The following is a 57,671-nucleotide window of genomic DNA, read 5'->3' as shown; positions in this document are numbered from 1 at the left end:
TTGAGCAGGCTGATGTTGTTCTGACAATCGGCTATGACCCAATTGAATACGATCCGAAATTCTGGAATGTCAATGGAGACCGGACGATTATCCATTTGGATGAGATTCTGGCTGACATTGATCATGCGTACCAGCCTGAGCTTGAGTTGATCGGGGATATCCCTTCTACTTTGAATCATATCGAACATGATGCTGTAAAAGTGGATTTTGCGGAACGTGAGCAAAAAATCCTTTCTGAATTAAAAGAATATATGCATGAGGGAGAGCAGGTGCCTGCAGATTGGAAGTCAGACAGACTGCATCCTCTTGAGATCGTTAAAGCATTACGAAATGCAGTCGAGGATAACGTCACAGTGACATGCGATATCGGTTCACACGCGATTTGGATGTCCCGTTATTTCCGCAGCTATGAGCCATTAACATTAATGATCAGTAACGGTATGCAAACACTTGGTGTTGCGCTTCCGTGGGCAATCGGTGCTTCATTAGTGAAACCGGGTGAAAAAGTCGTTTCTGTCTCTGGTGACGGCGGTTTCTTATTCTCAGCAATGGAGTTAGAGACAGCGGTGCGCTTAAAAGCTCCAATTGTACACATTGTATGGAACGACAGCACATATGACATGGTTGCATTCCAGCAATTGAAAAAATACAATCGTACATCTGCAGTCGAGTTTGGAAACATTGATATCGTGAAATATGCGGAAAGCTTCGGGGCAACCGGTTTGCGTGTCGAATCACCAGACCAGCTGGAAGGTGTTCTGCGTCAAGCCATGAATGCTGAAGGCCCTGTTATCATTGATGTCCCAGTTGACTACAGTGATAATGTTAATTTAGCGAGTGACAAGCTCCCAAAAGAATTTGGAGAACTGATGAAAACAAAAGCTCTCTAGCACTCTGCGCACCAAGATACTGTTTTCGAAGAACAGCACATTACTAAAGGAGTGAAGGGAATATGAAACACGAAAGCAATATTCAAATGCTGAGCCGCGGCAAAAAAGAACAGCCCGTGAGCCAAATTTATCAAGTATCAACAATGACTTCTCTTTTAGACGGAGTATATGACGGCGATTTTGAACTGTCAGATATTCCGAAATACGGTGACTTCGGTATCGGAACCTTTAACAAGCTTGATGGAGAGCTGATTGGGTTTGACGGCGAATTTTATCGTCTTCGTTCCGACGGCACTGCGACACCGGTGCAAAGCGGAGACCGCTCTCCGTTCTGCTCATTTACGTTTTTTACACCGGACATGACGCATAAAATTGATGCGAAAATGACACGTGAAGAATTTGAAAAAGAAATCAATAGCATTCTGCCAAGTAAAAACCTATTTTATGCCATCCGTATTGATGGATTGTTTAAAAAAGTGCAGACAAGAACGGTAGAACTGCAAGAAAAACCTTATATGCCAATGGTTGAAGCGGTCAAAACACAGCCGATTTTCAACTTTGACAACATCAGAGGGACAATCGTTGGTTTCTTGACTCCTGCTTATGCGAACGGAATCGCTGTTTCTGGCTATCACCTGCACTTCATTGACGAAGGACGAAATACAGGCGGACACGTCTTTGATTATGTGCTTGAGGATTGCACGGTGACAATCTCTCAAAAAATGAACATGAATCTCAGACTTCCAAATACAGCAGATTTCTTTAATGCGAATCTGGATAACCCGGATTTCGCCAAAGATATCGAAACCACTGAAGGAAGCCCGGAATAAAAAAAGAAAGCCCGCACATGTGCAGGGCTTTCTTTTCATTTGGCACTTTACCTGATTTTAGTTAAAATAACATTAAAACGATAAAGGTGTGGGTCTCCTTGAAAGTACTGGTTTTGGCTGTTCATCCGCAAATGGATACCTCAGTCGTCAATAAGGCGTGGGTAGAGGAATTAAGTAAACATGACAATATCACTGTACGGGAGCTTTATAAGGAATATCCGGATGAAGCCATCGATGTTGCCAAAGAGCAGCAGCTGTGCGAGCAATACGATCGGATTGTTTTCCAATTTCCGCTTTATTGGTACAGCTCTCCGCCGCTTCTTAAAAAATGGCAGGATCTTGTGCTGACATACGGCTGGGCCTTCGGGTCAGAAGGGAAAGCTCTGCATGGCAAAGAGCTGATGCTGGCTGTCTCCACAGGAAGCGAAGCAGAAAAGTATCAGGCAGGCGGAGGGAACCATTATTCGATCAGTGAGCTCCTGAAGCCGTTTCAGGCGACAAGCAATCTGATTGGCATGACATATCTTCCGCCATATGTGTTTTATGGTGTGAAATACGCAAATGCTGAGGATATTGCAATCAGTGCAAAACGGTTAGCAGATTATATCCAGCAGCCTTTTTCTTAAAAAGAAAAGCCCTGTCCGGTGTGGGACAGGGCTTTCTCTATTAAAAATCAGGTAATTCAGATAGGTTGTTATCCTTAATGCCGTCTGGCTCACTTCGTAAAATGTCACGTCCGTATTTATGAAATACATCAACGTGAGCGAGCTTCCCGGCTTTTGCTTCTGATAGCGCAGTGGGATAGTCCAGTTCTCTTCCTGCGTTCGTTTTCACCGCGATAATATTGTCTTCCTCATTTCTTCTGACCGCAATAATTTCTTCTTTTCCGGACGTATCAACTGGCTGATCGATATTTGTTTGTTTGGATTTATACGAGTCATATGCAGCTTCAAATTGATCCATTTTTCCACCTCCATCCCTTAACGTAAACAAAAATGCTGTTGATCATGTATAGGTTTCGACATAGCAGACGACAATATTTCCTGAGAAATATTTTGAATGCGACAATTCAATCCATAATTAGCGAAGAAAAAAGGGATTCCGTTCTGTAAACGGAATCCCTTTTGGTTATTTTGTCATTTGCAGGTCCTTTGTTTTGATATAACCTGTCTTACCGCCGTAATCTACATAGACCCAATCAAAGTCAAAGCCGCCTTTTTTTGTTTTACTCCAGCCTAAAAAAGATACGCTTGTATTAGCCGGGAGTGTCTTGATGCTTTTTCCTTCAGCAGATGTATATGCTTTCGTTTTTGTTTTGGTTTTTACCGTTGTTGCTGCCTTTACAATGTAATGAGTGGAGACAAAGCCTGTCTTTCCGTTTTTGTAATGAACCTTTGCCCAATCAGCGTTTGAAAACGAAATGAGCTTTAAGCTGTCGCCCAGGTGAAGTGTATCGGCTTTAGAGCTTGTAGCGGAGGCCTTTGTTCTGACATTCAGAGCCTCTGCTGAAACCAAGTATGAATCAATCGGGTAGCTGTATAAATCATCAATGCTTACGTTTGTTACTGGCTGTTGTGCATGAATTGTGTTTGCACCGCCAGCAGAAGCGGCAGTTATTCCAGCTGTAAGTGCAAGTGTAGACAATATTTTCGTGGATTTGTACATTGCGTTCCTCTCCTCACATAAGAGAAATAATCATTTCTATTATCCCTTTCACGTTTTGGCCGGTTGCTAAACATAAAAAAGGATCAGATAAGATCTGATCCTTTGCATTATTTTTTCGTTTCCAGCTTAAGCGGCGCTGATATTGTTTTCTTTACTTTCTTTCCATGTAAAATCTGATCTGCTGCTTCCGTTGCCAGTTTACCGATTAATTCAGGCTGCTGAGCGACAGTGGCAGAGAGCTTACCGTCTTGAATCGAAGAAATCGCATCCTTATTTCCGTCAAAACCGACGACTAAAATGTCTTTACCGGAGCTGTTAATCGCTTCGAGAGCTCCAAGCGCCATTTCATCATTATGAGCGAAAACCGCTTGGATATCCGGGTGTCCTTGAAGTAAGTTTTCCATGACGGTCAGCCCTTTAGTGCGGTCAAAGTCAGCTGATTGTTTTGTGATAACGTCCAGCTTTTGATCCGCGATTTTGTGAAAGCCTGAACCGCGTTCCCGTGTAGCGGATGCACCCGGAACGCCTTCAAGCTCCGCCACCTTAGCTCCATTTCCAAGCTTGTCTGCGATGAACGCTGCGGCCATTTCTCCGCCTTTTACATTGTCTGAAGCCACGAGGGTTTCCACTTTGCCTTGTTCAGCGGACCGGTCGATTGAGACGACAGGCACACCAATCGAATTTGCAGACTCTACTGCCGTTGAAATAGCTGATGAATCAGTCGGATTAATTAACAGCGCATCGACGCCCTGCTGAATTAAGTCCTCCACATCACTTGTCTGCTTGGAGGAATCATTTTGTGCATCCACGATGATGACCTTCATTCCGCGCTTTTCCGCTTCTTTTTCAATTCCCTTTTTTAAAGAGACAAAAAAGGGATTGTTAAGCGTTGAGATCGACAAGCCGATGGTAAATTCCTTTTTATTATCTGAGTTTGACGGCTTCGCCCATTGGGGAGGCTCAAGCGAACAGGCGCTCAATACAAACAGTGACAGTGCCAAAATGACGGATACAGCCTTTTTCATGTAAAACCCTCCTATGCTGACTTTTTGCGGTCTAATAATACCGCGATTAAAATGACAATCCCTTTAACAACCAGCTGATAAAATGATGAGACGCCAAGCAAGTTGAGACCATTATTGAGTGTGCCGATGATCAGCACCCCAATTAACGTTCCGATAATGCGCCCGCGGCCCCCGGATAGACTCGTTCCGCCTAAGACAACCGCCGCAATGGCATCCAGTTCATATGATTCTCCAGCTGTCGGCTGTGCTGAGTGGAGACGGGAAGTCAAAATCGCGCCGGCAAGGGCGGATAATAGACCGGCTAAAGCGTAAATCATGACTTTTACACGTGTGACTTTTATGCCTGAAATGAGTGCCGCTTTTTCATTGCCGCCAATTGCGTATGTCCTGCGCCCGAACGGCGTTTTGTGTAGCAGCACCCAAAGGATAACAAAGGCGAGAACCATTGTAATTGCCGGTACAGGAATTCCTAAAAAATAACCGCGGCCGAACAGCTGAAAGGCATAATGAGTGCCAAGCCCTGTGATCGGGTTTCCGTCTGTATACACAAGAGTAAGTCCGCGGAACACAGTCATGGTCGCAAGTGTCGCAATGAAAGGGGCCATTTTCCCTTTTGTGATTAACAATCCATTGATCATCCCGAGCAGAGCGCCAATCAGGCAGCCTATGATGACGGCGAGTATCGGGTCGACACCAGATACAATCATACCCGCGACTAAGGCGCTGGACAGGGCGAGAATAGCCCCGACAGAAAGATCAATGCCCCCAGTTAAAATAACGAAGGTCATGCCGAATGCGATCAATCCGTTAATCGCCACCTGCCGAAGCAGGTTTAAAATATTTAGAGGCTCTAGGAAGCTCGGGTTTAAAATTGATACGATCATAACGAGAATAAATAAACCGAGAAACGGGCCGAGCTTCTGCATGACGCCATCGAAGTGAATCTGTTTTTTTTCTGATTGCTTCAGTTGTTCCGTTTTCATGTTACCGCCCTCCCGTGGCAAGTGTCATAATTCGTTCTTGTGTCGCTTCACGCGCTTCAATGTTTCCGCTGATTCTGCCTTCATGGACAATGATGATTCTGTCACTCATTCCGAGTATTTCCGGCAGCTCTGATGACACCATGATGATGCCGACACCGCGGTCAGTGAGCTCATTCATCAGCGTATAAATCTCCCGTTTCGCGCCTACATCCACGCCTCTTGTCGGCTCATCCAATATGAGCACTTTTGGGCCGATGCCGATCCATTTTGCAATCACGACCTTTTGCTGGTTGCCGCCGGACAATTGTCGCGCGTGCGTTTCCGGTGAAGCCGTTTTGATGGTCAGGCGTTTTATGAGAAGGTCTACAAACTCTGCTTCCCGCTTGTAATCAATGATGCCCTTTGGAGAAAAACTGGCCAAATTGGGCAGCGCAATATTTTCACGAATGGATGTGTCGAGCAGCAATCCTTCATCTTTGCGGTTTTCCGTAATGAAGCCGAGCCCTTTTTTCACAGCATCATACGGATTCTTAATAGCAGTCTTTTTTCCTGCAATCCAAATTTCTCCCGAATCGAGCCGGTCAATGCCGAACAGCCCTCTCATCATTTCTGTACGTCCGGCTCCCATTAAACCGGAAACGCCGACAATTTCACCGGAACGGACATAAAAGCTGATATCTTCAAAGCGCCCTTTTGAGGAGGCGTTTTTCACCTCGAATATTTTGTCTCCGAGTGAAGGGACGCGTTTAGGGTATCGTTCCGTCAGCTCACGTCCGACCATTTTTTTCACGACCTCGTCAAAATTGGTTTCTGAAATGTTTGTTGTATCGACCGTTTTACCGTCACGCATGATGGTGATTCTGTCGCAAATCGTGAAAATTTCTTCCATTCGATGTGAAATGTATACAATGGAAACACCGTTCTTTTTTAAAGCCGTAATGACGTCAAACAGCTTGCTGATTTCCCGTTCAGTCAAAGCCGCGGTAGGTTCATCCATTATGATTACCTCCGCATTTGTCATGAACGCTTTTGCAATTTCAATCATCTGCTGCTGTCCGACGGAGCATTCACCTGCTTCTTGATCAAGAGAAAGAGAGACGGATAGTTTATCAAATTGCTCTTTTGCTAGCGCTTTCATTTTTCTTGTTTGTAAAATACCAAATTTCGTTGCCATTTCTTTTCCGATAAATAGATTCTCAAGAACGGACATGTCCGGCCAAATATTCAGTTCCTGATGGATGAAGGCGATTCCGTGCTGCTCGGCTTCCTTTGGGTTGGAGAAATACGTCTCGTTGCCATTTATGGTGATCCGACCTTTGTCCAGTTTGTGCAGACCAGTCAGGATGTTCATCAGGGTGGACTTGCCGGCGCCGTTTTCTCCCATCAATGCATGAACTTCGCCAGGCTTGAGCTGGAAGGATACACCTGAAAGCACCTGGTTTTTCGCGAATGCTTTATGAATGTCATTCATTTCGATTTGCATATCGATCCTCCTTTCTAGAAAAGCACACCCGCCTGCAGGATGCAGTTGGCGTATGGTGTGAATTCTCCTGTTCGTATGACAGCTTTAGCTTCTTTGGTCAGCTCCTTAAATTCCTCGTGGGGAAGGCAGTCGACTGCCTCTTCAGAAAAAAGGGTTTCTATAAAACTCGCATTCTCTGGATTGGACACCTTTATTTCGGATGCGACAATCACCTTTTCAACCGCCATTTCTTCTGCCAGCACTGCGGCTACATCCCGGAAAGCCGGGAAACCCGGCTTCAGTGAGAGATCAATTTTCAGAACGCTGTCAGGAACGGGCAGCCCTGCATCAGCGATAACAATTTTGTCAGTATGTCCAAGGTCAGCCAATAGCTTGGCAAGATGACTGTTCAATATACCGTGTTTTTTCATGACAGCAGCTCCTCTACTTCTTTTCTGGATGGCATTCCGCCTTGAGCGCCGAAAGAACATACAGATAGGGAAGCGGCGCGGTTTGCGAACCGTAATGCAGCTTCAATATCTTTACCCTCCGCCAGTGCCACTGCAAGAGCCGCGTTAAACGTATCACCTGCTCCGGTCGTATCGACAGGCTCAACAGGGAAGGAAGGGATGATCCGCTCTTTGCTGCCGGCTGAATAGCGCACGCCTTGTTTGCCTTCAGTGATAAAGAGCTTCGCCGGATAAAGCGCCAATGCTTCAGAAACCGTCAGCTCCGGGAATAAGATCGCCGCCTCATGTTCATTCGGCGTAAGATAGGTGGCATGGTCAATGGTTTCCTGCTTCAGCGGGCGGGCCGGTGCCGGGTTAAGCATGATCGGGATGTCGTGAGAATGGCAGTATCTGCATACCTCATCAACTGTTTCTTCCGGGATTTCCTGCTGAATCAGGACCATATCGATATTTTCAAGCTTTTCGAGTGCGTCTATCGCATAAGATGGGGTGATCTCATCATTTGCGCCTTTAACGACGACGATGCTGTTATCACCTTCGGCAAGCACGATGTGGGCGGTGCCGCTTTCTTTATGTGTAACCGGTTCCATATAGTCGGTGTGAACACCGTTTGCTTTTAAATTATTCATGATGGCTGTTCCATAATGATCGTTACCGACCTTGCCAATCATAAAAACATTTGCGCCAAGTCTGGCAGCGGCAACAGCCTGATTCGCCCCTTTACCGCCCGGCACAGTTTGAAATGAAGTACCCAGTACAGTTTCGCCCGCGTTTGGGCGTTTGTCTGAGGTGACCACCAAATCCATAGAACAGCTTCCAATCACACAAATATTACGCATCCTTTTCTTCCTTTCTTGTCGTATTTCTTCTTATATACATGACGGGCATTTGAATCGCCGTTCCTGCGAGCGGCTGTTTTTTTATGATGCTCAAAAGCAGTTTAGCCGCTTCTTTACCCATGTCATATGCCGGCTGTTTAATTGTTGACAGCGGCGGAAACAGCAGCTCGCTTTGGGGAATGTCATCGTAGCCGATAATTTGAATATCCTCAGGCACTTTTTTTCCGCGCCGCAAAGCTTCATGCAAAACAGCCGCTGCTTGAATATCATTACTGGCAATTATTCCGTCTGTCTCAGGATATAGGGCAAACAGCTCCTTTGCCATTGCTTGTGCATCCTTAAAAGAAAAGGACGCTGTCTCGATGATCTGAAAATCAACACCAGCCTGCTGTAATACCTCTAAAGCGCCGTGAAAGCGGTCTTGGGCAGTCGGCAGGTGAGCAGGACCCTTCAGGAGCGTAATGTGTTTGCTTTTTCCATGAACGATTGCTTCTGCTGCTAATTTTCCCCCGGTATGTCCGTCACTGGATACAGAAGGAGCGCCTTCAGGTGTTCTGTCCAGGAAAACGACTGGCTGATCAATCCCGCTGTATTGTTCAAGATGAGGATAATTTGTTGCAGCAATAATACCTGCGACATGATTTTGTTTAAAGGTTTGAAGGTATTCAAGTTCTTTATTTAATTCCTCGTCACTGTTGCCAAAAATAAGCCGATAGCCTTCCCGGTTCAATTCATCCTCCGCGCCGCGGGCAAGCTGGGGGAAGAAAGGGTTCGTAATATCCGGAAGCAAAAGCCCGATCAGCCTGGATTCTCTTTTATAAAGAGACCTGGCGACTTCATTCGGATAATAGTTCAGCTTCTCCATGGCGGCCATCACACGTGTTCTCGTTTCTTCATGTACATAGCCGTTGTCATTCAGGACGCGGGAGACCGTTGCAACCGAGACGCCCGCTGCTCCCGCGACATCTTTAATTGTAGCCAACACAGCTCCTCCTTGTTTGTGTAACCGTTTACATAGATAGATTATCATGACATTTCGTTATTGGCAATAAGAAAAAAATAAACCATGGCGATATAGCAAACCAAACTGTAAATGGTGTATAAATACGAGAATGTAAAGGTAATCACGGTTTTTTTTGACAAAGTCTTCACAAATCTGGATGAACTTTTCATGAACGAATATTAAGTTTTATTAAAATTGTTTCAAAGTCATGCGTTTAGACCTGTAAATAGGATAAAACAGAAAAGACTATCCGCCCAGAAAATGTTTAATTATGTTAGAGAACCTGGACCTGTTTGTTTGCCGTTTTTATTGCCGGGTCCAGTAGTCAATTTGGTATGGGCCTAATATTGTCTATTCCGTGCAGAAAGGACGACATTATGACCTTATCCTTAAGAAACAGGCAAATATAATTTTGTGTTCATAAGAACCGGAAACATGCATTGTATCAACAAAAGCTTGATATACCGGGCTGGAAAAAAGATTGATTTGAAATGCATATTAAACTGAACATTCAAGCTGTGACTAAACGTCTAGAAGGAAATCATTTGGTAAATGAAAGCGCATTCCTTTTTAGTGTTAAAAAAATCGATAAGATGTAAGTCCTGTCAATTTCCAAAAAAAGAAAACGGCTTGTGGGTATAAAATCTCTTTCAAAAGAGAAGTTTGGCTTAGTAGATTAGGGGAGATTATGTTACATAATGCCGATTGAGAATTCATAGTGATTCTATATACTGATGAATGAATTTACAACAATATAGAAGGAGATGTCGATAAGCAATGTGGTTACTCATTATAGCCTGTGCTGTCATACTGGTCATCGGAATATTAGAAAAACGGCGACATCAGAAAAACATTGATGCCCTCCCTGTTCGAGTGAATATTAACGGCATCCGAGGAAAGTCCACTGTGACAAGGCTGACAACCGGAATATTAATAGAAGCCGGTTACAAAACTGTCGGAAAAACGACAGGAACGGACGCAAGAATGATCTATTGGGATACACCGGAGGAAAAGCCAATTAAACGGAAACCTCAAGGACCCAATATCGGCGAACAAAAAGAAGTCATGAGAGAAACGGTAGATAGAGGAGCCAACGCCCTCGTCAGTGAATGTATGGCCGTTAATCCGGATTATCAAATTATCTTTCAGGAAGAACTTCTTCAAGCCAATATCGGCGTCATCGTAAACGTGCTGGAAGATCATATGGATGTTATGGGGCCGACGCTTGATGAAATTGCAGAAGCGTTTACGGCTACTATTCCTTATAATGGCCATCTTGTCATTACAGATAGTGAATATACCGAGTTCTTTAAACAAAAAGCCAAAGAGCGTAACACAAAAGTCATCATTGCTGATAACTCGAAAATTACTGATGAATATCTTCGTAAATTTGAATATATGGTATTCCCTGATAATGCTTCTCTCGCACTGGGTGTGGCTCAAGCACTCGGCATTGATGAAGAAACAGCGTTTAAAGGAATGCTGAATGCGCCGCCAGATCCGGGAGCAATGAGAATTCTTCCGCTGATCAGTCCGAGCGAGCCTGGGCACTTTGTTAATGGGTTTGCCGCAAACGACGCTTCTTCTACTTTGAATATATGGAAACGTGTAAAAGAAATCGGTTACCCGACCGATGATCCGATCATCATTATGAACTGCCGCGCAGACCGTGTGGATCGGACACAGCAATTCGCAAATGACGTATTGCCTTATATTGAAGCAAGTGAACTGATCTTAATCGGTGAAACAACAGAACCAATTGTAAAAGCATATGAAGAAGGTAAAATTCCTGCAGACAAACTGCATGATCTAGAGTACAAATCAACGGAAGAAATTATGGAACTGTTAAAGAAAAGAATGCACAACCGTGTCATATATGGCGTCGGCAACATTCATGGTGCCGCAGAGCCATTAATTGAAAAAATCCACGAATACAAGGTTAAGCAGCTCGTAAGCTAGGAGGAAATGCAGACATGTTCGGATCAGATTTATACATTGCACTAATTTTAGGTGTACTACTCAGTTTAATTTTTGCGGAAAAAACAGGGATTGTGCCGGCAGGGCTTGTTGTACCGGGATATTTAGGACTTGTGTTTAATCAGCCGGTCTTTATCTTACTCGTATTGTTAGTCAGCTTGCTCACCTATGTCATTGTGAAATTCGGTTTATCTAAGTTTATGATTTTGTATGGACGCAGAAAATTCGCTGCCATGCTGATTACAGGGATCGTCCTGAAAATTGCCTTTGATTTTCTATACCCGATTGTGCCATTTGAAATCGCAGAATTTCGAGGAATCGGCATTATCGTACCGGGTTTAATTGCCAATACCATCCAAAAACAAGGATTAACGATTACGTTCGGAAGCACGCTGCTATTGAGCGGAGCGACCTTTGCTATCATGTTTGTTTACTACTTAATTTAATGTAAGGTGTGTCAAACGATGAAAAAAGAACTGAGCTTTCATGAAAAGCTACTGAAGCTGACAAAACAGCAAAAAAAGAAAACCAATAAGCACGTATTTATCGCGATTCCGATCGTTTTTGTCCTCATGTTTGCTTTTATGTGGGCAGGCAAAGCAGAGACGCCAAAGGTTAAAACCTATTCAGATGACGTTCTTTCTGCCTCATTTGTAGGCGATATTATGATGGGGCGCTATGTTGAAAGAGTAACGGAACAAAAAGGGGTAAGCAGTATTTTTCAATACGTTGAGCCTATCTTTAAAGCATCAGACTACGTAGCCGGAAACTTTGAGAACCCGGTAACCTATAAAAAGAACTATAAGCAAGCAGAAAAAGAAATTCATCTGCAGACAAACAAGGAATCAGTAAAAGTCCTGAAGGATATGAACTTCACGGTCCTTAACAGCGCGAATAACCACGCCATGGATTACGGCGCACAGGGTATGAAAGATACACTTGAAGAATTTTCAAAACATAACCTCGATATCGTTGGGGCTGGATACAGCTTGAGCGATGCGAAAAAGAATATCTCATACCAAGAAGTTAATGGGGTAACAATCGCAACCCTTGGATTCACGGATGTATCCGGCAAAGGTTTTGCGGCTAAAAAGAATACACCGGGCGTACTTCCCGCAGATCCGGAAATCTTTATCCCAATGATTTCAGAAGCGAAAAAACATGCGGATGTCGTAGTTGTACAGTCACACTGGGGACAAGAGTATGATAATGATCCGAATGACCGCCAGCGCCAATTGGCAAGAGCTATGTCTGATGCAGGTGCTGATATTATCGTCGGCCATCACCCGCACGTCCTTGAACCGATCGAAGTCTATAACGGCACCGTCATTTTCTACAGTCTGGGGAACTTTGTGTTTGACCAAGGCTGGACAAGAACGAGAGACAGTGCGCTGGTGCAGTATCATTTAAAGAAAAATGGAACGGGACACTTTGAGGTAACGCCGATTGATATCCATGAAGCGACACCAGCCCCTGTTAAAAAAGGCAGCCTGAAACAGAAAACAATTATTCGCGAACTGACGAAAGACTCTAATTTTGCATGGGAAGTAGAAGACGGAAAACTGACTTTTGATGTCGATCACAGTGACAAACTAAATTCTAAATAATGGAGTGATATAAGATGAAATTTGTCAAAGCCATCTGGCCGTTTGTTGCCGTTGCAGTCGTGTTTATGTTTATGTCAGCTTTCAAATTCAACGATCAGCTGACTGATCAGGAAAAGCAGAAGATCGATACGGAAATTCATAAAATTCAACAGCAGGAAGAAACGGCAAACGCCGCTAAATAACAAACAAAAAAAGAGAATGTCTTTCGAGACATTCTCTTTTTTTATTTGCCATTTCAAAAGCCAGCATATTCATTCTGTGAAAATATGAAAAAGTCTCTTAACATATCTAGAAAAATACCGATGTTAAAACTGCAAATAGAGGAGGAGATAATAAAAGTGAACACACTGGCAAACTGGAAGAAGTTTTTGCTTGTGGCCGTTATGATTTGTTTTTTGGTTCCTATTATGACAAAAGCGGATATTGCGGAGGCTGATACAAAATTTGATCTGGTCATCAGTGAAGCAAAGAAATGGCTTGGGTATAAGTATAAATACGGCGGTGAAACACCGAAAGAAGGCTTCGATTCGTCTGGATTGATTCAATATGTTTTCGGTCAGGCTGATATTCATCTGCCGAGATCGGTGAACGACCAGTCAAAAGTGGGGGCAGCAGTAAAACCGGCAGATCTAAAGCCAGGTGATATTTTATTTTTCAAAAAAGCGGGAAGCAGCGGGACTGCACCGACACACGCCGCTCTTTACATTGGAGACGGGCAAATGATTCACAGCACGCTATCAAAAGGTGTTATTGTCACAAATTACGAAAAAAGCAGCTATTGGAGCGGCTCTTACATTGGGGCGAAACGAATTGCCGCCGATCCGGCAACTGCTGATGTCTCTGTTGTGCAGGAGGCCGAAAAATACCTCGGCATTCCGTACGTCTTTGGCGGAAGCACACCGTCAGAGGGCTTTGATTGCTCAGGGCTTGTGCAATATGTCTTTAAACAGGCGCTTGGCATATATCTGCCGAGATCAGCAGAGCAGCAGTGGGCAGTGGGCGAGAAGGTGGCGCCACAGAACATAAAGCCCGGCGATGTCGTCTATTTCAGCAACACGTACAAAAAAGGAATCTCACATGCCGGGATTTATGCTGGCGGAGGAAGATTTATTCAGGCGAGCAGGTCAGAAAAAGTAACCATTTCCTACTTATCAGAGGATTATTGGAAATCTAAGATGACAGGCATTCGCCGCTTTAACAACCTGACGATTCCGAAAGAGAATCCGATTGTGTCGAAGGCGACGCTTTATATCGGGGAAGTTCCTTACAAAAAGGGCGGGGTTTCTCCGGAAACAGGATTTGATACTGCTGGCTTTGTCCAATATGTTTACCAGAAAGCGGCGGGCATTTCACTGCCCCGATACGCGACTGGCCAATATAAAGCGGGAACAAAGGTTGATAAGGCTGATCTGAAACCTGGCGACATTGTCTTTTTCCAATCAACAAGCTTAAACCCGGCCATCTATATCGGAAATGGGCAAGTCGTTCATGTCACATTAACAAATGGTGTAACCATTACGAATATGAATACGAGCACGTATTGGAAAGATAAATACGCGGGAGGTATTCGGGTGCAATAAAAAAAGGCTCCAGTTTCTCTGGAGTCTTTTTTTTATGCATATTGGCCGGATAGAAGCTGGTCTATAAAATAGGCCACGCCATTTTCATCATTGCTTTTCGTCACGTAAGTGCTTTTTTCTTTCAGTTCATCAATCGCATTTTCCATGGCAATTCGGTGTCCTGCCACTTCAAACATGGATAAATCATTCGGGCTGTCACCAATCGCATAGATATCTTGCGTCTCAATTCCGTATTTGCCGGCAAGCTCAGTCAACGCGCGCCCTTTGCCGGAAGAGGCTGGGAGAATTTCGATAATGTGCTTTCCGGAAGAGGTTTGCGCCAGTTTTTTATGATGCTTCAGTTCTTCCTTTGCATGTCTCAGTTTTTCCATATCAAAAGAGAAGCAAAGGAGCTTGTAAATGTTTTCGCTGCCGTCAAAAATCGATTCGATATGCGGGATTGGTTTGATGCCAAACTGCTTGAACTGAGTCATGGCCCCTTGCCACAATTCATCCGTGTTTTCATTTGGGTTTGCGCTCTTTAAAATATCAAGCTCTGCTTGAAGCTTAGATTCGCCGTCAAAAGGAGAAAGCAGATGGTCGTCAGTGTATACTTCAAAGTAAATATTTTTTGAGAGCAGGTAATCAGCAATCGCTTTGCCGGCCTCTTGATCCATTAATGTCCGGCTGATCAGGCGGTAGCCTTTGTCATGAACCGTTCCGCCATTTGCCGCGATGATAGGGATATCCAAGTCTTCCAGCAGCGCTTTAACATCAAACGTTGCTCTCCCTGTGCAAATGGTAACGAGGATGCCTGCATCAAGCGCCCGCTTGATAGCCGCTCTGTTTTCCTCAGAAATAATGCTTTCTTTATTCAGTAATGTACCGTCTAAATCAATCGCTATTAATTTCATATGTAGGGGAAACCTCCTTAAAAATGAAACTGCTTCGTGTAGTATGTTCAGCTTTCATACGAAACATAAATCGTATAGGTCAAGGCTAAACCTTACGATCCTATTTTTCAACAATGAAATATGTAAAACGGGATGGCTCATCGCCATCCCGTTCATTATACACCTAAATCGTTTTGCAGCTCTTCTTTCACTTCCTGCAGATTTTCCTGATTCAACCTGAAATAGTAGACACCGCCAGGCTTATAGTCATAGCCTGTCAGCTGGATGGACTCAACCGACTTCAATGAAGTGATAAACGGGAATAAGCCGATGGCATCTTTAAGAGAAAGATTCATTTTTAAATTTTCTCCCATTGTATCCACAATATCATCATAAGCCGGAATGGAGCTAAGTGATTTTGATTTATCGATAATGGCTTTCAGCACTTCCATTTGTCTTTGTCCGCGTAAAAGATCACTGTCGGCTTTACGTGTTCTTACGTAAGCCAGCGCTTCTTCCCCATCAAGCGTGTGTGTGCCTTTTTGAAGGACTACTTTTCCTTTTGTATCCTTTTTGATTTGCTGGATGACTTTATCGCTTTTCACATTAACGGTGACGCCATTCAGCTCATTTACCACGTCTTCAAACGCTGTGAAGTTGCTTTCGACTACATAATCAACGGGAATATCAAGCATTTCTTCTACTGTTTTCACACTTAGATCTACGCCGCCATAGGCGTGAGCATGCGTAAACTTATCATAGCCGTGGCCTGGAATATTCACATAGGCGTCGCGCGGAATGCTCAGCATTTTGGCTGTTTTTTCTTTGCGGTTAAAGGTAACCAGCACATTCGCGTCACTTCTTGCCTGATCGACACTCTCGCCGTTTTCCTCTCTGGCATCAATTCCTAAGAGCAGTACAGAGAAGGAATCCTTGCCGGGATCAAATTCTTTAATCCGTTTTACCGATTGTTCTCCGCGGGCAAGACTGACGTGAGCCTCTTTAGAAGCATTGTTCAATTTTACATAGGCGTATGTGCCGACAGAGCCTGCGGCAATAATAAAAAAAGCCATTACACCGGCTAATAATTTCACCCATTTTCTCAGACGTCTCTTTTTCTTCTTACGCTGTGATCGTTCTTCCATATCCATACCTCTCGTTTCATTAATAGTTGAAGCGTACCATTCATTTTGCCATACGGCAACTCCTGATAAGACAATATTCGATAAAAATTCCTATATTTATATGTTTTTGTTTTTTAAGATGAATGATAATGTGCTGAATCACCTTATATTGGACGCCGCTGGGGAAAAAAATGTTTCGGTAAAGTTGAAAAAAACGCCAGTAAATTAATGGATATGTGATGTTTGTACGTCTGCATAGGTTTACTTGTCAGAAAAATAGGCTAATAGATTTCTAAAAAACTCCGTGGACAGTACCAATGGATCACTGATAGGAGAAAGGGAGTCATTCTATGAAGAAGCAGTCAAATATATGGCTTTATTTTTTCGGCGCTCTTGGTGGCGCTTTATACGGCTATGATACCGGCGTCATTTCGGGAGCCATTCTATTTATGAAAAAGGATTTAGGCCTCAATGCCTTTACAGAGGGACTTGTTGTCAGCTCCTTATTAATCGGAGCGATACTCGGTTCCGGAGCGGCTGGCAGGCTGACGGACCGCTTTGGCAGAAGAAAAGCGATTATGGCTGCCGCGCTGCTGTTCTGTATAGGCGGCTTGGGTGTTGCGCTTGCACCAAATACAGGAGTGATGGTGCTGTTTAGAATCCTTCTGGGACTGGCAGTCGGAACATCGACAACGATCGTGCCGCTGTATTTGTCTGAACTTGCGCCAAAAGAGAAACGGGGTGCGTTATCGTCCCTCAACCAGCTGATGATTACGGTCGGCATCCTGCTTTCCTATATCGTCAATTACATATTTGCCGATGCGGAAGCGTGGCGCTGGATGCTTGGACTTGCTGCCGTGCCATCATTGCTATTGCTGATTGGTATTTTGTTTATGCCGGAGAGCCCGCGCTGGCTGTTTACGAATGGCGAAGAGAATAAAGCGAAAAAGGTTCTCGAAAAATTGCGTGGCACAAAGGATATTGATAAGGAAATTCATGATATTCAAGAAGCGGAAAAAGAGGACGAAGGCGGTCTGAAGGAGCTGTTCGATCCATGGGTGCGTCCCGCTCTGATTGCCGGCCTGGGACTGGCGTTTCTGCAGCAATTTATCGGTACGAACACAATCATTTATTATGCGCCGAAGACCTTTACAAATGTTGGGTTCGGAAACTCCGCCTCTATTTTAGGAACGGTCGGAATCGGAACAGTGAATGTTCTGATGACTCTTCTCGCCATTAAAATCATTGATAAAGTCGGCAGAAAACCGCTGCTGTTATTCGGGAATGCCGGCATGGTAATCAGCTTGATCATCCTGGCTATGGTGAATCTCTTTTTCGATAACACTCCGGCCGCATCATGGACGACAGTCATTTGCTTAGGCGTGTTTATCGTTGTATTTGCCGTCAGCTGGGGCCCGGTTGTCTGGGTGATGCTTCCTGAGCTATTCCCGCTTCATGTGAGAGGTATCGGGACTGGGGTATCCACCTTGATGCTGCACGTTGGAACTTTGATTGTTTCATTAACCTATCCAATTTTAATGGAAGCGATCGGTATCAGCTATTTATTCCTGATTTATGCTACGATTGGCATTATGGCGTTTCTATTTGTCCGGTTTAAGGTGACAGAGACGAAAGGAAGAAGCCTTGAAGAAATCGAGCAAGATTTGCGCGATAAAAACGGCGGCCAGAGAGAATCGGCAGGTAAACAGCAGACAGTGGAAACGTAAATCATATTCAAAAGGGTGCTGCCAACAGGCGCACCCTTTTTGCTGCTTACCTCCCAACTGTTCCAAAATTAATGATTTTGAAAGAAATATCGTATGTGAACTCCGCCTCAGTGAACGTTTCATCCCAATGCCCTTTTACTTTATTCCAGTAATCCGGGTATTCAATCCGAATATAGTCAGATAAAAAGATAGGGTCTGCTTTATACGTATGCTGCAGCTGATCCATAATCTGCTTGATATCGTGTTTCAGCTGTTTCTCAAAAATGTTTTCCAGTTTGCGCAAATAGCTCTCGCTAAAAGAGTTTTCCCTTGAACTTTGATCTTCTGTCAGAATGCCTGTTGTTTTGACAGAAATATGAAAGACAGGCTTTCCATTCTGAATGGCAGGTTTGATTTTTGATTTGGACTTTTTAATCTCAAATGTAATCGGACGTCCTTTTTCTTCCGCCGGCATGACGCCGCCTTGGATTGTCCCCATTACCCATGTCAGTGTTTGTGTTTCATCCGCTGAAAGAAATCCGACGAGTGTATTGCTGCCGCTTTTAATAATGCCAGCCCCGTCATACTTTGCTTTTCCCTTTTGGTTTTTTACGGCTTGAATGAGAAAACTGTGGCCATTTTGGCAATAGATAGAAGCTCTCCCGATCCGAAGCGGCATCATAATTTTCCCGTTATATCCGCTGTTATTTGTCAGATCAATCAGCTTCTCGGAAGGCATCGTCAGCTGCTGCTTTGGACTTCCTTTCGTGAAAATTTCTCCCGCTTTCCCTCTAGCTGCCATCAAATAGCTGCTTCGCCTCAGCTCATCGTCCCGGATAAAATGGTTGAACACTTGATCTATATTTTGATTTTTCAGTAGCTTTTCTCCCAAAAGAATCACTTTTAAATGGTCACTATAGATAGGAGGGTCCTTGATGGAAACATCACTGACCGCTTCGAGAATGGTTTTCCCGTGGGATGTCACATTGACAAATTCCGGTTTTCCTGATGATTGGCTGTCTTCACTTTGGGGAAGAAGGTTTTGATAGGTTAATTTATACTGATGGTCATCAGTTTCATCGATAGCAAGTCCCCTGGCGAAAGACAGTTTTTCAATATTTTTGACATCCCAGCATCCGTAGAGTAGCTGCAGCATCAGAACCATTGCTGCAAGCTTCATCGTTGTCTTCATTGTAGCTGACCCCTCCCCAGCTTCTTCTGTACCCAGCTCAAAAACCAAATGAGAAAGGGTATGAAAATAACACCTAAAAATGCATATCCGAGAAGTGAACCGTAATAAAACACGGCATTCAGATCGTCAGGAAACATTGTGAAGAAAAATGTAACAGCCAGCAATGCAGCAAGCAGCCACGGATTGTTTTTATTTTTTAGATGAAAAACATCTGTTAATCCGATATGCGCGCCTTTAAAGGAACCGAGCATACAGGCGAATTGCTGCGCTGTCCAAGTCAACTGTAAAAACAGGTCAAATCGTTCAATAAAAATCCCTGGGATTTCTAATGCATGGATGAGTGAAATGGTCGGCCACGTCACTGTTTTAGCCTCAGCCACACTCATACAGCCAATGACAATAAACAAAGTAACGCTGTAGAAAACAGTTGAGGTTGCAATGCCCAAAGCGACAGCTTTTTTAACCTTCTTCGGATCTTTCATAAAGGGAATGAGGTAAAAAATGACTTCAAATCCTGAAAAATATAAAAGGGTTTTAGGAAATAAAGAGAAAAAGCTTTGATAACCGCCTTCAAAAACGGGCCGGATAAAATCTAACTGAAACAAACGAAAGCTAAACATCAGAAGCATCAGAAAAATAATAATAGTGATAGGAAAGATATACGCATATACCTTCGCAATGGGGTAAACACCTCCGGCCACATGATAGATGGCAACCGCCAGAAAAATAATGACGACAACCGCCATCGGCGTGTTTTTTAATAGAAAGAATGCGACAACCTCTCCCAAGACCCGGGCTTGAAAGCATACGATACCGATAAAATAAAGGGTAATAAATACATTCAAAAAGAAACCGATAAATTTTCCGGCAGCAATACTGTTGAGCTCAAAAATTGTTTTTCCGCTGTTTCGTTGAAGAAAAGGCAAAAAAAGCAGTGCAAAAATAATAAAAATAACGCCCTGCAGCAGGATCATAATCCAGCCGCTAGGACTCTCGGTTTCAGCTGCTGAGCGGGGAAGGGTTAAGACGCCGGCACCGATCATTGTACTGCTTACCATAATAAGCGTCTGCATAAATGTAAGCTTGTCCTCTGATTGCATCATAGCCATCACCTTTGTCTGATTTTATCTTTTGTGTCTTTGCGGGTCGGCCTTCTTTTTAAAAATAGGGTAGGGACGCGAATCACAGTGTCCTTTAAATCTTGTCCGGGCTGTGCCATTATGGGAATAATGTAATCTTGGCCAAAGCTTTTCAGTCGCATCAAGTGGCCGATCACAAACAGAAAGACCATGATGACGCCATACATGCCAAGCATCGCGGCACTTATCATACCCGCAATGCGAATAATCCGCAGCGGAAAGTTATAGGCGTATGAAGGCACAGTAAAGGATGCCAATGCGGTAATTGATACAACTATGACCATCAGTGCGCTGACGATTTGCGCCTGTACGGCTGCCTGTCCAATGACAACGCCTCCAATAAGCCCAATCGTCTGTCCGATCGGTTTTGGCAGTCTTAAACCGGCTTCCCTGATCAGTTCTATCGTAAATATCATAATAAAAGCTTCGACAAAAGGCGGAAAGGGTACATTCAGCCTGCTGCCTGCAATCGAAATAGCCATTCTCGTCGGCAAAAGGCCGGTGTGGAAGGAAACGAGAGAAATATATAAGCCGGGCAAATAAATGGTAATCAGAATGCTTGAATAACGAAGCAATCGAATAAGAGACATTGTAATCCAGCGCTGGCTGTAATCATCCGGTGAATGAATAAATTCATCCACCGTTGCCGGTACAATCAATGCAAATGGTGTACCGTCCACTAATATAGAGACCCGTCCTTCTAACAATGAGCTTTCTACACGATCAGGACGTTCTGTGCTTAAAATCGTGGGAAAGATTGAAAAGGGTTCATCTTCAATGAGCTGTTCAAGTGTGCCTGACTCCGGCAAATCATCTGTCGTGATGGATTTCAGCCGTTTAAACACTTCTTTTACGACATAATCAGGGGCAATATCCTGAATATAAGCGACAGCTATCTTTTTTTTCGTCCTTTTGCCTATTGTCATTTCTTTTATAACGAGATTTGGGTCACTCGTCCGCTCTCGCAAAAGCGCCGTGTTTGTCCGCAGTTTTTCAATAAAGCCTATTTTCGGCCCGCGCTCCACGATTTCAGAGGAAGGCTCTTCAAGGTTGCGCGACTTTAATGTTTTTGTGTCAAATGCCAGCCCCGCACTGTAACCATCAGCCAGCAAAATGGTATGTCCGGAAAAAATCAGCTGCTGTATTTCTTTTATTGTAGAAACAACGCTGTGATGATAGCCGAAAAAGAAAGCGGATAAATCCTCAATTAAGCCATCTTTTTGAGCTAACGATTCTTTTTGTAAAGGAGAAATGACGTATTGCGCCAGAAGCTTATTTTCTGTCAAACCGTCAATATACAGCAGGCAAGCCTTCTGTCTGCTGTCTCCGAAAGAAAACGTATAAAACATGATATCGTCGTTTTGCCCCAATTTTTTTTTCAATGTTTCTACATTACGCTGGAGATCAGAGTCGATTTGCATAGTTTCTCCCCTTTATAAAACATATTGACGGTTTTTCTTAATTTGTATCAAAAAAGGAGAATTATTCTTCATAAGGAAAAGGCTGAAACAAACCTTCTTTTCAAAGTGATATAATAAAAAGGAAGCGTTTTCTCAAGGGGTCATGGATACATCATGCTTTGTACATATGTTGTCATTGAAAAGCAGACAGACATACGGGCGTTTGTAAGGGGCACGCACCGGGAAAATAATGATCAGCCATTTAAAGGGGAGGGGTACGGATCATGACGCAATCACCGATTTTTTTCAAGCCAGTGTTTAAAGAAAAGATTTGGGGCGGCACCGCTTTACGCGATGTCTTCGGGTATGACATTCCATCCAAAACAACAGGGGAGTGCTGGGCCATTTCCGCTCATCCAAAAGGACCGAGCACTGTTGCGAATGGCCCGTATAAAGGAAAGACATTGACCGAGCTTTGGGATGAGCACCGGGAATTGTTCGGAGGCGTGGAGGGAGACCGATTCCCGTTACTGACGAAGCTGCTGGACGTAAAAGAAGATATGTCAATTAAAGTTCATCCCGATGATTATTACGCTGGAGAGAACGAACAGGGAGAACTCGGCAAGACGGAGTGCTGGTATATTATTGACTGCAAAGAAAACGCAGAAATCATTTACGGACATACGGCCCGCTCAAAAACTGAGCTTGTCACAATGATTAACAGCGGCGACTGGGAAGGCCTGCTGCGAAGAATCAAGATTAAGCCAGGTGATTTCTATTATGTGCCGAGCGGTACGATACACGCTTTATGTAAAGGGACACTTGTGTTAGAGACCCAGCAAAATTCAGATGCCACATATCGGTTCTACGACTATGACCGTCTCGAAACAAGCGGCAAGCCAAGGGAGCTTCATTTTGCAAAAGCCATTAACGCGGCGACCGTTCCCCATGTGGACGGATATATAGACGAATCAACCGAAACAAGAAAAGGAATAACAATTAAAACGTTTGTCCAAGGGGAATACTTTTCCGTCTATAAATGGGACATTAATGGGGAGGCTGAGCTTTCGCAGGATGAGAGCTTCTTGATATGCAGTGTAATAGAAGGAAGCGGTTCGCTTACCTATGGAAAAGAAACATGCCCGTTTCAAAAGGGCGATCATTTTATTTTGCCTTACAATATGTCCGACTTCACAATTAAAGGCACATGCACACTGATTGTGTCTCACATGTAAACTTAATCTCACTTTGAGATTAAGTTTTTTTATTTTTCAAAAATGGAATGGATTGACCTATAAATAGAGCATACGTGTGCCGATAAATAAACTAGTTTTATATACTCATTGAATAAGAAAGAGGAGAAGGAATGAAAAAGAGATTAATCGCACCGATGCTTCTGTCCGCCGCGTCCCTTGCCTTTTTTACCATAACCGGCTCAGCACAGGCTGCAGCGTATACGGACTACTCGATTTATAAGGTGGAGCCGGCAAAAACATTCAGTACAGAAATCCAAGCCTCTCAGGCTGCCGCCAAACTCGAAAAAGACACAGGCTGGGATGCATCCTATCAGGCTTCAGGCACAACAGCAACTTATCAGATTACCGCTACAGGCATACATAGCGAAGCAGAAGCTAAAACTTTGCTGAGCGGACTGACAAAGCAGACAGCCATTACAGGCACATCCAGTCCAGTCGGCAGCAAACAGCCGTATATGACCATCACGTCCGGCGCAATATCAAGTGAAAAACAGGCAAACATTCTGCTGGCCAAGCTTAAGCAGGAAACAGGTGTCGCCGGCGCTGTGAAGATGTCCGGCACAGCCCAGTTTTACATGAACGTGGTTACCTCGGAAATAGCGGATGAGAAAAAGGTCAAGGAGCTTATCCAAGGCCTGTCAAAGAAAACGGGGATAAAAAGCACGTACCAGCCTGTCACACATGAAGTATCTGTGACAAGCATTCAATCTGGCGCTATGATCGGAGACAGCAAGGCTGCGCAAGTTAAAAATGCATTCCAAAAAGAATCGGGACTGAAGGCATCGTTAAAAGAAACAGTGAAAGGCCAAGCCTATTACACGTTTACAACAGCCCCTATATCAGGCGAAGCAAATGCAAAGACTTTGTTACAGCAGCTGAAACAAAGCACCGGAATTACGGGAAGCTACAAGTCAATCAATCAAAAAACAACAGCAGACGTATACAATGTCCAATCGGCTTATTTCAAAGGGCTGAATACAGTGAAGGACGCCGTCAGCCAAATCAAGAAAAACACTGGGGTGTCCGGATATTATCAAAAGGTTGGCAAAAGCACATCATATACTGTAAACATGAAAAATTTGACGAAGCAGCAGCTACAAAAGGTCCATGCATTCTTCAAAAAGAAAAAATGGCATTACACATCATCTGCCGTGAAAAAAACGACAACGTCATCTGCCTATCAAATTACGACTGCACAGATATTAGGTGAGCAGCAGGCCAACAAAGCTGCGGCCTTCTTTACACAGAAAAAAGTAAAGGCAACGAAAAAAGCGACTGGAAAAACAACCGAAAACCAATATCAGCTCATTTCTGAAGAAACAACTGACCAAGCAAAAGTTACGAAAGGTTTGAACGTTTTAAAGAAAAATAAGCTGAGTGCTACAGCCAAAACAGTAAAAAAACAAATTGCTAACACATTTAAAATTACAACTGAATCTCTGCTGGAAGCGGCAAAAGTCAATGAAGCCATAACGTTTTTTAAATCGAATCAGATTTCAGCCGCAAGCAAAAAAACGGGTCAAACAACAGGAAGTAAATATCAAATCACCACTGAGGCGATCATCAACAAAGAGGACATCGATCATGTACTTGCTTTTCTCAAAAAAAATAACGCCTCTGGCACGGCCGCGAAAACAGGCGCGACAGCATATACACAATACAAAATCCTGACATCTCAGCTTAGCAGCAAAACAGCATTGAACAATGGACTGAACTATTTTAAAGCTCAACAGTTAAGCGCGAACTACACAACCAAAAGCAACACGCTTTATAAAATTAGCCTTAATGAGCAATTCACAGGCAATAGTGCAGCCTTAGCGGCATCAGCGAAGCTGAAGCAATTATATGGATGGACATCATCCACTGTAAAAATCAAAAATGGTCCGCAAATCATGAAAACGAATTATAATCTATCGCTTCGTGATATGGTTCAAAAACAAATGAAAGTCAGCCCGCAAACCGACGGTGCAGCTTACGTATCACTCACATATATCAATACTGCAACCTCAACGGTCACAGCTGATGTACTCAACATCCGGTCAACACCGGCAGTCAGTCCGACGAACGTCATTGGCCAATTAAGAAAAGGTGATAAAGTGAGAATCATCGGCCAGACAAACGGCTGGGCTAAAATCAATATGGGGTGGAGAAATGCTAGCAGTGATGAAGTAGGACAATACGTTGACCCAAACAACTTTTCCATGGACAGCAAATACTACTTCCAATTTCTTAAGCTGTCACAGACAGCCGGCCTCAGCGTTGCCGAAGTCAATCAGAAAGTGCTTGCGGGCAAAGGCATCCTGACAGGGAAAGCAAAGGCATTTATCGATGCCGCAAATAAGTACAGCATCAACGAGCTATATTTAATCTCACACGCTCTCCTTGAAACAGGCAACGGAACATCCGATTTGGCCAATGGTTTAACCTATAACGGAAAAACCGTTTATAACATGTACGGAATCGGCGCATACGATAGCAACCCGAACTACTACGGCGCCAAATACGCATACGAGCAAGGCTGGTTCACTCCAGAAGCCGCCATTATCGGGGGCGCCAAATTCATAGGCACATCCTACATTCATAACACAGCCTACAATCAAGATACGCTATACAAGATGAGATGGTCAGCCACAGCTGCGCACCAATATGCAACAGACATCGGCTGGGCATACAAACAAGTAAACCGCATGTACAGCCTGTATTCATTGCTGGATGGATACACGCTGTATTATGATGTTCCGGAGTATCTATAAATAAAAAAACACCTTTTGCCGCAGCAAAAGGTGTTTTTTTCATTATCTTTTAAGAACTTTATCCTCTAAGGGTTCCTCTTCCTGAGGAAAAACAATTTGATCAATGACACGTTCACTTGCTTTACCATCCAGATCATCAAAGAAATAATGTACAAATGAATCAATTTGATCGAAGTTATACTTTTCTTCTTTAATAATAGAAATCATTTGATCAGACGTTTTTGCAAGCGGACCCGGAATAAAGTCAAAGTAATCGTAATAGAAATCACGTTTCCGAATATAATCATCAACATCGTAGCTGAAGAAGATCATCGGTTTATTTAATAAAGCATATTCAAAGCATACTGATGAATAATCCGTAATCAGTACATCCGTCACAAGCAATAGCTCGTTGATTTCTCTGAAAGAAGAGAAATCATAAAAGAAATCGCTATACTGATAAGGGATATTGGCGTCGTTCCGCACAAATGGATGTATTTTAAATAAGAAGATATATTCATCCTTTAACTCATGATACAGACGGTCAAAATCAAGCACCTCAAAAGGATAATGAGCCGATTGCTGCCCATTTCCGCGGAAAGTAGGCGCAAAGAGGATAACCTTCTTATCTTTAAGGAACGGATATTCCGTATAAAGACGTTCCTTCACAAATGCTTTTTTCGCTTCATCAAAGAAGAAGTCAGTTCGCGGAACACCGGTAGCAATCACGTTCTCAATGTCCACGCCAAAGCCCTCTGCATAGTGCTTCCGTATATTTTCAGAGCTGACGATAACCTTCGTGTAGTTTCTGTGGTTTTTCGAATGCGGCGACGGTCCTCCCGGCAGTCCGATTCGGCTGTAGCCAAACGTTTTAAATGCGCCGACAGCATGCCACAGCTGGACAAGTTCGGCCTTTTTCCGAATTTTCAACGGATAAATAATTGGATAAAAATCATCAATGAAAATGATTTTGCTAGTCGCAAAATGATAAGCCATTGACATGAGTTCAGACAGGCTTTTTCTGTCACGTATGCTGCTCTTTAAGAAAAATTTAAAATCAAAGTTTTCTTCCCGCTTCAGCAGTTCCTCGTAAACAAATTCAAAGTTGCCTGTCAAATCAAGACGGCTGTCAGAAGCAAATACGATCTTGTTCGGCTTAATTGGAAGCAGGCGGAACACATCATAAGCAAAATGGAACAAGCTCGTATTCAGCTTGCGTAAAAAGCGGTTTGCTTCTTTCCCCGTATCGAGCTCTAACAGGCTTGGATCAATTTCCTGAAGCTTGTTGCAAGACAAATTAATCGTCTTTTCGCTCTCATCATAGTTGACAATCAAATTGAACTTCATCAGCTTTTTAGCTGAATGAAATTCCATCTTTGTCGCATACACATCATTAGAGAGGAAACTGCTGACATTTCCGACCGTATGCACTTCCTGGTGTTTGATATTTTGGTCATCGACTGCCTCGATTTCAAGAAAGAGCTTATACTCGCCTTGGGGAAGAGGCTTGTCATTCATCAATTTAGAAAAGTTAATTTGCTGTGAAAATCCTGCCCATTTATAGGCTTCAGGCACATTTGCAGTATTGATGGATAACTGTTCTACAGGACAATCGCGCAACGAAACAGCTGTGAATAAAACACCGTTGTTCACCAATAATAAACGTTTGCGAACCTGATCCTCTTTTTGCAGAGGCAGACCCTTAATATACATATAACCCGCAATCTTAAGGATCGACCCATTCCAAGAAAACTCAGAAATTTTTCTGACAGGCACTTGCTGATTTTCTTCGACACGCTTCGTTTTATCAAAAAGAGAAAAAACTCTGTTATCTGTTGGATGAACAATCAGAGCTGTATTTTCTTTTTTCACGTTTTTTCTTGATCTGAAAAGTCTGTTCTTAATCTTTCTGGCAAGCTTCACTTTGTACCTCACTTTCTCCTAATCGGCACCAGATGTTAAAAATGATGAAATAAAATCGGCTACCCGCTCTGAAGATTTGCCGTCTTGATGGGTAATAAACTTCTGTGAAAAAGCTTCAATCCGCTTCGTATCAGCTTCGTGCACATTCTCGATGTCTCGAACAAGCGATGTAGCGTCCCTAGAAATCGGCCCAGGCACAAATGATTCAAATGGATAGTAGAAATCACGTTCTTCTAAATAGTCTTCTAAATCCGGGCAGTAAAAATACATCGGACGCTTCAGCAGGCTGTATTCGAAAATGACTGAAGAATAATCGGTTATCAGTCCATCAGAGATTGCCATCAAATCATACAAAGAGTACGAATCGGATAAATCCAGCACAAAATCATCCTCTTCCGGACGCGCGTGCTGGCGCATATACGGATGAAGATGGAGCATGACGACATAATCTTTATGGTTTAGCGCTGATTTTAATTGTAGCAGATCAAGCGGGGTAGCGTAACCCTCTTGATGATGTCCGCTGCCTCGAAAGGTAGGAGCATACAAAAGCTTTTTCTTATGCTTTAGTTCAGGATAAGCCCGATCAAACTCATCTTGAACAGTGCGAATATGTTCTTGATCATAAAAATAATCCGTTCTAGGTATACCAAGCGGCAAAATCTGCTCTTGCTCCATTTGAAAAGCTTCAGCAAAATGCGGAACAGCAGCGGGTGCGCTGACAATTGCATAGTCATAGTTAGAATGCACAGGAACGATCTTCAAGTAATCGGAAGAAGGCCCAAACGGCTTGTTCACAATGCTGTAGCCAAACTTTTTAAACGCACCGCAAGCATGCCAAAGCTGGATGGCGACTGTTTCCTTTCGTTTGGGCACAACGTACAAAGGAAAATAATAATCATCCAATAACAGCACACGGCATGTGGCAAGATGATATAAAGAGCTGAAAAGATGAAGCAAATACGAAGCTCGTCCGATCAACCCTTTATCCATCTTACGAAAAAGCAGGGTAATGCGAAGAGACGGATCTTGCTTCAGCTTTTCATAGACTGCTTTAAAATTATCACTTAAATGATCCTCACGATAGGAAGCTATGACAACTTTGTTATGCTGTACTGGTAATAAAGCGCTCAATAGTTTATAAGCAGTGCCGAATACTCCTTTTATAATTCGTGTAAGGAATGTTTTCACTGTTTAAATATCCCATTCAATAACAGTTTTTCCCCAAGATGAAGTCAAATCTGCTTCAAACGCGTGTGTAATTTCCTCAATACTGCGTACCGGGAAGCGTCCGCCGACTAATGTTTCTAAATAATCAACCACTTCTGGGTATTGAGCTAAAAAGTCTACAGTACGGGCAAAATCCTCGCGTCCGCTGCGGCTGCTGCCGATCAGCGTAATCCCTTTTTCAAGCACCATTCTGGTTTCGATTTCAACTGGGTATTCAGATACGCCTAAGAGCGCTACACATGCCTCAGGATGGACATGGGTGATGATCTGTTCAATAGCACTTTCACTGCCGCGTCCGCCTACACATTCAAAGGCATGATCGATTCTTACATCCTCAGGAATGTCGTTAATTTGATAAGCCGCGTCAACAAAAGAGAAGTGTTCAAGTTTATAAGGCGTTTTTCCGAAAATAAATACCTTGCTGTCCGGGTACTTCTTCTTCAAAAGAAGCGTCATGATAAATCCGAGGTTTCCGTCCCCCCAGACACCGAATGTGTCACGCTTATTATGCGCCATTCGTTCAAATCGGGAAAGCGCGTGAACTGCAATGGTGATTAGCTCGGTAAAAGCAGCTACATGCGGGTCAATGCTGTCCGGAAGTTCAACGAGCCGATCCGGGGCCATAAACATGTAATCCTGCATGAAACCGTCATAGCCGCTGGAACGGAATCTGCTGGATCGCAGATAATTTTCCGCAATCACTTCATGCTCTTCAACCGGTGTATTCGGAACCATGACAACCCGTGTTCCGACTTTAAAAGTGCCGGTCGGATCAAACATCACTTTTCCGATTCCTTCATGGATCAGGGCCATCGGCAGTTTTTTATCCATAGCTTCTTTGCCGCGGGAACCAGTGTAATATCGCTGGTCGGCAGCGCAGATGGATAAATGTGTTGGCCGGACAACAACCTTGTCTGAATGGACAACTTTATCTTTATACGTCACTTCAAACTGTCGGGCAGAAACTAAACGATACGTTTGATTAATCATTGTGAAATTCGCTCCTGTAAAATGGCATTTGCCACTTTTAAGTCATATGGTGTCGTTACTTTAATATTAAAGACTTCACCGCGAACCAGCTTCACTTTTTCACCTGCTAACGAACAGATCTTACAAGCGTCAGTCAGGACGGCTTTTTGATCATCTGACAGCTGATTATAAAGCTCGACTAATTTGCTGATGCGGAAGCTTTGCGGTGTTTGTCCCTGATACATATTATCGCGTACAGGGATATCAGAGATAAACTCTTGGTCTTCTGAAGCGATAATTGTGTCAATAGCTGATATGACTGTATCGACAGCGCCATATTGAAGAACAGCATCAATGTTTTCCTCGATAATGCGATGAGTCAAAAACGGGCGCACAGAATCATGCGTAATAATCACGTCATCATCTTGAATGCCAAATTCTTTTTCAATATAACGGATGCCGCTCATAATTGATTCATTGCGGTCGCTTCCGCCTTCCACCACGACCAGGCGCTCATCGTTTCCAATGAATTTTTTTAAAATGTCTTTTGTATGGTTAATCCACTCTTTAGGTGAAACGATCAAAATCTTATCGAAACGGTCATTTAATAAAAATTTTTCAACCGTATGAATAATAATAGGGCGTTTATTTAACGGCAAAAACTGTTTTGGCATATTGACATTTCCCATGCGGGAACCTTTTCCACCGGCTAGAATCTCAGCATAAATCATAAAATGACTCCTTCCTTACCACAACTCATAATGTTTTATAAAGGGTTTTCATATTATTTGCAATAACGATCTCTATTATATATAAAGATCAGAATGATTTCTTGTTTATATAGCTTAAAAGCTGCTTGCTGGCATTCCCTTTAGAGTACAAATTCCATTCACGGGAAAAACGCTCCACTTCAGATTGAAGATTGTTTATATCTTTTATCTGTTCTAGGAGCATTTCTGAATTACTGCAAGGCACCCCAGGTATCACCTCTGCATAATTTCTAATCAAGCCGCGTGTTTTGTCGTAAGCATCCATATCATACGCATAAAACAGAATGGGTTTGTCCAACAGAGCAAATTCAAAAGGAACTGAAGAGTAATCCGATATTAACAGATCGCTCATTTTTAATAGGTCTGCAAGAGGGAGATCTGATACATCTTTTATCCACTCATTATTGACAGGTAAATCTGCAGATTGTTTCATAACAGGATGCAATTTTACCGCAAGCAAAAATTCTCCTTTTAAATCATATGCCAGCTGTTTTTCTGAAAACGGCAGCGAAAAGCTTTCAAACTGATGATCCCTGAAAGTCGGGGCATACAGAATGATTTTTTTCCCTGCCGGCAGATGGTGTTTGCATTTAAGTTCATGACCGTTTTTGCCGGCCTCATAGTAAGCATCAGTTAATGGCACGCCAAATCTAAGAAATTTATCCTCTGTGATATCGAAAAATTCCTTAAATATGTCAGCCATGTGTTCAGAACCGACGACAATCCGGTCATATGAAGCATATACCTTACGAAAGCGTCTCACGTCAGACCGGGAACGATTCTGAGTATTGATATCCTTTAATCCAAAGCGCTTAAACGCTCCGTTCGCATGCCAGACTTGTATGCACTCAATATCCGGCCGGCTGGCCAAAACAATTGTTAAAACAAAATAATTATCAACAACCACGGCTTTACTGCTCAGCATAGAAAAGACCGCTTTACATAGATGAAGCGGATGTTTTTCATTAATAACTGAGACAGGGAGTGCCGGGAATTCATCTGCCAGTGATTTGGCGTGCTGGGTAAGCAGCACATTAATGTGAAATGAATAATGTCCCTCCTGATATTCCTTTAATAGGGCACGGGCATTATCAGGAAAAGAGACAAGCAGTGTCATTTGATTCCCCGGTTTTATCCAAAAGAGTGAAGCGCCAATGACTTTTATGGCCAAAGAATAAAAAAACGCAAACATCGATTGAAGTTTCATCCTGCCATCAGCTCTAATCTGCTGTCAGAGATTGTCCGCAGATACAGCGAATGATTCTTATATTTCATTAAAAACATAGCTCCTTTAAAGACCGTTTACAAATGGCGTGATTGATCTTTAATCTGCCCTGTATATTGCGGCTTGGCTGAGGCTCGTTCATGCTTCAGCACGGCTGTAACATATTTAGGAATGCTAAGCATTCTTCTCCAGCGCGATGGATTGGTGATCAGCCTGTACATCCATTCAAGGTGAAAACGGATAAAAAACGACGGCGCTCTTTTTACATTGCCGCTAAACACATCAAAGCTGCCCCCGAGCCCTACTGCTACAGCTTGAGGGAATAAATGCCGGTATTTATGGATAAAGAACTCCTGAACAGGGTAACCTAACGCGACAAACACCATATCCGGCTTTGCAGCAGCAATCTTGTCTGCCACTTCACTTTGATCCTTGACATAGCCGTCAGAGTAGCCCGCAATTTCAACTCCAGGATAATCACGGCGGATTCGTTCGATTGTTTGCTCAATAACATGTTTGGCTGCACCGTAAAAGAAAACACGCTTTTTCTTTTGATGAGCCTTATCCAACAAGGACGTAAACAAATCATAGCCGGCTATTCTGGATTGAAGTGGCTTTCCGATCAACTTGGAGACCATAACAACACCAATGCCATCCGGCAAAATAAAATCAGCAGACGAAAGAACTGTTTCATACCGCGGATTCTGCATCGCTTCAAATCCAATTTCGGGATTTGCCGTAACAATAAACGCTCCTTTGGCCTGATCCAAATATGAAGTTTCCAAATGGGATACAAATGAATTTAGTTCACCGTCTACAAAATCTAATTGATTAATGGGTTTCGTTTGCATTATGTCAACCCTCCTTTTCATCTATATGTCTATAAAAAACATGTGTCATTCGTATAGTTTAAGTAAAGACCATAATTCATCACTTTACCTGAAAACATCTTACCCTATCATACCACAAAAATCTTTAGGAACTTTTAACATTCACATTACAATTCCTTCACGTTTTGACGATGAATTAATGTGAGGAGGGTTTACAAAATAAATGACGTAACACAAAGCAAATCGTTTCACTAAAAATCATGACAAAAGAATCAATTTTTCCATGAACGAAAACTTGGTATAATGAAATGAGATAAAGCATTGGACCTGTAAATTTTATACATCAACATATATTTATCCCAAAAATTATTAGCAATTGACATTTTTAAAGAGCCTTAACTTTTATAGGAACTTATGCTATTATTGTTCATTATTAATGGTACGTAAAATTTATGTCGAAATTATAAACAGTTTGTTAAGTTTTTTGTTTTTTTCTGGCACTCTCAGTTGAAAACGGTTGGAAGGGTGATGTTATCTAATGAAGAAAGTGATAACGTACGGAACATTTGATTTATTTCACTACGGACATATGAAGCTGCTTGAACGAGCAAGAGACCTCGGTGATTACTTAATCGTAGGCTTGTCTACAGATGAGTTTAATTTGCAAAAACAAAAAAAATCGCATCACTCTTATGAACATCGAAAATTCATTTTAGAAACAATCGATTTTGTAAATGAAGTCATTCCAGAAAAAAACTGGGAACAAAAAATCTCAGATATCAAAAAGTACGGGATTGACACGTTTGTCATCGGTGATGACTGGAAAGGGAAGTTTGACTTCTTAAAGGAATATTGCGAGGTCATATACCTTCCAAGAACAGAGGGCATTTCAACTACTCAAATCAAAAAAGACATGGCTAGTCTATAGAAGTACTAATTAAAAGAGGCTTGAAGTAATGTTCAGTTGCTTCTTTTTTTCTTGTTTACGGAGAGAAACATTTAATTGTTTTATATTTAAGGAGTCTAAAATGAAATCAATGATTTTTAAAAAATATAGAAGTCTATTGGTCGTAGTATACTCAATTGTTTTTAGAATAATTGGGCTATTGCCCAGAAACGAAAGGCTAATAATTTTCGAAAGTTATTCGGGAAAGCAATTTAGCTGCAACCCAAGAGCAATATTTGAATACCTTGAGGAAAATAAAGATAAATATGATTACCAATTATTCTGGAGTATAGATAAAAGAAACAAGGACTTATTTGAGAATTTGGATGTAAATTATTTAAGGAGATTCTCTCTAAAATGGCTATGGTATATGGCTACAGCGAAATACTGGATAACAAACAGCCGCTTGCCATTATGGATCCCAAAACCGAGAAACACCACATATGTGCAGACTTGGCACGGAACCCCCCTAAAAAAACTCGCAAATGACATGGATGAAGTACATATGCCAGGCACGACGACTGAGCAATATAAAAAAAACTTTCTAAAAGAGGCTAGTAAATGGGATTATCTAATTTCGCCTAATGCTTACTCTACAGAGATTTTTAGAAGTGCTTTTCAGTTTAAAAAAGAAATTATTGAGTCTGGTTATCCTAGAAACGACATATTATATGCAAAAAATAGAGATGTGATTATCAAAAAAATTAAAAGAAAATTAAATATTGACGATAATAAAAAAATCATTTTATATGCACCTACATGGAGAGATAACGAGTTTTATGGCGTAGGTAAATATAAATTTAATTTACAACTGGATTTAGAAGAATTAAAAAATGAATTTCAGAACTCTGCTGTTTTTTTATTGAGAATGCATTATTTGGTCCGAGAAAACTTTGATTTACAAAAATACAGTCATTTTGTTAAAGATGTTTCGTTATATCAAGATATCAGAGATTTATACTTGATAAGTGACATTTTAATTACTGACTATTCGTCTGTATTTTTTGATTTCGGTAATCTTAAAAAGCCGATGTTATTCTATACGTATGATTTGGAGAACTATAGAGATAAACTGAGAGGTTTTTATTTCGACTTGGAGAAAAATGCTCCAGGTGAAATAGTAGAAAATAAAGAAGATCTATTTTTAAAGTTGAAATACGTTATAAATAATACCTCTTTACCAAAAGACTATAATCATTTTTACGAGGAATTTTGCTCTATGGAAGATGGTTTTGCGGCCAAAAGAGTTATTGAAAGTATTTTATAGAGCGGGAAGGAGGTAAGTGGTATATTCTCATTAATTATTCCAGTATATAATGCAGAAAAGTATTTACTTGAAACTATAGATAGTGTCATCAATCAAACACTTGACTTCGAAAAGTATATTCAATTGATTTTAGTTGATGATGGTAGCACCGATAATAGTAAAAAAATTTGTGAAGAGTTACAAAAAAAGTTTCCTAATAATATTGATTATAAAAGAATAAATAACGCTGGTCCATCTGCTGCGAGAAATATTGGACTAAGATTAGTGAATGAATCATCTGATTATATCGGATTCCTTGACTCTGATGATAAGTTATCAAGTGGGGCGCTCCACCATATAAAGGATTTTTTTGAGACAACAGGTCGTAATGTAAATATTGCCGTATTACCAATATACTATTTTGGCTCCAGAGAAGGCGAACACAAGTTAAATTACCGTTTTCTTAAAGGGAATAGAGTAATTGACATTTTAAATGAATATGATGCTCCTCAATATTTCATAGGTGGGAGCTTTTTTAAAAAAGCTCTTTTAAATAAATACGGCTCAACATTCGACGAAAATTTAGACTTTTGGGAAGATGCCCTTTTTATGAATAAACTAATATTAAATGAATCATGTTACGGGGTTGTAGCAAATGGAAAGTATTTTTATAGAAAAAGAACTGAGAAAAATTCATTAGTTGATACTTCTTGGCTATCACAAAAACGTTATACAGCTTTTTTGAAAAATTCATACTTTGTTTTGTTTAAATGGTCTAAACAAATCTATGGGGAGATACTTCCGTATGTACAATATCTAACAGCTTATCATATTAAATTATACCTTTATCCAAATAATAGAGATTCAGCTATTGAAATAATGGATACAGAAGATTTTAATCAGTTTATTATTGAGTTTAAAAATATTTTGTGCGAAATAGAATCTAAGTATATTGTAGAACAGGACATGAATAGTTACTATAAAGAACTTTTGTTAAAGTATAAACAAGAAAAATATTCCTTCTCTTCTAGTATTGATAAGTTAGCAAATAAAAACGTAACAATCAATGATGTTAAATTTAGAGGGATTTATTTAGTTTTACAAGGTCACTTTGTTAATGAGCTTTATGAAATGAAAAAAGAAGACAGAATTTATCTTAAGTATCTTCATAAAAAAATATATGCCAAGCAAATCTTACTTGATGAGAAAATAGAAATATGGGGCAATAAAGTTAGAGATTATAAATATGCTGGTTTTAAATTAAAACTTCCTATTTGGATATTAAAATTTTCAATAGGCTTAGAGGGGCAAAATTTTAATATTATTTTAAATGAAGTCAATATATTTAAATCCCTCGGTAAAAAAATATTACGTACTAAAAAAGCATATTTCGGAAAGGCGAAATGACATGAACATAGTAGATGTAATATATGACGAAAAAAGGGGAAGTTTGAAGATTCTTTGTGATCGTAATGGGTATGAAGGTTCTAACGATTTTTACTTCGGAAAAAAGGAAAATAGTCGAGATACGGAGCTTCATGAACAGATTAAACTTGAATATGAAGACATAAATAAAAGCTCTTTATGGTTATACGTTAATCTTAACGAAGTTTTTACTTCTTGTAATGTAAGTGAAAGCTATTGGTCAATTTATATGGCAACCACACTAGAAAATATACCATTGAAATTTAATAGCTCTGAAAAAACTACTTATGCCTATTTTGTTCCTCATCAACATTCTATATTTAAAGTCAGGCCCTATATTGCTAAAGACAAATCTTTAGCGTTTTTTATAAGGCCTATCGAATTTGTACCCGTTTTAAAGAATCTTAAACAAGATGCAAATCATTTTCATTTGAAAATTGAGTGTACTGGGGCAGACTATGATCGTTTATCAAAAAGACAATTGTCGTTATCTCTTCTAAAACGGGATCAACCTAGTCTATATTTCTATTCAAATGAAATAAATATAGCAAAAGAAGAAAACATATCAGAAATGCTATATTTCTCTATCCCAAAAGATTTGTTAATAAATGATGAACTTCTTGATGTTTTTATAAAAGCAGAAATTCCTAAAGATAATGATAATAAGTTGTTATCGAATCAAAAAGAGATATATTTAAAAGTTAATGTAGATAGCTCTTTAATAGAAGTGCTCCTTGAAAATAATTATAACATTAACGAGTTTTATACTTTAAAGGCTAATATAAATCCTAAAAGTCAACTTTCCTTTGAGACAATAATTAACAACTTCAGTCCAACTTTAATTAGAGTGGAAAACACTGGGGATGATTTGAAGTTTTTTATGGAAGTGGGAGAAGATAGCTTAGCTTACAACTTGCATTCAAATCTGTCTTTTGTATTAAAAAGAAGAAGAGTCCTAGGAAAAGAAGTTGAATATTATGACGAGATAGCTCTTCCAATAGAATTTAATGAAGGTCAGTTTATATCTAAAATAATAAAATCGAATATTTTGTCTAAGTCTTACCTTAAAGGAAACGACGTTTGGGATGCTTTTATTAGGTTAGACAAAGAAAGTAACATTATAGAAAATGAAGTTAAAGTAAATAAAGGCACATCTTATTCATTTAGCTATTTTAAAACAAATTCAAGGTGCTTAAAAAATTCCGAGGCCAAGTTTTTTGTTAATGGGAAATCTAATCTTTCGCTTTTTATTTCAGACCGGCAAACAGTAGGGACTAGACCGATACGAATTGCTGTGATGGGTACTTGCTTCAGCAGAAACCCTTTTAACTCCAGAGAGTATTTCAACCCTGGATATAAGAAGATTTATGAGTGTGTTTATACTCAGTTCCACTCATCAATAGTAAGCTTGGTTTCTAAACCGATCGCCTTTAATCAGGAAGAATTTAAAGATATAAAAGATCAAGATATAAACTTTGTTGAGACAGATTTCAAAAAAGATTTTTTTGAAAAACTAAAGGCATCTCAGCCTGATTACTTAATTATTGACCACTACTCTGATGCTGCAAAATCACTTATTCAGTTCAGTGAACACCAATATGCTAGTGCAAGTTTTATAATTGAAAAAAGCCATTTTTTTAAGAACTTAAAAAATGCAGTTATTATTAATCATAATGATAATAGCAAATATTTTGAAGTTTTTAAAAAAGCACTTAACGATTTTATTGCTAAAGTGACAGAGATTTTACCTGAATCTAAAATTATTCTAAATAAAGGGCGTTTTACTTATAAATATAGAGATATAAATGGTGAAATTAAATTTTTTGGAGATCAGGAACTAATTGAAAGAAATAATTATTTTTGGGATAAAGTTGATAACTATTTTGAAAATATGTTACCCAATGTTAATATTATTGACCTGACAAATACACCTTTTATTGGTGATGAGCGATACCCTTTCGGAAAGTCGTTTTCTCACTATGAATCAGCATATTACAAAAAATTTATGGATAGATTAAATTCAATTGTGCTTGAAGATATTCAAACTGAATTAAAATCTAAACAATAAATGAATTTAATAAGGAGAAATTAAGTTGGATTATCCATTAATCAGTGTAGTTTTACCTGTTTACAACGTAGAAGCATATGTAGAAGAATGTCTGGAATCTATAATTAATCAGACATTAGGATTTGAGAAGATAGAAGTTATCTTGGTCAATGATTGTTCAACAGATGGCACCGCCGCCATTTTAGATAAATATGCGGAACGGTTTAAAAATATAAGAGTGATTCACTTAAACGAAAACTGCGGAGCGCCAGGAAAGCCAAGAAATATTGGGATTAACGAAGCTAAAGGTGAATACATTATATTTTTGGATCCTGATGATTACATTCCAGCAGATGCTTATGAAAAATTATATAAGGTCATGGAAAAAAATAATTCAGATTTCGTTATGGGCAAAATGCTAAGCTTTAATGACGAAAATGGAAAAACACATGAGCACATAACATTTAAAAATTATTTTATGCACAAGCATTATAATGATGTAAATATAGAAACTGTTCCGTTCTTCCTTCAAGTGAAAACAGCTGTCTACTTAAAATTAGTAAAAACAAGTTTCTTAAGAGAGCATAATATATTATTTCCAGAGGGTATGAGGAATGGGGAAGATAAAATTTATGATATGGCTCTCTTCACAAAAGCAAAAAAGTTTAGTTATATACCTGAATATATTTATTACTATAGAACAAGAAATGATGCAAACAATCTATCCCTGACACAGCAAAATATTAAAAAAACCCTTCAAAATGATGTAACAGCTGCATTAAAAATAAAAAAATTTCTAAATGAAAAAGAATACTCTTATTTTCAAATAAATGCTTTCAGGTCTCTTTTGTGGAAAATCTGTGATCCTGAATTTAACAAAGTTCCTGTAGCTGAAAGACTTGAAATATTAGAAATGATTAGACCTGTTGTACAAGGATTTAACCCTGATATTACTGAAAAATATTTTTCTATTGAAAAACCTTTGCTTAGTTTGATTGAAAAAAACCTCTTATTAGAAGCTTTGGAATACAATTCTATGATCGTCTCGAGACGATGGTGGTATAGTACAGGAATAGAATTGCAAAAAATGTTTAAGCGGCAGCAGGCCATAAAAAACTCACTTTCATGGAGAATAACTAAAATTTTTAGAAGCAAAATTAAAACAAACAAGTTGAAATATAAAATTAAGGAGAAATTGGTTAGTGATTGAGACTACATTATTGATTCCAGTTGGCACTCAAGATAACAGCTTAATACAAACATATATTGACTTTGTTAAAGGTCAAAGTATGAATTGGAATAGTTTGGAGATATTTTTTGTTGTAGAAACTGATATACCTGATCAAAATCCAGATGAAAATGTATATTTAATGAGTAATAAAAATTTTGATATTTCACTTAGTAAGGGAAAGTATGTATTTCTTTCAAACATAGAATATCGTTATGATTCAGGTTTATTGAAAAGTCTTACTGAAAAGATGAATACAAATGGAGTACCTATAATAAGTGCAAATAAATTGTTTAATAATCAATTTGAAAACATTATTGCTTCGAGGATAATGAAAAAACAATATTTGATTGATACTTATTTCTTTTCAACAAATATTTTTAATCGTGACAACTTAATTCAATTCTTTTTTGAGCAAGATACAATGAACATTGAAATGGATTTTTTAGGCGAGTGTTTTGTAGATAATGAATTAATAGAATATAGTTATCAATGCAATATCAATTCATTAAAAAACATTGTAAGCATAAAAAATAAGCAATTTTTAGAGACATACGGATTTTTGATACTAGAAACATTAATGTCTTATGCAGATTCCAATGTTTTTTTGAATAATTTATTAGATAAAGATCACAGTGATGCATACGATACAATAAAAAAGGTAAGTGAAGTTGTTAGTGTAGAAGATATTTATGACTTCAATGAAGTAGGTTATGGAACTTTTTTTAAATTGATCCAGAAGGACTGTTATTATGAAGCAACAGAGTTTATGAAGTTGTTAAAAAGTAAAAGACACTGGTTCAATCAATCAAGAACTTATAAATCTTATTTTGCGAGAGTTCCGTTATTTGAAAAATCGTTATCTTGGAAATTAACGAAGCCATTGAGAGATTTAAAGTATCAATATCGTCATATAAAGCACCTGATAAATAAATATCTTCTTATTTTTCTTGCATATATAGTGAAGCAGATATATAGAAAAGATGTATGGTTAGTCGGGGAGAGATATGATCAAGCTGAAGACAATGGATTTTCCTTTTTTGAGTATTGCAGAACAAATCACCCAGATAAAAAGATCTTTTATATTATTGATAAAGGATCTCCGCATGCTGAAAAGGTAGAACGATTAGGAAATATACTTTATCACTCTAGTTTTAAACATAAATTATTTATGTTTTTAGCAAACGCATATATAAGTGCATGGACGTTTCAGGAAGGTTTATATCCATGGCCTTCAAAAGTGTATAACAAATATTATAAAAGAATTTTAAATGAAAAATATAATATCTGTTTGCAGCACGGCTTAATCATGTATAACATTTCACCCTATTTGCATAAAGAAAAGTATAATCAAGATCTTGTTATTAGCAGTTCAGAAAAAGAAAAAGAAATTATCCTTAATACTCTAGGTTACAACAGTGATGAAGTTATCGTCACCGGGCTTTCAAGATTCGATAAATTAGCGAAAAATAAATCGAATAAAGACCAGATTTTAATTATGCCGACCTGGAGAAGAAGTTTAGTTCAAATGAATAAGCATAACTTCTTGAAATCTAAGTACTTTCTAGCATACCAAAGTTTACTTAAAAATGAAAAATTTCTTAATATGATAGAGGGAAAGGGTATTAAGGTCAAGTTTTATATGCATTATCAAATGCAAAAGTATATAGAAAATTTCAATGTTGACCATCCGCAAATTGAAATTTTAACAAAAAATAATGCAGTAGTATCTGATTTGATTAAAGAAAGCTCATTATTGGTTACAGATTATTCATCCGTTTCTGCAGATTTTTTGTTTATGAATAAACCAGTTGTTTTTTACCAATTTGATCCTTATGACAATCATTCTATCAGAGTAAATGAAATTAAATCTGAAGACATTGGTATAGTGGCATCAGAAGAAGAAACTGTTGTTAATAACATAATTGAGATTTGTAATCGAGATTTTATAATAGATAAGCAATATAAAGAGAGCTCTAAAAAGATCTTTAAATTTAAAGATGATCAAAACAATGAACGAATCTTCAATACGATTCTAAAATCTGTAAAAAGAGCAAATTGATGAGAACTATGAAAAAGACCGATGGAGTATATCTGTCGGCTTTTTCTATACATTAAATTTTAGATTGCTGCAATGTGAAAAAAAACTTATTATCTGTTACAATATTCATCGGTGCTTTCAAATTTCTTTAACCGAAAGATCCCAAAAATCATTTAAGTCTAAGGAAGATAAACAATGAATGCATTAGTAAGAATCGTAAAAGAGCAAGTGACATCGTTTCCTTTAATTTTGCGCTTGGCTTCGTATGAGACAAAGTCTCAGTATCAGATGAATTATCTTGGTGTATTATGGCAGTTTTTAAATCCCCTCATTCAAATGCTGGCGTACTGGTTTGTATTTGGTATGGGAATTCGTAACAGTAAGCCGATCATAACGGGTATCGGTGAAGTGCCTTTTATTGTTTGGATGCTGGCTGGTTTGATTCCATGGTTTTTTATTAGTCCGACGATTCTTGATGGATCAAACAGTGTGTTTAAGCGGATCAATATGGTCGCGAAAATGAATTTTCCGATCAGTTCGCTGCCATCTGTCGTGATTGCTTCAAATTTATTTAGTTATTTTGTGATGATGGGTGTTTATGTCATAGTTCTGTTAGCAAGTGGTATTTACCCAAGCTTGCATTGGATACAATATATTTACTATTTAATCTGCATGATTGTATTTATGTTTTCGTTTAGTTTGTTTAACTCTACAATCAGTGTGCTTGTCAGAGATTATCAATTTTTGCTGCAGGCCGTTACCAGATTATTGTTCTTCTTGCTTCCGATTTTTTGGAATATATCAGAGCAGCTTGGAAAAAATCATCCGAACCTTCTGCCTGTGCTTAAACTAAATCCGATTTATTATTTGATAGAAGGATTCCGGAACAGCTTCTTAGACGGGAAATGGTTTTTCCAAGATATGAAATACACGCTGTATTTCTGGCTGTTCACTTTTCTTTTATTAACAGTAGGTTCTATCCTGCATATGAAATTCAGAGACAAGTTTGTTGACTTTCTTTAATACGTAAGGAGATTGTACGATGAAACTAAAAGTTTCGTTTCGAAATGTTTCAAAGCAATATCATTTGTATAAAAAACAATCGGACAAGATTAAAGGATTGTTTTTTCCGGCTAAGGATAATGGTTTTTTTGCTGTGCGGAATGTCTCCTTTGACGTGTATGAGGGAGAAACAATCGGCTTTGTAGGAATAAACGGGTCAGGGAAATCGACCATGTCTAACCTGCTGGCTAAAATTATTCCGCCGACCAGCGGTGAAATTGAAATGAACGGCCAGCCGTCGCTGATTGCGATCGCGGCCGGTTTAAATAATCAATTAACGGGCCGGGACAACGTCCGGCTCAAGTGTTTGATGATGGGTCTAACAAATAAAGAAATTGATGACATGTATGACAGTATTGTTGAATTTGCGGAGATTGGAGATTTTATTAATCAGCCGGTTAAAAACTATTCCAGCGGTATGAAATCGCGTCTCGGTTTCGCGATTTCCGTGCATATAGATCCGGATATTTTAATTATTGACGAAGCGCTCTCCGTAGGAGACCAAACGTTTTATCAGAAATGTGTAGACAGAATTAATGAGTTTAAACAACAAGGAAAAACCATTTTCTTTGTCAGCCATTCCATCGGCCAGATTGAGAAAATGTGTGACCGCGTTGCTTGGATGCATTACGGCGAGCTTCGGATGTTTGATGATACAAAAACCGTTGTGAAAGAGTACAAAGCGTTTATTGACTGGTTTAATAAGCTCTCGAAAAAAGAAAAAGAAACATATAAAAAAGAGCAGACGGAAGAGCGCAAGAAAGAAGATCCTGAAGCTTTTACCCGTTTCCGCAAAAAGAAGAAAAAGCCAAAATCACTGGCCAATGCAGTACAAATTGCGATTTTGTCTTTCTTGACAGTTTTTATTGCGGGCACGATGTTCTTTGATGCCCCGCTTCGAACGATTGCTTCGTTTGGCGCAATTCCGCAGAATGAAGTCAAGAAGCATCATAGCGATGCAAAGGGCAAGATGGAGGAAAGCCTAACTGTAATGAATAAAAAAGGCTTTATAGCTGATGAAGAAGTGACAGTCTATAAAGACCAAGATCTGAAAAAGAAGGCCAGTGTTACACTGCCTTTCGGTACTGCAGTGACGGTAAGCGCAAAAGGCAAACAAGCAGCAAAAGTTAAGTTTGACGGACATTCATATTTTGTGAAGAAGAACGCTGTTGTGACTGATGTGAGGAAGGCGGAATTGCCGGCTTCTGCTTTTACACCTCATGTCCAGCAAAACGCAGCAGCTTCCTATGAATACTTCCTGAAGTTCCTCGGAGACAGCAGTGACAGTATTCAATTAAAACTGAACGGTTTTACAGAAGGAGAAACAGCTGACGGCAGAAAGACTTTGGATTTTGATTATGAAAAAATCAGCTATGTGCTGGAGAATGATAAAGCATCAGAGCTTATCTTTCACAACATTTCTCCTGTTACTCCAGCGTCATTATCATTAAGTGACAGTGATGTATTGTATGACGACGGCAGCAAGAATCGTTTTCTTGTGAATACAGATGATCAGACCTTTGCAGTTGATAATGAAGAGCATACGCTGACCTTGATGTTGAAATAATAAAAGGCTATTGGATGAATGTCCAATAGCCTTTTTTATGTTTAGATTTCTTCTTTGTTTAATAAGTTTTCCATGAATGGAATGAGCTGTCCGCGGAGTTCTTTATCCTGCATCGCAAACTCAAGAGTGGTTGTGATAAAGCCGAGCTTTTCGCCGACATCATAGCGCTTGCCTTCAAAATCGTAAGCAAACACTCTTTGAATTTCATTCAGCTTTTGAATGGCGTCTGTCAGCTGAATTTCTCCGCCTGCGCCAACCTGCTGCTCTTCTAAGTACATAAAGATCTCAGGCGTAAATACGTAACGACCTAAGATAGCAAGGTTAGAAGGTGCTGTGCCTTTAGACGGCTTCTCAACAAAGTTTTTCACCTGATAACGGCGGCCTTCACTTGTCAGCGGATCGATAATACCGTAGCGGTGAGTTTCTTCTTCAGGCACTTGCTGAACACCTATAATAGAAGAAAGTGTTCTTTCATATTCATCCATTAACTGGCGCAATCCTGGTTTTTCTGCCTGAACGATATCGTCTCCAAGCAGAACCGCAAAAGGTTCATCGCCGATAAAGTTACGAGCGCACCATACAGCATGTCCAAGTCCTTTAGGCTCTTTTTGGCGGATGTAGTGGATGTCAGCCAGATTAGAAGATTTTTTCACTTTTTCGAGAAGTTCAATCTTTCCTTTTTCTTCAAGGTTTCTTTCAAGCTCAGGAGAGTAATCAAAATGATCCTCAATCGCACGCTTGCTTTTGCCTGTTACAATAATAATGTCCTCAATACCGGACTCAACAGCTTCTTCAATTATGTATTGAATGGTTGGTTTATCTACGATAGGAAGCATTTCTTTCGGCATTGCTTTCGTAGCCGGCAAAAATCTCGTTCCGAGACCGGCTGCAGGGATTATGGCCTTACGTACTTTTTTCACTTTCAAAGCACCTTCCTTAATTATGATTTTGACCTTCAGATTATTCTGTCCAATCTGAGTCTTGTTTCTTTTCACTTGATTACCCAATTTTCAATTTAGTTAAACATATTTAATCATATAAGAAAAAACCAAATTAAACAAGGAATAACAGGAACGTTTTAAAGCTTGAAAAGTGTCATGATGAATTGATAGTGTTATTTTAAAGCAGCATTCTGCTTATAAAATACATAAAGTACTGTAACAAAAAGGATAGTAATCAAAACTAAATTGTATATAATATTACTAATGGACTTTACTATTGGAGGATAAATACATGGACTTAAAAATGAATGTGAGACTCCCTGAAGCACAATATATCTTTACAACATCTTCGGTGAGGGAAACATTTGGCGGACTGACTGAAGCGATGCTTCAGCGAGGAAGATTATTTTCAGAATATGCTGGTCAGCCTACGAAAGTCGTTAGCTTTAATTATGATCCAAATTATAAACATATTATTTCAAGTTTAAAGCAAAGAGAAAAAATTAACGATGATATCTCTATTATTAATATTTACGAATATTTTAAAGGAGATGAGGAAGAAAAACTGCCCGCTATCAAACATCCCATTGAGGAAGATGGGTTAAAACATCATAAGGATCCGGAGAAAAACGCCTATCGTTATTATAAGAATGGACTTTATGTACATTATAAACGTTTTGCTGATGACGGAAACCTGATTTTGGCTGATTATTTTAATGAAAATAGAAAAAGGACAAAACGTGAAGAGTACACCCAAGACGGTTATGTACACCGTGTTACATATATGGATTTAGAATATAACAAGCCAAGACAGGAACTGTTCTTGCGAAATGATGGTACTTGTTACATGAGCAAATGGCTCACCATGACAAAGGATAAGAAATCAGTTAAGGTGGAGCGTGTTAACCTGTTTGACAGAAATGGAGATTTTCTTGCTGTCTTTTCTTCTAATATGGAATTGCAGCATTATTTTCTAGATCAAATTATAGAAGAAAAACGAACTTTTCTTATTGGAGAAGAGCGGGGAACAGATCCAATTACAATGGCTTATAAAAATCCTCATATTTATAAAGTATTTTTAACTCACAATATTCATGTGAGAGCTCCACATCATTATGATTCTGTCTTGAGACTCGGCAACAGACCTGTTATGGAAAATATGAGCCATCCTGATGCAGTAATATTCCTGACTGAAAAACAAAAAACTGATATAGTTAAAAGATTCGGCGACCGTTCGAATTACTTTGTGATTCCTCATGCCCACAAAAAGCCTGATACGCTAGCGGATTTTAGTGAAAGAGATCTTAAACGTGTGGTCATGCTGGCTCGTTATCATGAGCAAAAAAATCTCAGCCATGCAATTAAAGCATTTCAAATCACTGCAAAACAAGTTCCTGACGCGCGTCTTGAGATTTACGGATTTGGTGAATTGGAAAAAGAACTGCAAAAATTGATTGAAGAATTAAATCTTCATCAGAATGTATTTTTAAAAGGATTTACGGAGAATCCCAAAGCTGAATTTAAAACAGCCGCTTTCTCGGCTTTGTCCAGTGATTATGAAGGCTTTGGTCTAGTAGTGCTGGAGAGCTTGGCAAATGGATGTCCGGTAGTTTCTTATGATTTAAAATATGGTCCAAGTGATATGATTAACGATGGCGAAAATGGATTTTTAGTAGAGGACAAAAATATAAAACAGCTGGGTCAAAAAATGGCAGAATTGCTGCAGCAGCCCGAACTGATCAAGGCTATGAGTGAAAATGCGTATAAAAGCGCTGATAAATTTAGTGAACAGGCGTTTATGCAGCGATGGAGAGATATGTTTTACAAAGTTATAGAGAACAAACCACTAAGAAATAATTTATCAAATATGGAGTTTCATTTAACTGACTACGATTGGGAAGATAAAAATCAATTTCAGGTTAAAGGATTTGCCTCATTTACAGGTCAGGTTCCACCTGAATCATTACAGCATTATCATGTATATTTTAAGGTTTATAATCGCGATACGAAAGAATTTGATGTGGTTGCGGCAACAGCAGAAAGAGATCATGATAATCGTCTATTGGTAACTGGTATGTTTCATCTGGAGAATTTGGTGAGTACATCGGGCGTTTTGGATGTATCATTAGGGATCGAATGGGATAACAGTTATTTTGAAAAAAGAATCGGCTATTCAAAAGACAATCTGAAAAAACTTACCGCTCACAAAGTGAAAGGTTTTCATGTTCAGCCTTATTTCACTGAAACCTATCATAATTTAAGCTTTCGGGTGAAACAGCCGGCGGGCTTAGCTATTTTTAAAAGATAATTTGTAAAGATAAGTTCCGCGGAAAGAGAGGAACGGGAATGAGAAGGATTTTTTCACTGCTATATGAAATCGATGTAGACAAAGGCGGGATTACAAGTGCAATGTTATCCCGCTCTTATGTGTTGACAGAGAAGGGGTATCACATTGACTTAGTAACACTTGATAAAAAAAATAATTATCCTGAGATCGAACAGCAGCTTAAACTGCAGGGAAGAATGCATCCCAATGTACGTATTCTAAACGTATATCAATTTTATAAGGATCAGCATCTGGATGTTAAAGCTGCTCATGATTTAAAAGAGCATATTCAACTCTCCTCGCTTGTAAATGAACCGAATTTTAACGTTGACTCAACCCATTATGAACAGAAAAAAGAAGCTGATTATTTCTTAAGGGGCTTGTTAATAAAACAGAAAAAATGGGATGAAAATGAGAATCTGATATCAATCGACTACTATAATGAAAATAGATATAAGATCAGGAAAGAAGAATTTGATAAAGATGGATGGGTAGATAGAGAAATTATTTTCTCTCCAGAAACAGGTAAACCTAATCAAATAAGATATTTGGCGCGTGATGGATTCTGCTATTTAACTGAATGGTATAATGCAGAAAAACTCGAAGGTATTTCGTTATTCAGCCGCCAGTCACCTGAAGTGAAAAAATTTAAGGATAATCATGCTTTTCATACATTTTGGTTAGAACAGCTTTGTGAAAAAGAAAATATGCCGATTATTATTTGTGATGGAGTAGGTAGCGCGTCAAAAGTGAATGCAATGAAAGCGGGTATAGCGAAAAGGCTTTACTGTGTTCATTCAAATCATCTGGATTTCCCGCATACCTTGGGCAGTCCGGTAAGAAAAAACCATAAGTATGTAATGGAGCATATAAAAGATTATGATGGATTAATCGTATTAACCCATGAACAAAAAGAAGATATTCTAAAAGATTTCGAAGCAAAAGATAATATTTTCGTTATCCCCCATGCGCCGAGAAAGCTAAATATACCTGGAAAAACGAAAAAGAAGGAAAATGAATTTGTAATGATTGCTAGGTATCATGAGGAGAAAGGTATTGAAAAAGCAATTGGAGCAATGGACATTGTAAAAGGAACACATCCTAATATCGTGTTGAATATTTACGGTAGCGGCCCGCATAAACCTCAATATGAAGAGCTTATCAAAAAGAAAAAACTAACTAATGTGGTACTTCATGAATATACTTCAGATCCGGCCAAACAATATAAACAGGCATTGGCAACATTATTAACTTCTAAATTTGAAGGGTTTAGCTTAGCTATTTGTGAATCTTTTTCTTGTGGAACACCGGTTATCAGTTTTGACGTCAAATACAGTCCAAGAGAATTGATTGCACAAAATAGTGCCGGATTAATCGTTGAATACGGGAATGTAGAGCAATTAGCAGAGAGTATCATTTATTTGTATGAACATCCTCAAAAAGCACTTGAATTTGGTGAGAATGGGAAAAATACCATTGAATCTCTTTACAGTCAAGACCGGCTAATCGAGAGATGGGAGCAAGTATTCGAGCATATTGGCTAATAGTTCCGGCCAGATACTGCAGTGATTTGTTCTCCATATGAGTTCATTATGCCAAAGAACATGTTATCATAGAAATAAGACAGCTAAGCATATGAACTTGTAAGGATGATAGATGATGTTAAAAATATCTGTAGCAGTCCCATGTTATAATTCAGAACCTTTTATTGGCCGTTGTATTGATAGTTTAGTCAACCAGTCTCTAGCTGATAATGAATACGAGATTATTTGTATAGATGATAAATCAACAGATAGAACAGCAGAGGTCCTTAAAGAATACGGCCGGCAATATACTCACGTTAAAGTGATTGAAAGAACTGAGAATTCTGGCGGACCTGGGAAACCGAGAAATCAAGCAATAGATGTTGCAAAAGGTAAGTATATTTTCTTTGTTGATTCTGATGATTATTTGGGTGAGGAAGCACTTGAAAGACTGTATAATTATGCGGAGGAAAACCATTCCGATATTGTTCTTGGAAAAATGAAAGGGGTTAACGGAAGACCTGTTCCTGTCTCTATCTTTAAAGAAACGAATCCCAATGTAGATCTTGTCGATTCCAATCTTGTTTACTCTATGGGACCGACTAAACTTTTTCGAGTTTCTATGCTGAGAGAGAACAATATTACATTTCCTTCTGATATTCAAGCAACAGAAGATCAGGTATTTGTCATGAATGCTTATGTTCATGCTCAGACTATTTCTGTATTAGCTGATTATAACTATTATTATGCTGTATCACGAGAAGGAAATCATATGACGTTTGCCTATGTGCCACCGAAAGATTATTACGGAGCTATGGAAGCGATCATTAGTATTATTAAAAAAAGCAGTCTGAGTGAAGAAAGAAAAAAGCAATTAACTGCTAAATTTCTAAACCGTCATTTTCAATTTTCCAGAACAACAGATTTTACTTCTGTTATTGAAAGTGAAGAAGAACAAAAAAATTGGATGCACCATTTACATTTATTTATACAAAAAAATATTTTACCTTGTATAGATAACCTTTTATTGAATCACATAAGATTAAGATTATTCTTTATAAGAAAAAATGATTTTTATGGTTTTAAACAGCTAGAACAAGAAGAAGCTAATATTCATAAGTTTACCCAAGTTGTAGGTAAGAACATTATTGTAAATTACCCAAGTGTCTGGAAATATAATCTTTCTAAAGAAGCTCTTGTTATGAATTATAAAAATACACTTATTCATTTCGTGAATGAAATGAAAATTCAGCAAGAGTACTTCGTCATTAGCGGCTCCATTTATCATTCGGCGCTCAAGAATCAATCAGATGAACAAAGATTAGTGGGAGTATGGGTTCATCGCAAAAGTAAGGAAGAGAAAAGATTTATACCCACAAAAACAGAGGGGTCTCATTTTGTTTTTTCCTTTCCTTTTAATGATATGGCAAAAGATAAAGCAGATATCGGGATTTGGGATTTCTTTATTGAATCATCAATTAATGGATATACAAAGCGTGCTCGAATAGGACACAATAGAAATCCCTACCCTTATGAAAATCATGCTAAATATGTCGGTAATAACGGTTTATATGCGTATAGCATGCGGCCATATTTTACGAAGCACTATGACAATTTGTCATTAGAGTTAAAAAGGCAAGGAGCTCTTCAAGTTGAATTTACAAAAGAAGATTGCAACAAACTGCTGGCGATTGATTTTCCAAATCAACAGCTGTTTTTCCCTTCAAGTTCTAAACTATTGTTTGAAGTAGATCATCAGGAATTTTTGGTGCCGGTCAAAGAAATAGTAATTGATGAAAACAGAACGATAATCAAAGTTAAACGCCATCATATTCAGCATAAATTTCAACCAGGTGAGATGAAGCATGGATATATGAAAATCTTTATCAATTCATATCAGACATTATTAAAGCCGCTTGATAAACGTTACTCCGCTTTCTTTTGTTCTGGGGAAGTGGAAAAGAAATTGCTTTTCTTTAAGCTGAAAAAGAAAGTTGATTATGTAATCATCTCAGACCAATCCAAATTCTATCTAACAGCCCGTTAAACAAAGAAACCAGGTGACAATTATGAAAAAACTAAAAGTCATGACCGTCTTCGGAACCAGGCCGGAAGCGATAAAGATGGCGCCGCTTGTGCTTGAATTAAAAAAATATCCTGAAATAGAGTCCTATGTAACGGTGACTGCCCAGCACAGACAAATGCTCGATCAGGTGCTTGAAGCGTTTCGGATTAAGCCTGATTTCGATTTGAACATTATGAAGGAGCGGCAGACGCTGGCAGAAATTACGTCCAATGCGCTTGTGAAATTGGATGAGCTGTTTAAAGACACCAAGCCTGATATTGTGCTTGTCCACGGTGATACCACGACGACATTTGCCGGAAGCCTCGCCGCGTTTTATCATCAAATTGCTGTCGGGCATGTTGAGGCCGGTCTTCGCACAGGCAATAAATATTCTCCGTTTCCGGAAGAACTCAACCGCCAGATGACCGGTGCCATTGCTGATTTGCATTTTGCGCCGACAGGACAGGCAAGAGACAACTTGTTAAAAGAAAACAAAAAGGCCGATTCTATTTTTGTAACGGGCAATACAGCGATTGACGCACTCCACACAACAGTTAGGGAAGGTTATTCACACCCTGTCCTTGACCAGGTGGGGGAGGATAAGATGATTTTGCTGACCGCTCATCGCCGTGAAAACTTAGGTGAGCCGATGGAAAACATGTTTAAGGCCATCCGCAGAATTGTAGAGGAATATAATGATGTACAGGTTGTTTACCCTGTGCACCTTAACCCTGTTGTCCGGGAAGCGGCTCAAAAGCATTTTGGCGACTCTGACAGAGTGCATCTGATTGAGCCTTTAGAAGTGATTGATTTCCATAACTTTGCGGCAAAATCCCATTTCATTTTAACTGATTCCGGCGGAGTGCAGGAGGAAGCACCATCGCTCGGGAAACCGGTGCTTGTGCTTCGTGATACGACGGAGCGCCCTGAAGGAGTGGAAGCAGGGACGCTTAAACTTGCGGGGACAAATGAGGAGAACATTTATCAGCTTGCAAAAGGGCTCTTAACTGACGCCGATGAGTATCAGAAAATGTCCTATGCTTCAAATCCGTATGGTGATGGACAGGCCTCCCGCCGGATTGTAGAGGAATTGCTGTTTCATTACGGATATCGGAATGCACATCCGGACTCTTTTACGGTTAAATAAAAAAGAAGCTTTGCACATAGGGTGCGAAGCTTCTTTTATTTTAGCTTTCTAAGCTTTCTTTCAGTTCATTTGAGATGTCAGCTAGCTGGCTCTCATCTGCTTTATAGTAATAGACGTCATTGATTCTTGTGCCTTCGCCTTTCAGTTCGTGCTGCTTGATATGTTTTCGAGCGCCTTTGTAATCAGACTGGATATCCCACATATTATCGAACGTCAAATTGGTTTTCACATTATTTTCAACGACCTTAAACATATCTCCAAACTTTGTAACGGAAGAGATATTTGCCCCTTTGTTAATAATGCCTTCGATCACTTGGCGCTGACGGTCCTGACGTCCGAAATCTCCTCTTGGATCTTCTTTTCTCATTCGTGTATACGCCAATGCTTCTTTTCCGTTCAGCGTGATTTCTCCTTTGCCGAATGAGTAACCGTCATAGCTGAACGCAAATGTGCTGTTAACTGTGATGCCGCCGAGTGTATCAACAACGTCTCTAAAGCTTTCCATGTTGACTTTTACAAAATAATCGACCGGAACATCGAGGAAGTTTTCAACTGTGTCAACTGTCATTTGTGTACCGCCATATGCGTACGAATGGTTGATTTTATCCATCGTGCCTTTTCCGATAATTTTTGTATATGTGTCACGCGGTATGCTGACCATGTCGGTTGTATTCGTTTTGGGGTTAACAGTCATATAAATGAGCGTGTCGGCACGGCCTTTATCGCCGTCACGTTCATCCACACCCATGATTAAAACGGAAAACGGGTCCTTTTTATTGATATTGACCTCTGTATCCCTCTTTTTGGATTTATCAATACTTTCATGAATACTTGCAACGGTTGAAGCGGCTTTATGCCATAAGTAGTATGCATAACCGCCTGTACAGAGGACGAACACTGCCAGTATGGTTAAAATGACAAGTAAAACCTTTCTCTTTTTCTTTCTTTTTTCAGCTCTCATATAAAGTCCTCACTTTTTTGTAATCTAGTTCGATTATAAGTTTCTTAATATTTGAAAACAACTAAAATTTGTCTGATTCTTTACAATAGACGACAGCTTGTAACAAATGTTTCGGTAATTTAAGAAAATCCGCAAAAAATTTTCGTTGTTTTGAAAGAAATCTTAAAATAAGCTTAAAATTGTCGATAAAAAGATGAGAGGTGATATAGAAATGAAAAAAATCGCTATTTTAATGTTCTCAATGCTGCTTCTTTTATCTGCATGTGGCACAGCTGAGAACAAAACAGGTTCAGAGACAAATTCAGAAAGCCAGGATGCGGCTGCTGAAGAGACGGTTACAAAGGAAGGTACGTTTGCCGGTTTAGCAGACAGCCATACGATTGCAGTCACTATTGATGGTAAAGAAACTTCGATTCAGGTTGGTTCAGACCTTCAGGACAAAATGAACAGCATGTCAGAAGGACAAAAAGTTGTTGTCAAATATACTAAAGGAACAAATGGCGTCTTAGAGCTTAAAGATTTAGAGACGAAGTAATTTAACTTCTTAGGGGGTTACATATTTTGAAGAAAATGAAGCTTTTGCTTCTATCGTCAGTCACTGCAGCTGCTATTGCATGTCCTGCATTTATGCAGTCTGCAAAAGCAGCTGATAAAACCATTTCGGTAAAGCTGAGTAATTATGTAGGCAGTAAGTCAAGTCTGGATGTGGATATCACAGGCGGTTATGAGATCTCTGGCTCAAGAATTGCAGATACAGAGCGGTATGGGGGAGCTACCCGTTTTGATGTTGCCAATAATGTTGCTTCCGCGGGCTGGACAAACCCTACAACTGTAGTCATAGTGAACCGAGATGCCTTTGCTGATGCACTCTCAGCAACTCCGCTGGCTAAAAAATACGATGCTCCGATTCTGCTAACAGATGCGAATTCATTAACACCTAAAACAGAAAGCGAAATTGCAAAATTAAACCCTGATAATATCCTCATTATTGGCGGGACAATAAGCGTTTCTAAAAATGTAGAAAACACATTGAAAAAATATGGTTCTATTGATCGGATTGGCGGGGCTACCCGTTATGAGGTTTCTAAAAACATAGCCGACCGCATGGGGAATTACAGTCAAGCTGTAGTTGCAACCGGCATGGTCTTTACAGACGCCCTGTCAATTGCGCCATATGCTGCAATGAACGGTTATCCGATATTACTTGCGGGAGACAATAACATCCGCAGCGATTACAAAATTCCGAGCAAGGTTACAATTGTCGGCGGTCCGTTGAGTGTCAGCACTGGCGTGGAAGCCACATTAAAAAAACAAGCGACTGTGAAACGGATTGGCGGGGTTTCACGTTATCAAGTATCTGCCAATATCGTAAAAGAATTAAATATGAAAGCAACAAAGGTTTTCATGTCGAACGGCCAAACCTTTGCGGATGCATTGACGGGGTCTGTGCTTGCAGCAAAGCAGGGAAGTCCTTTATTGCTTGTTGAGTCCGGCAGCCTGCCGTCACCAGTCGCTGATGTAGTGGCAGAAAAAGGGACACAGTCATTTGCTCTGCTTGGAGGAAGCATCTCCATCAGTGATTCGCTGAAAAATAACCTGGCTGATACCTTTGCGGGGACAGGTTATTCAGTTAAATTGTCCGGCGGAAACCTAGTACTCTATAAAAACACCACTGCCATTAAAACATTGGGCACTTCATTTACAGCAAAGCCTAAAAAATACGCAACAACGAATTCTATTAACTTGAATGGAACGCCGTATCTCGGAAACATGAAATTTACGATTGAGTCCGGCAAGTACATTCGTCCCATCAACGTGGATATCCCTTTTGAGGATTATTTAAAGGGTGTTGTTCCGCACGAAATGCCGGCAAGCTGGCAGAAAGAGGCGTTAAAGGCTCAAGCTGTCGCAGCGAGAACCTATTCTATCAGCTCGGCCGGAAAAGAAGTGAAAGATACTACAGCTTTTCAGGTTTACGGCGGCTATGACTGGAATTCGAAAACTTCTGAAGTGGTGGAATCCACAAAAGGAAAAGTCTTGAAATATAATGGGAATTTGATTACAGCTACGTATTCATCAAGTAACGGCGGGTATACAGAAGCGAGCGACGAGGTCTGGAGTAGCAAGCTTCCTTATTTAATCGCCAAAAAAGATACGTACGACCCGCAAATCAGCTGGTCCCTGTCATTAAACAAGACCCAGCTTGATAAAAGCAGTCTGAATCTGAAAAGCCCGGGATCGTGGTGGAGCTCTAAAAATGAAACAAACTCTGCCTATTTAAGCGGTTTGAAAAGCTGGTTTATTAAAAATAAATACAGCAGTGCCGAGTCTATCAAAATCACGAAAATTTCCAGTGTGAAATTCAGTACGGCAAAAACAGCCGGCCAGCGTCCGGAAACAGCAGATGTAACATTTTCATATTTCGCAAAAGAGAAATCAAAAGGTTACATCCTTTCCAATGGAAGTTTGAGTGAAAAAACAGCGACAATTTCTGTACCGACGACACAGCTTAGAACGATGCTGGGCGCTTCAAATATGAAGAGTACATATGCGTCAGTTTCAAGCAATACAAGTGCCTTTATCATTAGCGGTAAAGGCTATGGACACGGTATAGGCATGAGTCAGTACGGGGCCAATGCCAGAGCTGCTGCCGGGCAATCATATACAACGATTTTAAATTTTTACTATCCGGGAACGACTCTATCAAGCTATTAAAAGGTTGATAGAAGTTTAGGGAGGCGCTTCTGCCTCCTTCGTTCGTTATTTGATGTATGAATCATTATTAATCTTTGGAGGGACTATCTTTGCGGATCTTTCTTAAAAGCATACCAATACTGATATTGGGAGTCTTGTTGTTTGTACCGAATGCTTTTGCGGCCAATTCTGTCACAAGACTGGATGGAGCAAGCAGATATGAAGTTGCTGTGAATGTTTCAAAACAAGGCTGGAGCAGCGCGAGTACAGTTGTTGTGGCGAACGGAACAGCCTATGCCGATGTATTAACTGCAGCTCCTTTGGCTTATAAATACAATGCTCCTATTCTGTTAACTGAATCATCTAAACTGACTGCGCCGACTAAAAGCAGAATCAGTCAGCTCAAACCGAGCAGGGTCATCGTAATTGGCGGAACGATCAGTGTTTCCAACAATGTTGTAAGTGAAATGAAAAACCTGGGTGTTTCCACAGTGGAACGTATTGGCGGAAGAAGCCGCTATGAGGTTGCCCAAAATATTTCTAAGAAATTGTCTTCAAATTCTAAAGCAGTAATCGCAAATGGAACGGCATATGCTGACAGTCTGGCAATCGGTTCTTATGCTGCACGCAACGGAATTCCGATTTTGTTAACAACGGCAAGCTCAATTCCGACACCGACAAAAAATGCGATGAGCAGTAAAGGAACGTCATCGACTATTGTGGTCGGTGGAGAAATCAGTGTCTCAAAAAGTGTTTACAGCCAGCTCCCTTCTCCAACGAGAATCGGCGGAAACAGCCGTTTTGAGGTCGCTGCAAACATAGCGAAAAAGTATTATTCTTCATCAAAAGCCGCTTTTGTCAGCAATGGTTATACATATGCTGATGCTTTAGCAGGTTCTGTCCTGGCGGCGAAGCAGAATCGCCCGATGTTATTTACGGATGCCGGTTCACTGCCGACTGCTACAAGAGCAGCCATCGGTTCAAACAGCAAGAATACGTTCACTGTACTTGGGGGAACCATTTCAGTTACAACAAATGTTGTCAATCAGCTCAAAAATGTAATTGTAGGTAAAAAGGTTTTTGTGGATGCTGGACACGGAGGATACGACAGCGGAGCGATCGGGAACGGATTAAAGGAGAAAGACGTTAACCTAGCCGTTGCAAAGCTCGTAAACAGCAAACTTTCTAAAGGCGGAGCTATACCGATTATGGCCAGATCAACGGATGTATTTTTAGAGCTTTCTGAACGTGTTGCAAAAGCCAAAAGCAACAATGCAAATCTGTTTGTAAGTATTCACTCCAATTCAGCGAGCCCGGCTGCTACTGGCACAGAAACGTACTATTATACAAAGTATGAGTCAGACAACAGTAAACGCCTTGCGACAGAAATACAAAACCGACTCTATAAAGCGCTGAATACCCAAAACCGAGGCGTTAAAATCGGAAACTTCCATGTGATCAGAGAGTCGACGATGCCTAGCAGTTTAGCGGAGCTGGCATTCATATCAAATGCAAATGACGCAAGTAAGTTAAAGAGTGCTTTATACCAAGAAAAAGCAGCGCAAGCGATATATGAGGGAATTATCGGCTATTATTAGAAATAAGCAAAAAGATTAGTCAACAGACTAATCTCAGCTTGTAGAGAAAACGATGTTTTTTCTACAAGCTTTTTTGTTTTGTGCTGTTTCTTTGGATTTTCAGCTGATTTCAGAAACAGAAAAAGAGCTCCCACATACCTAACTCTGCTTGGCTAGGT

The 57,671-nt window shown here is 39.9% G+C and carries 47 protein-coding genes (1 of these 47 running past the window's edge); 26 read left to right on the top strand and 21 right to left on the bottom strand.

The annotated features are described in order from the left end of the window. The 3 genes from alsS to LJF29_RS16815 form a co-directional block, all read left to right on the top strand. Positions 1-890, top strand: partial view of an acetolactate synthase AlsS gene (alsS, locus tag LJF29_RS16825; protein WP_168748913.1) — the 3' portion only. Its footprint begins 823 nt before the window's first position; 890 of the gene's 1,713 nt are visible here — the last part of the coding sequence; the start codon falls outside the window, past its left edge; the stop codon is at positions 888-890. Positions 891-952: 62 nt separating this feature from the next. Next, positions 953-1,720, top strand: coding sequence for an acetolactate decarboxylase (gene budA, locus LJF29_RS16820; RefSeq protein WP_229149773.1), 768 nt, complete (start codon positions 953-955; stop codon positions 1,718-1,720). A 98-nt stretch (positions 1,721-1,818) separates the two neighbouring features. Then, positions 1,819-2,346 (top strand): NAD(P)H-dependent oxidoreductase, encoded by a 528-nt coding sequence (locus LJF29_RS16815; protein WP_168748912.1) that lies wholly within the window; start codon positions 1,819-1,821, stop codon positions 2,344-2,346. A gap of 40 nt (positions 2,347-2,386) precedes the next feature. On the opposite strand, the gene LJF29_RS16810 is transcribed toward LJF29_RS16815, so the two are convergent. From LJF29_RS16810 to LJF29_RS16775, 8 genes are all read right to left on the bottom strand, one after another. Then, positions 2,387-2,683: a DUF3892 domain-containing protein gene (locus tag LJF29_RS16810; RefSeq protein ID WP_010332125.1), complete on the bottom strand. Its 297-nt coding sequence runs from the start codon at positions 2,681-2,683 to the stop codon at positions 2,387-2,389. 165 nt (positions 2,684-2,848) lie between these two features. Next, positions 2,849-3,385, bottom strand: a complete 537-nt coding sequence (locus tag LJF29_RS16805; protein ID WP_168748910.1) for an SH3 domain-containing protein — start codon at positions 3,383-3,385, stop codon at positions 2,849-2,851. Positions 3,386-3,492: 107 nt separating this feature from the next. After that, positions 3,493-4,410, bottom strand: a complete 918-nt coding sequence (rbsB, locus tag LJF29_RS16800; protein ID WP_229149772.1) for a ribose ABC transporter substrate-binding protein RbsB — start codon at positions 4,408-4,410, stop codon at positions 3,493-3,495. An 11-nt stretch (positions 4,411-4,421) separates the two neighbouring features. Further along, a complete protein-coding gene (gene rbsC, locus LJF29_RS16795) occupies positions 4,422-5,393 on the bottom strand; it encodes a ribose ABC transporter permease RbsC (protein ID WP_168748908.1) in 972 nt (323 codons plus the stop codon). Position 5,394: 1 nt separating this feature from the next. Further along, on the bottom strand, positions 5,395-6,876 hold the full coding sequence (locus LJF29_RS16790) for a sugar ABC transporter ATP-binding protein (protein WP_229149771.1): 1,482 nt from the start codon (positions 6,874-6,876) through the stop codon (positions 5,395-5,397). A 14-nt stretch (positions 6,877-6,890) separates the two neighbouring features. After that, complete coding sequence (rbsD, locus tag LJF29_RS16785; protein ID WP_229149770.1) at positions 6,891-7,286, bottom strand: D-ribose pyranase; 396 nt, start codon at positions 7,284-7,286, stop codon at positions 6,891-6,893. Further along, a complete protein-coding gene (gene rbsK / locus LJF29_RS16780) occupies positions 7,283-8,164 on the bottom strand; it encodes a ribokinase (protein ID WP_229149769.1) in 882 nt (293 codons plus the stop codon). Before rbsK ends, rbsD begins: the two co-directional genes overlap by 4 nt. Further along, entirely contained in the window at positions 8,157-9,146 is a 990-nt protein-coding gene (locus tag LJF29_RS16775) for a LacI family DNA-binding transcriptional regulator (protein WP_229149768.1), read from the bottom strand. Before LJF29_RS16775 ends, rbsK begins: the two co-directional genes overlap by 8 nt. A gap of 798 nt (positions 9,147-9,944) precedes the next feature. Between LJF29_RS16775 and pgsB the strand changes: the two genes are divergently transcribed. The 5 genes from pgsB to LJF29_RS16750 all read left to right on the top strand — a co-directional run bounded on the left by pgsB (position 9,945) and on the right by LJF29_RS16750 (position 14,331). Next, positions 9,945-11,126, top strand: coding sequence for a poly-gamma-glutamate synthase PgsB (gene pgsB / locus LJF29_RS16770; RefSeq protein ID WP_010332117.1), 1,182 nt, complete (start codon positions 9,945-9,947; stop codon positions 11,124-11,126). 14 nt (positions 11,127-11,140) lie between these two features. Next, a complete protein-coding gene (pgsC, locus tag LJF29_RS16765) occupies positions 11,141-11,590 on the top strand; it encodes a poly-gamma-glutamate biosynthesis protein PgsC (protein WP_010332116.1) in 450 nt (149 codons plus the stop codon). An 18-nt stretch (positions 11,591-11,608) separates the two neighbouring features. Continuing rightward, positions 11,609-12,751, top strand: a complete 1,143-nt coding sequence (gene pgsA / locus LJF29_RS16760; protein WP_168748903.1) for a capsular polyglutamate synthetase PgsA — start codon at positions 11,609-11,611, stop codon at positions 12,749-12,751. Between the two features lie 14 nt (positions 12,752-12,765). Next, positions 12,766-12,933 (top strand): extrachromosomal elements maintenance protein EdmS, encoded by a 168-nt coding sequence (gene edmS, locus LJF29_RS16755; protein ID WP_010332114.1) that lies wholly within the window; start codon positions 12,766-12,768, stop codon positions 12,931-12,933. 156 nt (positions 12,934-13,089) lie between these two features. Then, positions 13,090-14,331 carry a C40 family peptidase gene (locus LJF29_RS16750; protein ID WP_229149767.1) on the top strand — a complete coding sequence of 414 codons (1,242 nt, stop codon included), beginning with the start codon at positions 13,090-13,092 and terminating at the stop codon, positions 14,329-14,331. Positions 14,332-14,363: 32 nt separating this feature from the next. Here the strand turns inward: LJF29_RS16750 and LJF29_RS16745 are convergent, their stop codons facing one another. After that, on the bottom strand, positions 14,364-15,224 hold the full coding sequence (locus LJF29_RS16745) for a Cof-type HAD-IIB family hydrolase (RefSeq protein WP_010332112.1): 861 nt from the start codon (positions 15,222-15,224) through the stop codon (positions 14,364-14,366). 155 nt (positions 15,225-15,379) lie between these two features. Then, on the bottom strand, positions 15,380-16,348 hold the full coding sequence (locus tag LJF29_RS16740; protein ID WP_229149766.1) for an LCP family protein: 969 nt from the start codon (positions 16,346-16,348) through the stop codon (positions 15,380-15,382). A 329-nt stretch (positions 16,349-16,677) separates the two neighbouring features. Here LJF29_RS16740 and LJF29_RS16735 point away from each other — a divergent pair, with 329 nt between their 5' ends. Continuing rightward, entirely contained in the window at positions 16,678-18,054 is a 1,377-nt protein-coding gene (locus LJF29_RS16735; RefSeq protein WP_229149765.1) for a sugar porter family MFS transporter, read from the top strand. A gap of 46 nt (positions 18,055-18,100) precedes the next feature. Here LJF29_RS16735 and LJF29_RS16730 read toward each other — a convergent pair whose 3' ends face one another. Genes LJF29_RS16730 through LJF29_RS16720 form a run of 3 tightly spaced genes read right to left on the bottom strand, consistent with a single transcriptional unit; the run spans position 18,101 to position 21,785 of the window. Then, positions 18,101-19,225 carry a Ger(x)C family spore germination protein gene (locus LJF29_RS16730; protein ID WP_229149764.1) on the bottom strand — a complete coding sequence of 375 codons (1,125 nt, stop codon included), beginning with the start codon at positions 19,223-19,225 and terminating at the stop codon, positions 18,101-18,103. Then, complete coding sequence (locus tag LJF29_RS16725) at positions 19,222-20,328, bottom strand: spore germination protein (RefSeq protein ID WP_229149763.1); 1,107 nt, start codon at positions 20,326-20,328, stop codon at positions 19,222-19,224. Before LJF29_RS16725 ends, LJF29_RS16730 begins: the two co-directional genes overlap by 4 nt. Before the next feature lie 5 nt (positions 20,329-20,333). Beyond that, positions 20,334-21,785 carry a spore germination protein gene (locus LJF29_RS16720; RefSeq protein WP_229149761.1) on the bottom strand — a complete coding sequence of 484 codons (1,452 nt, stop codon included), beginning with the start codon at positions 21,783-21,785 and terminating at the stop codon, positions 20,334-20,336. 263 nt (positions 21,786-22,048) lie between these two features. On the opposite strand from LJF29_RS16720, the gene manA reads away from it, so the two are divergent. Beyond that, positions 22,049-22,999, top strand: a complete 951-nt coding sequence (gene manA, locus LJF29_RS16715; RefSeq protein ID WP_229149760.1) for a mannose-6-phosphate isomerase, class I — start codon at positions 22,049-22,051, stop codon at positions 22,997-22,999. A 131-nt stretch (positions 23,000-23,130) separates the two neighbouring features. Beyond that, positions 23,131-25,773 (top strand): N-acetylglucosaminidase, encoded by a 2,643-nt coding sequence (locus LJF29_RS16710; RefSeq protein WP_229149758.1) that lies wholly within the window; start codon positions 23,131-23,133, stop codon positions 25,771-25,773. A 42-nt stretch (positions 25,774-25,815) separates the two neighbouring features. On the opposite strand, the gene LJF29_RS16705 is transcribed toward LJF29_RS16710, so the two are convergent. The 6 genes from LJF29_RS16705 to LJF29_RS16680 all read right to left on the bottom strand — a co-directional run bounded on the left by LJF29_RS16705 (position 25,816) and on the right by LJF29_RS16680 (position 32,717). Further along, entirely contained in the window at positions 25,816-27,675 is a 1,860-nt protein-coding gene (locus LJF29_RS16705; protein ID WP_168748893.1) for a CDP-glycerol glycerophosphotransferase family protein, read from the bottom strand. Between the two features lie 18 nt (positions 27,676-27,693). Beyond that, positions 27,694-28,863 carry a CDP-glycerol glycerophosphotransferase family protein gene (locus LJF29_RS16700; RefSeq protein WP_229149756.1) on the bottom strand — a complete coding sequence of 390 codons (1,170 nt, stop codon included), beginning with the start codon at positions 28,861-28,863 and terminating at the stop codon, positions 27,694-27,696. Between the two features lie 3 nt (positions 28,864-28,866). Next, on the bottom strand, positions 28,867-29,892 hold the full coding sequence (locus LJF29_RS16695) for a ribitol-5-phosphate dehydrogenase (protein WP_229149755.1): 1,026 nt from the start codon (positions 29,890-29,892) through the stop codon (positions 28,867-28,869). Further along, complete coding sequence (locus tag LJF29_RS16690; protein ID WP_168748890.1) at positions 29,889-30,602, bottom strand: 2-C-methyl-D-erythritol 4-phosphate cytidylyltransferase; 714 nt, start codon at positions 30,600-30,602, stop codon at positions 29,889-29,891. The genes LJF29_RS16695 and LJF29_RS16690 overlap by 4 nt, the downstream gene beginning before the upstream one ends. Before the next feature lie 88 nt (positions 30,603-30,690). Beyond that, positions 30,691-31,848 carry a CDP-glycerol glycerophosphotransferase family protein gene (locus tag LJF29_RS16685; protein WP_229149753.1) on the bottom strand — a complete coding sequence of 386 codons (1,158 nt, stop codon included), beginning with the start codon at positions 31,846-31,848 and terminating at the stop codon, positions 30,691-30,693. A 95-nt stretch (positions 31,849-31,943) separates the two neighbouring features. Further along, positions 31,944-32,717, bottom strand: coding sequence for a WecB/TagA/CpsF family glycosyltransferase (locus LJF29_RS16680; protein WP_168748888.1), 774 nt, complete (start codon positions 32,715-32,717; stop codon positions 31,944-31,946). Between the two features lie 517 nt (positions 32,718-33,234). Between LJF29_RS16680 and tagD the strand changes: the two genes are divergently transcribed. The 8 genes from tagD (at position 33,235) to tagH (ending at position 44,258) form a co-directional block, all read left to right on the top strand. Beyond that, entirely contained in the window at positions 33,235-33,624 is a 390-nt protein-coding gene (tagD, locus tag LJF29_RS16675) for a glycerol-3-phosphate cytidylyltransferase (protein WP_168748887.1), read from the top strand. Positions 33,625-33,724: 100 nt separating this feature from the next. Then, entirely contained in the window at positions 33,725-34,909 is a 1,185-nt protein-coding gene (locus LJF29_RS16670; RefSeq protein ID WP_168748886.1) for a CDP-glycerol glycerophosphotransferase family protein, read from the top strand. Between the two features lie 21 nt (positions 34,910-34,930). Beyond that, on the top strand, positions 34,931-36,295 hold the full coding sequence (locus LJF29_RS16665) for a glycosyltransferase family 2 protein (RefSeq protein ID WP_229149861.1): 1,365 nt from the start codon (positions 34,931-34,933) through the stop codon (positions 36,293-36,295). A 1-nt stretch (position 36,296) separates the two neighbouring features. Next, positions 36,297-38,381 carry a DUF6270 domain-containing protein gene (locus tag LJF29_RS16660; protein ID WP_229149752.1) on the top strand — a complete coding sequence of 695 codons (2,085 nt, stop codon included), beginning with the start codon at positions 36,297-36,299 and terminating at the stop codon, positions 38,379-38,381. Positions 38,382-38,406: 25 nt separating this feature from the next. Then, on the top strand, positions 38,407-39,570 hold the full coding sequence (locus tag LJF29_RS16655; RefSeq protein ID WP_168748884.1) for a glycosyltransferase family 2 protein: 1,164 nt from the start codon (positions 38,407-38,409) through the stop codon (positions 39,568-39,570). Then, on the top strand, positions 39,563-41,650 hold the full coding sequence (locus LJF29_RS16650) for a CDP-glycerol glycerophosphotransferase family protein (protein ID WP_229149750.1): 2,088 nt from the start codon (positions 39,563-39,565) through the stop codon (positions 41,648-41,650). Before LJF29_RS16655 ends, LJF29_RS16650 begins: the two co-directional genes overlap by 8 nt. Before the next feature lie 174 nt (positions 41,651-41,824). Then, a complete protein-coding gene (gene tagG / locus LJF29_RS16645; RefSeq protein WP_059353643.1) occupies positions 41,825-42,652 on the top strand; it encodes a teichoic acids export ABC transporter permease subunit TagG in 828 nt (275 codons plus the stop codon). Between the two features lie 19 nt (positions 42,653-42,671). Continuing rightward, positions 42,672-44,258: a teichoic acids export ABC transporter ATP-binding subunit TagH gene (gene tagH, locus LJF29_RS16640; protein WP_229149749.1), complete on the top strand. Its 1,587-nt coding sequence runs from the start codon at positions 42,672-42,674 to the stop codon at positions 44,256-44,258. Positions 44,259-44,299: 41 nt separating this feature from the next. Here the strand turns inward: tagH and galU are convergent, their stop codons facing one another. Beyond that, positions 44,300-45,178, bottom strand: coding sequence for a UTP--glucose-1-phosphate uridylyltransferase GalU (galU, locus tag LJF29_RS16635; RefSeq protein ID WP_010332089.1), 879 nt, complete (start codon positions 45,176-45,178; stop codon positions 44,300-44,302). A 313-nt stretch (positions 45,179-45,491) separates the two neighbouring features. On the opposite strand from galU, the gene LJF29_RS16630 reads away from it, so the two are divergent. The 4 genes from LJF29_RS16630 (at position 45,492) to wecB (ending at position 52,260) form a co-directional block, all read left to right on the top strand. Beyond that, entirely contained in the window at positions 45,492-47,507 is a 2,016-nt protein-coding gene (locus LJF29_RS16630; RefSeq protein ID WP_229149748.1) for a glycosyltransferase, read from the top strand. Positions 47,508-47,545: 38 nt separating this feature from the next. Beyond that, complete coding sequence (locus LJF29_RS16625) at positions 47,546-49,069, top strand: glycosyltransferase (protein WP_229149747.1); 1,524 nt, start codon at positions 47,546-47,548, stop codon at positions 49,067-49,069. Between the two features lie 115 nt (positions 49,070-49,184). Beyond that, entirely contained in the window at positions 49,185-51,095 is a 1,911-nt protein-coding gene (locus LJF29_RS16620) for a glycosyltransferase (protein WP_229149745.1), read from the top strand. Between the two features lie 22 nt (positions 51,096-51,117). Then, the gene (gene wecB, locus LJF29_RS16615) at positions 51,118-52,260 is read left to right on the top strand and encodes a non-hydrolyzing UDP-N-acetylglucosamine 2-epimerase (protein WP_229149744.1); all 1,143 of its coding nucleotides are present in this window, start codon (positions 51,118-51,120) and stop codon (positions 52,258-52,260) included. A 40-nt stretch (positions 52,261-52,300) separates the two neighbouring features. Here wecB and LJF29_RS16610 read toward each other — a convergent pair whose 3' ends face one another. Further along, positions 52,301-53,221: a LytR family transcriptional regulator gene (locus LJF29_RS16610; protein ID WP_229149743.1), complete on the bottom strand. Its 921-nt coding sequence runs from the start codon at positions 53,219-53,221 to the stop codon at positions 52,301-52,303. Positions 53,222-53,432: 211 nt separating this feature from the next. Between LJF29_RS16610 and LJF29_RS16605 the strand changes: the two genes are divergently transcribed. The 3 genes from LJF29_RS16605 to LJF29_RS16595 all read left to right on the top strand — a co-directional run bounded on the left by LJF29_RS16605 (position 53,433) and on the right by LJF29_RS16595 (position 57,513). Next, on the top strand, positions 53,433-53,756 hold the full coding sequence (locus LJF29_RS16605; protein WP_229149742.1) for a hypothetical protein: 324 nt from the start codon (positions 53,433-53,435) through the stop codon (positions 53,754-53,756). A 26-nt stretch (positions 53,757-53,782) separates the two neighbouring features. Continuing rightward, positions 53,783-55,936, top strand: a complete 2,154-nt coding sequence (locus LJF29_RS16600; RefSeq protein WP_229149741.1) for a SpoIID/LytB domain-containing protein — start codon at positions 53,783-53,785, stop codon at positions 55,934-55,936. Between the two features lie 89 nt (positions 55,937-56,025). Next, positions 56,026-57,513: an N-acetylmuramoyl-L-alanine amidase gene (locus LJF29_RS16595; protein ID WP_168748876.1), complete on the top strand. Its 1,488-nt coding sequence runs from the start codon at positions 56,026-56,028 to the stop codon at positions 57,511-57,513. Positions 57,514-57,671: the final 158 nt, after the last annotated feature.

Origin of the sequence: Bacillus sp. LBG-1-113 (assembly GCF_020708615.1) — a bacterium.
GTDB classification, from domain to species: domain Bacteria; phylum Bacillota; class Bacilli; order Bacillales; family Bacillaceae; genus Bacillus; species Bacillus mojavensis.
The sequence above is the reverse complement of the archived record's forward strand: the minus strand, read 5'-3'. Positions and strand labels throughout refer to the sequence as shown.

Bases quoted from the DNA above. Each gene is read 5' to 3' on its own strand.
- tagD (WP_168748887.1), top strand. From the start codon at position 33,235: ATGAAGAAAGTGATAACGTACGGAACATTTGATTTATTTCACTACGGA.
- LJF29_RS16735 (WP_229149765.1), top strand. From the start codon at position 16,678: ATGAAGAAGCAGTCAAATATATGGCTTTATTTTTTCGGCGCTCTTGGT.
- LJF29_RS16685 (WP_229149753.1), bottom strand. From the start codon at position 31,848: ATGAAACTTCAATCGATGTTTGCGTTTTTTTATTCTTTGGCCATAAAA.
- budA (WP_229149773.1), top strand. From the start codon at position 953: ATGAAACACGAAAGCAATATTCAAATGCTGAGCCGCGGCAAAAAAGAA.
- pgsC (WP_010332116.1), top strand. From the start codon at position 11,141: ATGTTCGGATCAGATTTATACATTGCACTAATTTTAGGTGTACTACTC.
- rbsC (WP_168748908.1), bottom strand. From the start codon at position 5,393: ATGAAAACGGAACAACTGAAGCAATCAGAAAAAAAACAGATTCACTTC.
- LJF29_RS16710 (WP_229149758.1), top strand. From the start codon at position 23,131: ATGAAAAAGAGATTAATCGCACCGATGCTTCTGTCCGCCGCGTCCCTT.
- tagG (WP_059353643.1), top strand. From the start codon at position 41,825: ATGAATGCATTAGTAAGAATCGTAAAAGAGCAAGTGACATCGTTTCCT.
- manA (WP_229149760.1), top strand. From the start codon at position 22,049: ATGACGCAATCACCGATTTTTTTCAAGCCAGTGTTTAAAGAAAAGATT.
- LJF29_RS16620 (WP_229149745.1), top strand. From the start codon at position 49,185: ATGTTAAAAATATCTGTAGCAGTCCCATGTTATAATTCAGAACCTTTT.
- rbsD (WP_229149770.1), bottom strand. From the start codon at position 7,286: ATGAAAAAACACGGTATATTGAACAGTCATCTTGCCAAGCTATTGGCT.
- LJF29_RS16605 (WP_229149742.1), top strand. From the start codon at position 53,433: ATGAAAAAAATCGCTATTTTAATGTTCTCAATGCTGCTTCTTTTATCT.
- pgsA (WP_168748903.1), top strand. From the start codon at position 11,609: ATGAAAAAAGAACTGAGCTTTCATGAAAAGCTACTGAAGCTGACAAAA.
- LJF29_RS16740 (WP_229149766.1), bottom strand. From the start codon at position 16,348: ATGGAAGAACGATCACAGCGTAAGAAGAAAAAGAGACGTCTGAGAAAA.
- LJF29_RS16670 (WP_168748886.1), top strand. From the start codon at position 33,725: ATGAAATCAATGATTTTTAAAAAATATAGAAGTCTATTGGTCGTAGTA.
- LJF29_RS16805 (WP_168748910.1), bottom strand. From the start codon at position 3,385: ATGTACAAATCCACGAAAATATTGTCTACACTTGCACTTACAGCTGGA.
- LJF29_RS16790 (WP_229149771.1), bottom strand. From the start codon at position 6,876: ATGCAAATCGAAATGAATGACATTCATAAAGCATTCGCGAAAAACCAG.
- edmS (WP_010332114.1), top strand. From the start codon at position 12,766: ATGAAATTTGTCAAAGCCATCTGGCCGTTTGTTGCCGTTGCAGTCGTG.
- LJF29_RS16610 (WP_229149743.1), bottom strand. From the start codon at position 53,221: ATGAGAGCTGAAAAAAGAAAGAAAAAGAGAAAGGTTTTACTTGTCATT.
- pgsB (WP_010332117.1), top strand. From the start codon at position 9,945: ATGTGGTTACTCATTATAGCCTGTGCTGTCATACTGGTCATCGGAATA.
- LJF29_RS16690 (WP_168748890.1), bottom strand. From the start codon at position 30,602: ATGATTTATGCTGAGATTCTAGCCGGTGGAAAAGGTTCCCGCATGGGA.
- wecB (WP_229149744.1), top strand. From the start codon at position 51,118: ATGAAAAAACTAAAAGTCATGACCGTCTTCGGAACCAGGCCGGAAGCG.
- LJF29_RS16725 (WP_229149763.1), bottom strand. From the start codon at position 20,328: ATGATGCAATCAGAGGACAAGCTTACATTTATGCAGACGCTTATTATG.
- rbsB (WP_229149772.1), bottom strand. From the start codon at position 4,410: ATGAAAAAGGCTGTATCCGTCATTTTGGCACTGTCACTGTTTGTATTG.
- tagH (WP_229149749.1), top strand. From the start codon at position 42,672: ATGAAACTAAAAGTTTCGTTTCGAAATGTTTCAAAGCAATATCATTTG.
- LJF29_RS16730 (WP_229149764.1), bottom strand. From the start codon at position 19,225: ATGAAGACAACGATGAAGCTTGCAGCAATGGTTCTGATGCTGCAGCTA.
- LJF29_RS16695 (WP_229149755.1), bottom strand. From the start codon at position 29,892: ATGATTAATCAAACGTATCGTTTAGTTTCTGCCCGACAGTTTGAAGTG.
- LJF29_RS16720 (WP_229149761.1), bottom strand. From the start codon at position 21,785: ATGCAAATCGACTCTGATCTCCAGCGTAATGTAGAAACATTGAAAAAA.
- rbsK (WP_229149769.1), bottom strand. From the start codon at position 8,164: ATGCGTAATATTTGTGTGATTGGAAGCTGTTCTATGGATTTGGTGGTC.
- LJF29_RS16630 (WP_229149748.1), top strand. From the start codon at position 45,492: ATGGACTTAAAAATGAATGTGAGACTCCCTGAAGCACAATATATCTTT.
- LJF29_RS16660 (WP_229149752.1), top strand. From the start codon at position 36,297: ATGAACATAGTAGATGTAATATATGACGAAAAAAGGGGAAGTTTGAAG.
- LJF29_RS16680 (WP_168748888.1), bottom strand. From the start codon at position 32,717: ATGCAAACGAAACCCATTAATCAATTAGATTTTGTAGACGGTGAACTA.
- LJF29_RS16745 (WP_010332112.1), bottom strand. From the start codon at position 15,224: ATGAAATTAATAGCGATTGATTTAGACGGTACATTACTGAATAAAGAA.
- LJF29_RS16625 (WP_229149747.1), top strand. From the start codon at position 47,546: ATGAGAAGGATTTTTTCACTGCTATATGAAATCGATGTAGACAAAGGC.
- LJF29_RS16810 (WP_010332125.1), bottom strand. From the start codon at position 2,683: ATGGATCAATTTGAAGCTGCATATGACTCGTATAAATCCAAACAAACA.